Source organism: Pseudomonas sp. MIL9 (genome assembly GCF_016887925.1).
GTDB lineage: Bacteria > Pseudomonadota > Gammaproteobacteria > Pseudomonadales > Pseudomonadaceae > Aquipseudomonas > Aquipseudomonas mohnii.
On record NZ_JAFEHE010000008.1, the window covers coordinates 1 to 57526 of the forward strand.

A 57526-nucleotide genomic window follows, 5' to 3' on the forward strand; every position below is an offset into this window, starting at 1 on the left:
AGCCATTTTTCGTGGTTCGCCTCCAGCCATTCCTGTTCGTGATTGATGTCACGCAGCACACCCAGGTCGTCGTCGAGACAGGCGAAGACGGCGAACAGCCCCTCGGTTTGTGCCGTGGCGCCGTCCAGCCAATCCTGAGTGCCCTGCCCCTCCCACGGCTCGGCGCTCCACTCGCCGGGCCGCTGGTCGCTGGCATCGGGATGCTCAGCGAGGATGCGTTTGCGCTCACGGGCGCGGTGCATGGCGTCGGTGTAAGCCTTGATGTTGCCTGGGGTCGGGTCCTTCAGCACGGCGTCGCCCAGCGCGTCGGTATCCTCGACGCCCCGCTTCAGGTCCGCTTTCAGGGCACGGGCGAAGGTGTCGGGGAGCAGTTCAGCCATGACCTCGGCGGCTTGTTCCAGCGGCGGGCAATGTTTGGCTTGCAGTTCGTTGGCCACGGTACGCAGGGCGATATGGCGCATGTGTTCATGGCGCTTGGCGCTGCTGTCACTCAGCGCCTTGCAGTGCTCGGGGTTCAAGGGGAATTCGCTGTAGAGCATCCAGGCATCATGGATTTTTTCCAATGCCAACCCCGACAGGGGAGCCTTGAGCAGCAGGGTTTCATCCTCGTCCAGTGCCTGTTCCTTGAACTGGCCAGAGCGCGAGACGCCATAGCGCTTGAGCGGACCCTGGTCCTGCCACAGATAAACAAACCCGGCACGCAGGCGTCGCACCGCCATGGGCCGGCCCTGGGTGGACACGCCGGGGGCGCAGCAGGGGTTTTCGGCCTTTTCCTCGGCCAGGGCATAACGCACGGGCACGACGAAAAGCTCCGCCTGGCTGGCGGGGCACGGCATCAGCGTACAGTTGATATCGATGTGAGGCTGCGCCTTGGCGGCGCGCTCGGCCTGGGCGGCTCGATCAATCCAGGCCAGTTTCTCTGCGTTGGACTTCTGCACGGGTGCACTGGTTTTGTCGCCTGGACCGATAGCCATGTCTTGATATCCCTCTCTGATCGCCTCCCAACCGTGGGAAGCCCGCCACTGTCAGGGATGAGTTACCCCGCCTCGGGCATGAGGCGGGCCAACGCAAAGTACGTGCACACAGAGAGAATTCAAGACGCTCGAGCAAAACAGGAAATATCCCACGAGCGGTAAAGAAAAAGGCGACAAAAAAGAAGTGCGGGACAATGCCCGAACAAAAAAAACGGCTCGCACCTTTAGGCTGCGAGCCGTTCTTTTATCAGAGATGGGAAGCGCGCTCCCCATCGCTTATCACTTGTTCAAACGGAAATCTGCCTCGGCAGCAGCGAAGCGCGAAAGCATGCCGCTAGTCGGGTTACCCAGCTTGCTGACAATGTAGATCGCCAGGCTGGCGAAGATGAAACCAGGGATGATTTCGTACAGGCCCAGCAGTTCGAAGTGTTTCCACACGATCACGGTGATCGCGCCGACCAGGATACCGGCCAGTGCGCCGTTGCGGGTCATGTCTTTCCAGATCACCGAGATCAGTACGACCGGGCCGAATGCAGCACCGAAACCGGCCCAGGCATAGCTCACCAGGCCCAGTACGCGGTTGCTCGGGTTGGCCGCCAGGCCGATCGCGATCAGGGCAACCAGCAGCACCATGGCACGGCCGACCCAGACCAGTTCAACCTGGGAAGCGCTTTTACGCAGGAAGGTCTTGTAGAAGTCTTCGGTCAGGGCGCTGGAGCACACCAGCAGTTGGCAGCTCAGGGTGCTCATCACGGCCGCCAGGATCGCCGACAGCAGGACACCGGCCACCCAAGGGTTGAACAGGATTTTCGCCAGTTCGATGAACACGCGCTCGTGGTTTTCGGTGACGGCACCGGCCACGTCAGGGTGAGCCGAGAAGTAAGCGATACCGAAGAAACCTACCGCAACGGTGCCGCCCAGGCACAGGATCATCCAGGTCATGGAGATGCGACGGGCGTTGGCAATCGATTTGACCGAATCCGCGGCCATGAAACGCGCCAGGATGTGCGGCTGACCGAAGTAACCCAGGCCCCAGCCCATCAGCGAGATGATGCCGATGAAGGTCGTGCCCTTGAGCATGTCGAAGTTGCTTGGATCTTGCGCTTCGATGGCCAGGAACGTGGTATCGACGCCGCCGGTAGCCAGCAGCACGATGATCGGCGTCAGCAGCAGGGCAAAAATCATCAGGGTGGCTTGTACGGTGTCCGTCCAGCTCACCGCCAGGAAACCGCCCACGAAGGTGTAGGCAATCGTCGCCGCAGCACCGGCCCACAGCGCAGTCTCGTAGGACATGCCGAAGGTGCTTTCGAACAGACGGGCGCCGGCCACGATGCCGGACGCGCAGTAGATGGTGAAGAACACCAGGATCACGACCGCCGAGATGATCCGCAGCAGCCCGCTTTTATCTTCGAAACGGCTGGCGAAGTAGTCCGGCAGCGTCAGGGCATCGCCGTTGTGCTCGGTCTGCACGCGCAGACGGCCGGCGACGAACAGCCAGTTCAGGTAGGCACCGATGATCAGGCCGATGGCGATCCAGCTTTCGGACAGGCCGGACATGTAGATGGCGCCCGGCAGGCCCATCAACAACCAGCCGCTCATGTCGGATGCGCCCGCGGACAATGCAGTGACGACGCTGCCGAGGCTACGACCGCCGAGAATGTAGTCAGAAAGGTTGTTGGTGGAGCGATAGGCCATGAAGCCGATCAGCACCATGGCTGCGATGTAGATCACGAACGTGATCAGGGTTGGATTGCTTACGCTCATTAAGTTACGCCCTGGCTTTGTTTTTATGTAGCGGCGGCTGGTGAACCGCTCGCAAACGACGACGTTTGACAGACGATCCGGGATCCCGCGCATTTATGACTGATGTTTCCCCAGGAAAGCCATCAGCCGGTGCACCTGTCTTTTATGACTGGTTGCACCTTGTGGCGCGAATGCTATTCAACAAAGCAAATAAGGTGCAACCCATTTCTGGAGAATTAGTTGCACCTAATCGGATTTTCAGCAAAAGCAGGCCTTTTTGCTCCCTTTTAGCGCAGTAGATACGACGCGATAGAAGCAAAAGCACCAAGCAGGCGCAGCACGCTCGTACCAGAATTGATTTCCTGACGAGGTGTTTAAAATTCCGACAAAAAAGGGTTGCACCCGGTTGCACCTCTCTCGGCGCACGGCTAATCTTGCCGCCAGCTGATGCCACGCAGTCGTGGCAAACATGAGGATAAAAACATGGCTACCACCACCCTTGGGGTCAAACTTGATGACCCGACCCGCGAACGCCTCAAGGCTGCCGCGACCTCGATTGATCGCACGCCACACTGGCTGATCAAGCAGGCAATTTTCAATTACCTGGAGAAACTCGAGGGTGGTGCAACCCTGACCGAGCTGAACGGTTTGACCAGCAAGGACGCTGACGACACGGGCGAAGTCCATGTCGACCACGCGCACCAGTGCTTCCTCGAGTTCGCCGAAAGCATCCTGCCGCAATCGGTGCTGCGCGCCTCGATCACTGCTGCTTACCGTCGTCCGGAACCGGAAGTGGTGCCGATGCTGATCGAGCAGGCCCGCCTGCCGGCACCGATGGCCGAAGCCACCAACAAACTCGCCGCCTCGATTGCCGAAAAACTGCGCAATCAGAAGAGCGCTGGCGGTCGTGCCGGCATTGTTCAAGGCCTGCTGCAGGAATTTTCCCTGTCGTCCCAGGAAGGCGTGGCGCTGATGTGCCTGGCCGAAGCGCTGCTGCGCATCCCGGACAAAGGCACCCGTGACGCACTGATCCGCGACAAGATCAGCACCGGCAACTGGCAGCCACACCTGGGCAACAGCCCTTCGCTGTTCGTCAACGCCGCGACCTGGGGTCTGTTGCTGACCGGCAAACTGGTCTCTACCCATAACGAAACAGGCCTGACCTCGTCCCTGAGCCGCATCATCGGCAAGAGCGGCGAGCCGATGATCCGCAAGGGCGTCGACATGGCGATGCGCCTGATGGGCGAGCAGTTCGTCACCGGTGAAACCATCGCCGAAGCCCTGGCCAACGCCAGCAAGTTCGAAGCCAAGGGTTTCCGTTACTCCTACGACATGCTCGGTGAAGCCGCGCTGACCGAACACGACGCCCAGAAGTACCTGGCCTCGTACGAACAAGCCATCCACTCGATCGGCAAAGCGTCCCACGGTCGCGGGATTTATGAAGGCCCGGGCATCTCGATCAAGCTGTCGGCCTTGCACCCACGCTACAGCCGCGCGCAATACGAGCGCGTGATGGACGAGCTGTACCCGCGCCTGCTGTCGCTGACCCTGTTGGCCAAGCAATATGACATCGGCCTGAACATCGACGCCGAAGAAGCCGACCGCCTCGAGCTGTCGCTGGATCTGCTCGAGCGCCTGTGCTTCGAGCCGCAACTGACCGGCTGGAACGGCATCGGCTTCGTGATCCAGGCTTATCAGAAGCGTTGCCCGTACGTGATCGACTACGTGATCGACCTGGCTCGCCGCAGCCGTCATCGCCTGATGATCCGCCTGGTAAAAGGCGCGTACTGGGACAGCGAAATCAAGCGCGCCCAGGTCGAAGGCCTGGAAGGCTATCCGGTCTACACCCGCAAGGTGTACACCGACGTGTCCTACATCGCTTGCGCACGCAAACTGCTGTCGGTGCCGGAAGTCATCTACCCGCAGTTCGCCACGCACAACGCCCACACCCTGTCGGCCATTTATCACATCGCCGGTCAGAACTATTACCCGGGCCAGTACGAGTTCCAGTGCCTGCACGGCATGGGTGAACCGCTGTACGAACAGGTCGTGGGCAAGGTTTCCGAAGGCAAGCTGAACCGTCCGTGCCGCGTGTACGCTCCGGTTGGTACTCACGAAACCCTGCTGGCGTACCTGGTACGTCGTCTGCTGGAAAACGGCGCGAACACTTCGTTCGTCAACCGCATCGCCGACCAGTCGATTTCGATTCAGGAGCTGGTGGCCGATCCAGTGGCCAGCATCGAGCAGATGGCGACGCTGGAAGGCGGCTTCGGTCTGCCGCACCCGCGCATTCCGCTGCCACGCGACCTGTACGGCTCCGAGCGCGCCAACTCCAGCGGCATCGACATGGCCAACGAACATCGCCTGGCCTCCCTGTCCTGCGCCCTGCTGGCGACCGCGCATAACAACTGGAAAGCCGCGCCAATGCTCGGTTGCGCCTCCAGCACTGAAACCCCTGCGCCGGTGCTGAACCCGTCCGATCTGCGTGACGTGGTCGGCCACGTACAGGAAGCCACCGTCGAAGACGTCGACAACGCCATCCAGTGCGCGCTGAACGCCGCGCCGATCTGGCAGGCCACCCCGCCCGCCGAGCGCGCCGCGATCCTGGAACGTGCCGCCGACTTGATGGAAGGCGAGATTCAGCCGCTGATGGGCCTGCTGGCTCGCGAAGCCGGCAAGACCTTCGCCAACGCCATCGCCGAAGTGCGTGAAGCCGTGGATTTCCTGCGTTACTACGCGGTGCAGGCGCGTAACGATTTCACCAACGACGCGCACCGTCCTCTGGGCCCGGTTGTGTGCATCAGCCCGTGGAACTTCCCGCTGGCGATCTTCAGCGGCCAGGTCGCCGCTGCACTGGCGGCCGGCAACCCGGTATTGGCCAAGCCTGCGGAACAAACCCCGCTGGTCGCCGCTCAAGCCGTGCGTTTGCTGCTCGAAGCCGGGATTCCGGAAGGCGTTCTGCAACTGCTGCCGGGCCGCGGCGAAACCGTCGGTGCCGGCCTGGTGGGCGATGATCGCGTCAAGGGCGTGATGTTCACCGGTTCCACCGAAGTCGCTCGCCTGCTGCAACGCAACATCGCCGGCCGCCTCGACAACCAGGGGCGTCCGATTCCGCTGATCGCCGAAACCGGTGGCCAGAACGCGATGATCGTCGACTCTTCGGCACTGACCGAACAAGTGGTGATCGACGTGGTTTCGTCGGCCTTCGACAGCGCCGGCCAGCGTTGCTCGGCCCTGCGGGTTCTGTGCCTGCAGGAAGACTCCGCCGACCGCGTCATCGAAATGCTCAAGGGCGCCATGGCTGAAAGCCGCCTCGGCAACCCCGAGCGCCTGTCCGTGGACATCGGCCCGGTAATCGACGCCGAAGCCAAGGCCGGCATCGAGAAGCACATCCAGGCCATGCGCGACAAAGGTCGCAGCGTGTACCAGGTGGCCATCGCCGACGCCGAAGAAATCAAACGCGGCACCTTCGTGATGCCAACGCTGATCGAACTGGAAAGCTTCGACGAACTGCAACGGGAGATCTTCGGCCCGGTACTGCACGTGGTTCGCTACAAGCGCAAAGACATCGATCAGCTGATCGCTCAGATCAACGCCTCCGGCTACGGCCTGACCCTGGGCGTGCACACCCGCATCGACGAGACCATCGCCAAGGTGATCGATAACGTCAACGCCGGTAACGTCTACGTCAACCGCAACATCGTCGGTGCCGTGGTGGGCGTCCAGCCGTTCGGCGGCGAAGGCTTGTCGGGTACCGGTCCGAAAGCCGGTGGCCCGCTGTACCTGTACCGCTTGTTGTCGACGCGTCCTACCGATGCGATTGAACAATCCTTCGCCCGTGGCGACGCCATCGCAGCACCGGACGCTCGCTTGCGTGAAGCCATGAGCAAACCGCTGACCGCCCTGAAAGCCTGGGCCGACAGCAACAAGTTTGCCGACCTGAGCGCCCTGTGCGCGCAGTTCGCCGCCCAATCGCAAAGCGGCATCACCCGCCTACTGGCCGGCCCGACCGGCGAGCGCAACAGCTATGCGATCCTGCCGCGTGAACACGTGCTGTGCCTGGCGGAAGTCGAAGGCGATCTGCTGACGCAACTGGCGGCGGTATTGGCGGTAGGCGGTTCGGCGGTATGGCCGGAAGCTGAACTGACCAAGGCCTTGTTCGCACGCTTGCCGAAGGACATTCAGGCGCGCATCAAGCTGGTTTCCGACTGGAACAAGGATGAAGTGGTGTTTGATGCAGTCCTGCATCATGGCCATTCCGATCAGTTGCGTGCGGTCTGCCAACAAGTGGCCAAGCGTGCCGGCGCCATCGTTGGCGTGCAGGGTCTGTCGCAAGGTGAAACCAACATTGCGCTGGAGCGTTTGGTGATTGAGCGGGCATTGAGCGTCAACACCGCTGCGGCGGGCGGTAACGCCAGCCTGATGACCATCGGCTAATACCGATGAACCGGGCAGCCGCAATGGCTACCCGGTACGCAATACCCCTGTGGGAGCGAGCCTGCTCGCGAAGACGGAGTGTCAGTCGACATCAATGTTGCCTGACCCACCGCTTTCGCGAGCAGGCTCGCTCCCACAGTTATTTTTTGGGGCCTGCTAAGTCAGTGCTCGGCTCAACCATCACGCTCATCAATCATCCTGTTCAGTCTTTATTCCCACGCCTAGACTCGGCCCATCCCAATAAAAGGTAGGTCGCCATGTCCGAGACGTTGCTCAGTTCCCGCAATCTGGCTTTCGAGCTGTATGAAGTCCTCGATGCCGAGGGCCTGACCCAGCGTGAGCGTTTCGCCGAGCACAACCGCGAAACCTTCGATGCCGCACTTGGCACCGCCCGCAACATCGCCGAGAAGTTCTTCGCCCCGCATAACCGCAAGGGTGACGAGAACGAGCCGCGCTACGAGGACGGGAAGGCGATTCTGATTCCGGAAGTGAAACCGGCGGTGGATGCCTTTCTTGAAGCCGGCTTCCTCAATGCGGCGCGCAGTTTTGAAGCCGGCGGCATGCAGCTTCCGACACTGCTGTCCCAGGCCTGCTTCGCGCATTTCCAGTCGGCCAACGCGGCGTCGACCTCGTACCCCTTCCTGACCATGGGCGCGGCGAACCTGATCGAAAGCTTCGGTACCGAGGAGCAGAAGCGCCGCTTCCTGCAACCGATGATCGACGGCCGCTTCTTCGGCACCATGGCCCTGACCGAACCCCATGCCGGCTCATCGCTGTCGGATATTCGTACCCGCGCCGAACCGGCGTCTGACGGCACGTATCGGCTCAAGGGCAACAAGATCTTCATCTCTGGCGGCGATCACCCGCTGTCGGAAAACATCGTGCACATGGTGCTGGCCAAGTTGCCGGACGCACCGGCCGGGGTGAAAGGCATTTCGCTGTTTATCGTGCCCAAGTTCCTGGTCAACGATGACGGCAGCCTCGGTCAGCGTAACGACGTATTGCTCGCCGGGCTGTTCCACAAGATGGGCTGGCGCGGTACCACCTCTACCGCGCTGAACTTCGGTGATAACGGCGAGTGTGTCGGCTATCTGGTGGGCAAGCCGCACCATGGCTTGAGCTACATGTTCCAGATGATGAACGAGGCACGGATCGGTGTCGGCATGGGCGCGGTGATGCTTGGTTACGCCGGCTACCTGTACTCGCTGGAGTACGCCCGCGAACGACCACAAGGTCGGGTGCCGGACAGCAAGGACCCGAATACCGCGCCGGTGGCGATCATTCAGCACGCCGATGTCAAACGCATGCTGCTGACCCAGAAGGCTTACGTCGAAAGCTCGTTCGACCTCGGGCTGTACGCCGCTCGACTGTTCGACGACACCACCACACTGGAGACCGAAGCCGAGCGCAAGCAAGCCCATGAACTGCTGGATTTGCTGACGCCCATCGTCAAATCCTGGCCGTCGGAGTTTTGCCTGAAGGCCAACGAACTGGCGATCCAGATCCTCGGCGGCCACGGCTACACCCGCGAATACCCGGTGGAGCAGTACTACCGCGACAACCGCCTGAACCCGATCCACGAAGGCACCCACGGCATCCAGTCACTGGACTTGCTGGGGCGCAAACTGGCGCAGAACGGCGGTGCAGGGCTCAAGCAACTGATCCGCCTGATCGCCGACACCGGCAAACGTGCACACGCGTTTGAATCCCTGACCGCTCTGCGCGAGCCACTGGAGAAACTGGTGGCGCGCCTGCAGGCCGTGACCATCGGCCTGCTGACCGATCTGGCCCAGGGCAAGGTCAACAGCAGCCTGGCGAACTCGGCGCTGTATCTGAAAGTGTTCGGGCATACGGTGATTGGCTGGCGCTGGCTGGAACAGGCGATCCGCGCCGAGGAAGGACTGGCCAAGGGCAATGCGGCGGATGTGAGCTTCTATAAAGGCAAGCTGCAAGCGGCGCGCTACTTCCTGACCTGGGAAGTGCCGGCTTGCCATCATGAACTGACGATTCTTGAGGCTCGGGATGATGTATGCCTGGGCATGCAGGATGAGTGGTTCTGATCCCGGCCTTGTGCTGTAGCTGACATCCATTCGCTGGCAAGCCAGCTCCCACAGGAATCCCTGTTGTTCACAAAACCTGTGTTCAACACACAAACCCTGTGGGAGCGGGCTTGCCCGCGAAGGCGTCACCACAGTCAACACATCAACTGAGTTTGAACCCACCCATCTGCCGCGCCAGATCATCCGCCAGCCGCTGCAGCGTCTGACAGTCCTCCCGACAAGCCCTGACCTCCCCCGCTGTCGCCCGCGCCAGATCGGAGATGCCCTGCACGTTGCGGTTGATTTCTTCAGTCACCGCCGACTGCTCTTCCGTCGCCGTCGCCACTTGGTGGTTCATGTCACTGATGCGCTCGACCTGCCCGGTAATCGCCGTCAACGACGCCCCGGTGCGCTGGCTCGACTCAACCCCGGTGCCGGTCGCGGCCTGCCCGGAATGCATTGACGACACCGCGTTCTCCGCGCCTTGCTTGAGGCTGCCGATCATTTGCTGAATCTCGTCGGTGGACGTTTGCGTGCGTCGCGCCAGGGTCCGCACTTCATCGGCCACCACGGCGAATCCACGCCCCATGTCACCGGCCCGCGCCGCCTCGATGGCGGCGTTCAGCGCCAGCAAATTGGTCTGCTCGGAGATGCCGCGAATCACCGCCAATACCTGATCGATGGAAGCCACCTGATTGGCCAGTTCGCCCACGGCGCTGGCGGCAACGCCGATTTCATCGGACATGCTTTCGATGTGCCGGATAGACCCACCCACCACTTCCCGTGCCTGCAACGCCTCATCGCGAGCGTTTTGCGAAGCGACGGCCGCATTGCCGGCGTTCTGCGCGATTTCCTGCACGGTCAGGCCCATTTCATGGACCGCCGTGGCGACCATGTCTGTCATTTCCTGCTGACGCCCGGAGCGCTCGGCCGTGTTATCCACCACCCGTGCCACCTGACCGACCGCTGTGCGCAATTTGTCGCTGGTGGTCAGCACTTCGCCAATCATGTCGCGCTGACTGTCGAGGAAGCGATTGAAGCCGCGAGCCAGATCACCCAGCTCGTCGGCGCGGCTGGAATCTAACCGATGGGTCAAATCTCCACCACCGCTACCAATGGCCACCAATGCCGCTGTTACCTGACGAATCGGCCTGACCAACCCACGGGCCAGCAACACCACCAGCAACAGGCACACCAGCGCCACCGCCAGGCCAATGCCGCTGCTCATCCACAGGGCGCGACGGGCTTCGGCGTAGATCTGCGACTGCGGCACTTCGGCCACCAGGGTCCAGCCCAGGTCCCGCAGCGGCAGGCTCAATGCGAGGAAATCTTCGCCGTCACGCACAAAGCCACTGTGGGTGGCAGACGTTTTGGAGGTAGATCCCATCACCGTTTGGGCGGCTGACGCGCCGATCTGCTCGGCCAAGGTGCGTTTGCCGCTGAACTGCGCCTCGGGATGAACCTGGATCAAACCGTCGGAACGCACGAGGTAGACCTTGCCGCGCTCACCGAAGTTGAAGTTGTGGATCAGCTCCGACAGCTCTTTCATGCTCAGGCCAAGGCCGGCAACGCCCACGACTTTGCCGGCCTTCTCGACTTTAAGGTCGATGAAAAGCGCCAATTCTCCAGTGGCCGTGTCGTTGTCGATATTGAGGGTGCGCGGCTGGTTGCTGTCGAGGAACGAATAGAACCAGGCGTCCTTGGGGTTGGTACGGCTGAGGGTGCGGTCCAGGCCCTTTTCGGTGAAGTAATGGTTGGAGGCAGTGCCGACAATCAGCGCGGTAAAGGCTTTTTGCTCGGCCCGGATGCCTTCGAGGTACGCGGTGAAAGTACCGGCCTGGGTGCTGCTTTCGCCCTCGGCCAGCCAGTCGCGCACCATGCTGTTGCTGGCGATGTCCTTGGCGGCGGTGAGGGGCTGAACGAGGATGCGCTCGATGTCGTTGCGCATCGCTTCGATACTCGACGGCAGCGCTTGCTCGACCAGATAGCGCTCGGCGAGGCGGTTGACCACGAGGGTATAAATGCCAACCACAATCAGAATGCTGACCAGCAGGGCGGTGCCCATGCTCAGGATCAACTGCCATTGAATACTGCGTCGCCAGAACTGCATGGAGCACCCCCAAAGAATAAGAGGCTGAAACACTGCAACAGCCGTGCCGATTGTATACAACAAAATCGACAATTTATTCTTTGGTTGTGCGCAAAGCCGATCAGGCCTGATTGATCGTCTTGGAGATCACTTCAACCGTGGCGCTGACTTGCTCTTGGTAACGGTCGAGTTCGAGCTTGTGTTGCTTCTGCATTTCGATCTGCTGCGAGCACAGATTCATCGCGGCCAGCACCAGCAGTCGGTCACCGATCAGCGTCGGGTACTTCCTTTTGGTGTCGGCCAGGGCAGCCTTCAGCATCATTGCAGCGTCCAACAGGGTTTGCTCTTCCCCGGCCGGCGCCTTGATCGAATAGTCCTCCCCCAGAATCGAGACGACTCTTACCCCTGCGGCGTTGTAACTCATGCGCTGACTGGGCCTGCGCTGACGCGCTCAACCAGAGCCTGGATGCGGGCGGCGGTGGCGCCCTGCTTCTCTTCCTGTTCCATCAGGCTCAGTTGCAGGCTTTCGTTTTCATCTTTGGCCTGGGCCAGTTCTGCGCTCAGGGCCTGATTGGTGCTGAGCAAGCCCTGGTTCTGTTGCACCAGGTCGCTGACCAGTTGTTCCAATTGGCTAAGGGATGCTTCCAACATTTTGATTTTTCCGGGGTTTTCAAAGGGCGCGTACGATAAAGAAAAGTCACGGTGGATGCCAGGGTTATACGGGCGCAAAGCCTTGATCTTCCTGACGGCGACTGTCCTCGCGAGTTTTAAAGACTGTGATTGGCTCATCTGGTTCCTGCACTTCGTCGCCAGCCCTTATGTAGGAGCGAGCTCGCTCCTACAGATAACGACCGGTTAACGGCAAAAACCACGCAGGGGCTCAAGACTTGAGGTGCATGACCGATAAGTCCTCCATACGTCAGCCTCGGCACCGCTCAGGTGCGCCTTTTTCGGTAACCGCCATGTCCCTTCGTAATATGAATATCGCTCCACGGGCGTTTCTCAGCTTCGCCCTGATCGGCGGCTTGATGATGATTCTGGGGGTGTTTGCCTTGAATCAGATGAGCAAGATCCGTGGTGCCGCCGAAGAAATCACCTTGAACAGCGTGCCGAGCATCCAGAGCCTCGATGAGTTCACCCAACTCACCTTGCGCCTGCGCGTGCTGTCGTATCGCTTGCTGGTCAATCGCGAACCGGACGTCCAGCAAAAAACCATGGAATTGCTGGAGACGCGCAACCAGCAGATCCGCGCCGCACAAGCGACCTATGAAAAACTGATCGCCAGCCCGCAGGAACGCGCGGCCTACGATCAATACGTGCAACTGCTGGGGCAATACCGCCAGATCGAAGATCGGATGAAGACCCTGTCGCGCAACAATCAGGTCGATGAACTGCGCAACCTGCTCAACACCGATTTGCTCAACAACTCCGAGGCTGTAAACGCCGTGTTGAGCCGTCTGCTGGAGATCAATACCCAACAGACCCGCGATACCAACCAGCAGGCCGCCGATCAATATGATTCGGCGTTCGATCTGGTCATCGCCTTGCTGGTGGCCGCCACCGCACTGACCCTGGCCCTCGCCTGGTTGCTGATCAACAGCATCACCAAACCCATTGCCAATGCCCTGGGTGCCGCCGAGAGCATCGCCGAAGGCAACCTGACACGCCCGATTACGGTCGATGGCGAGGACGAGGCTGGACGCCTGCTGGCGGCGATGGCGAAGATGCAGGACAAACTGCGCGACACCCTGCTGCGCATCTCCGGCTCGGCCACGCAACTGGCCTCTGCCGCAGAGGAACTCAACAGCGTCACCGACGAAAGCGCTCGCGGCCTGACCCGGCAGAACAACGAGATCGAGCAGGCTGCCACCGCAGTCAACGAAATGACCAGCGCCGTGGAAGAAGTTGCGCGCAATGCCGTCAGCACCTCCGAAGCCTCGCAGAGCGCCACCGCGTCTGCCGGGGATGGCCGTGACCTGGTGCAGGAAACCGTCAGCGCCATTGAACGCATGAGCGCCGACGTGCAAAGCACCGCGACCCTGATCGGCGACCTGGCCAATGAGTCCCGCGACATCGGCAAGGTGCTGGACGTGATTCGCGGGCTGGCCGACCAGACCAACCTGCTGGCGTTGAACGCCGCGATCGAGGCTGCCCGTGCCGGTGAAGCCGGTCGCGGCTTTGCCGTGGTGGCGGACGAAGTACGGGCCCTGGCCCATCGCACCCAACAGTCCACCAGCGAAATCGAACGCATGATCGGCAGCATCCAGAGTGGCACCGAGCACGCGGTGGATTCGATGCGCAACAGCACCGAGCGCGCCGAGTCGACCCTGAACATCGCCCGTGGTGCCGGAATGTCGCTGGACACCATCAACAGCGCCATCGTCGAAATCAACCAGCGCAACCTGGTCATCGCCAGCGCCGCTGAAGAGCAGGCGCAGGTGGCCCGCGAAGTGGACCGCAACCTGGTGAACATCCGTGACCTGTCGGTGCAATCGGCCACCGGTGCCAACCAGACCAGTGCGGCGAGCAATGAGTTGTCGCGCCTGGCGGTGGATCTGAACAGCATGGTCGGACGCTTTAGCCTGTAACCGCTCTCTGTAGGAGCAAGCACGCGCCTGCAGGGTTCTGCGTTTCAAAAGCTTTTTGACAGCATCACATTTCAACAGGTTAGAATCGCTGGCACGCAGACTGCATGGTCAGTTTGTGCCCGCCTTTCAGCTTTCCGGAGTACTGCCTTTGAATGCGACGACCATCAACAGCCTGTTCTTGATCGGCGCGTTGCTGGTAGGTGCAAGCATTCTGGTGAGCTCACTTTCCTCGCGCCTCGGCATCCCGATTCTGGTGATCATCCTGGCCGTCGGCATGTCCGCCGGCGTCGATGGCGGTGGCATTATTTTCGACAACTACCCGACGGCCTATCTGGTCGGCAACCTTGCATTGGCCGTGATCCTGCTCGATGGCGGGTTACGCACCCGGGTCTCGAGTTTCCGCGTGGCGTTGTGGCCGGCGCTGTCGCTGGCGACCATTGGCGTGTTGATCACCACCGGGCTGACCGGCATGGCCGCCGCCTGGCTGTTTGACCTCAATCTGATTCAAGGCTTGCTGATCGGCGCCATCGTCGGCTCCACCGACGCCGCGGCGGTGTTTTCGCTACTGGGCGGCAAAGGCCTGAACGAACGGGTGACCGCGAGCCTGGAAATCGAATCCGGCAGCAACGACCCGATGGCGGTGTTTCTCACCGTGACCCTGATCGACATGCTCGCCAGCGGCCAGACCGGCCTGCACTGGAGCCTGCTGACCCACCTGGTGCGCGAGTTCGGTATCGGTGGCTTGATTGGCCTGGGCGGCGGCTGGCTCATGCTGCAATTGGTCAACCGCATCAATCTGGCCACCGGCCTCTATCCGATCCTGGTCATCGCCGGCGGCCTGGTGGTGTTTGCCCTGACCAACGCCTTGCACGGCAGCGGCTTCCTGGCGGTGTACCTGTGCGGCCTGGTGATCGGCAACCGTCCGGTGCGCAGTCGCCACGGCATCCTGCACATGCTCGATGGCATGGCCTGGCTGGCACAGATCGGCATGTTCCTGGTGCTGGGGCTGCTGGTCACGCCCCATGACCTGCTGCCGATTGCACTGCCGGCACTGGGCCTGGCGCTGTGGATGATTCTGTTTGCCCGACCGCTGTCGGTGGTGATCGGCCTGCTGCCATTCAAGGCGTTCCATGGCCGTGAAAAGGCGTTCATTTCGTGGGTCGGCTTGCGCGGCGCGGTGCCGATCATTCTGGCGGTGTTCCCGCTGATGGCCGGACTGCCCAACGCCCAGCTCTACTTCAACCTGGCGTTCTTCATCGTGCTGGTCTCGCTGCTGGTGCAGGGCACCAGCCTGCCGTGGGTGGCGAAGCTGTTGAAAGTGACCGTTCCGCCGGAGCCCGCACCGATCTCCCGCTCCGCCCTGGAAGTGCACGTCACCAGCGAGTGGGAATTGTTCGTTTATCGCCTCGGTGCCGAGAAATGGTGCATCGGTTCGCCCCTTCGCGAACTGAAAATGCCCGAAGGCACCCGCATTGCCGCCCTGTTTCGTGGCCAGCAACTGCTCCATCCGTCGGGTAGTACGGTGCTCGAAGTCGATGATTTGCTCTGTGTCATCGGCCATGAACACAACCTTGCGGCCCTCGGAAAACTGTTCAGCCAGGCACCGCAACGAGGCCTCGATTTGCGCTTCTTCGGCGACTTCGTACTCGAAGGAGATGCCCAGTTGGCCGCGGTTGCGGCCCTGTACGGGTTGAAAGTCGAAGGCATTGACCCGGACATGTCCCTGGGCCACTTCATTGCCCAGAAAGTGGGCGGTGCTCCAGTCGTCGGTGACCAGGTGGAGTGGAACAACACGATCTGGACCGTCGCGGTGATGGACGGGAACAAGATCGGCAAAGTGGGCGTCAGATTCCCCGAAGGAAGTCGCCCGGGGCCCGGACTCTTCCTCTAAACTCCATTCTTCGTTTCGCTTTTTGATCGGTCTCTATGTCAAGCCTGCGCACCTTTTTCGTCATGGTCCTCCTGGGCCTGAGTCTCTCCGTCGGTACGTTACAAGCCGCCGAACCGCCCACCCGCGAAGCCGTGCAGGCGAGCCTGGACAAGATCGCCGACCGCAAACTGCCGGAAGCCGATCAAAAGGCCCTGCAATCGGTCCTGCAAAACACGCTGACACAGCTCAACAACCGGCGTGATTACGAGCAGAAACTGAGCGATCTCAAGCAGCAGTTGGCCAACGCCCCCAAACAGACCATCGAGAACCAGCGCGAATTGACGCGTCTGAAGGCCACCAGTGTCGTGCCGGTAGCGCAACGCTTCACCAAAGAGTCGATTCAGCAACTCGAGCAAATGCTGACCGAGCGCTCGACCCAGCAAAGCGATCTGCAGAAAGCCCTGGGCGATGCCAACAGCCTGATCATTACCGCGCAAACGCGCCCCGAGCGCGCCCAGGCGGAAATTTCCGCCAGCCAGACGCGCATCCAGCAGATCAACAACATCCTCAAGACCGGCAAGGACAGCGGCAAGACCTTGAGCGCCGAGCAGCGCGACCAGCTCAACGCCGAGCTGGCGGCACTCAATGCGCTGATTCCGCTCCGTCGCCAGGAACTGGCCGGCAATACCCAGTTGCAGGATTTGGGCAACAGCCAGCATGACTTGCTCTCGGAAAAATCCGACCGTCTCGATCAGGAAATCCAGGAGCTGCAAAACCTGATCAACCAGAAGCGTCTGGCCCAATCCCAGGAAACCGTGACGCAGCAGTCCATCGAAGCGCAGAAAGCCGGGGGCAGCAGCCTGCTGGCCACCGAAAGCACGGCCAACCTGAAGCTCTCCGACTACCTGCTCAAGAGCACTGACCGCCTCAACGAGGTTACTCAGCAGAACCTGCAAACCAAGCAACAACTGGACAGCGTGACCCAGAGCGATTCCGCCCTGGATGAGCAAATCAGCGTGCTCAAGGGCAGCCTGCTGCTGTCCAAGATTCTCTATAAACAAAAACAGGCCCTGCCGCGCCTGAGGGTCGATCGCAATCTGGCCGACCAGATCGCCGACATTCGCCTGTATCAGTTCGAAGTCAGCCAGCAACGGGAATTGCTCAGCAACCCGGCCACTTATGTCGACAACCTGCTGTCGACCCAGCCACCGGAGCAAGTGACCCCGCAACTGCGCAAAAGCCTGATGGAACTGGCCACCACCCGCGTCGACCTGCTGGAGCGCCTGAACCGTGAACTGAGCGCGATGCTCAATGAATCGATCACGCTGCAACTGAATCAGAAGCAACTGCTCAGCACCGCGCAAAGCCTGCGGGCGACGCTGGATGAGCAGATGTTCTGGATTCCCAGCAACAAACCGCTGGACCTCGAATGGATGCGCAGCGTGCCGGAACGCCTGCAACGCCAGGTCGATAGCCTGCCGTGGGCCTCAAGCCTGAGCGAACTGACCGATGGCCTGACCCAGCGACCGCTGTTGTTCCTGCCCCTGGCGCTGTTGATCGGTGCCCTGCTGTGGCGACGCAAGAGTCTGTATGCGCGCCTGAACAAGGTTCACCAGGACATCGGCCACTTCAAGCGCGACAGCCAGTGGCACACGCCCCAGGCGATCCTGATCAACATCCTGCTGGCGATGCCGGTCTCGCTGGGCCTGGCCTTGTGCGGCCTGGCCCTGCAAATCGACGCCCGAGGGCAGAACGCCAGTATGGGCGCGGCGTTACTGCAAATGGCCGGGGCCTGGCTGGTGTTCTACACCGCCTATCGGATCCTCGCGCCGGGCGGTGTGGCAGAACTGCATTTCCGCTGGGAAAAGCCCCAGGTCGAATTCCTGCGCGGCTGGATCCGCCGCCTGGGCATGGTCGTCATGGCTCTGGTCACCGTGGTGGCGGTGGCCGAACTGCAACCGGCGGCGCTGGCCGATGACGTGCTCGGCATGCCGGTGGTGCTGATCTGCTACGCCCTGATGACCTTGTTGCTCAGCCGCCTGCTGATCAGCAGCCCGAACCACGAAACCGCTTCACTGTTCCGCAAAGTGGTGGGGATTCTGTTCACGGCCCTGCCCGTCGCCTTGTTCGTCGCCGTGTGCTTCGGCTACTACTACACCGCGCTCAAACTCAGCGACCGCTTGATCAACACCCTCTACCTGCTGATGTTCTGGCTGGTGATCGAGGCCACCTTCGTGCGCGGCCTCAGCGTGGCCGCCCGGCGACTGGCCTACCAGCGCGCCCTGGCCAAGCGTCAGGCGGCCAAAGAGGCCGGCGACGGCGAAGCGGTCATCGAAGAACCGACCATGGACATCGAAAAGGTCAACGAACAGTCCCTGCGCCTGATCCGCCTGGCACTGCTCGGCGGCTTCATGGCAGCGCTGTATTGGGTCTGGGCTGACTTGATCACCGTGTTTTCGTACCTGGACAACATCACCCTCTACGAATACACCAGCGGCACCGGCGCCAACATGAGCATGGTGCCGATCAGCATCGGCGACATGCTCGGCGCGCTGATCATCATCGGCATCACCTTCGCCCTGGCGCGCAACTTGCCGGGCCTGCTGGAAGTGTTCGTGCTGTCGAAGCTCAACCTGGCCCAGGGCAGCGCCTACGCCACCACCACACTGCTGTCCTACGTGATCGCCGGCGTCGGTTTCGTCTCGACACTGTCGACCCTTGGCGTGAGCTGGGACAAGTTGCAATGGCTGGTGGCGGCCCTCTCGGTCGGCCTCGGTTTCGGCATGCAGGAGATCTTCGCCAACTTCATCTCCGGCATCATGATCCTGTTCGAACGCCCGGTGCGGATCGGCGATACCATCACCATCGGCAACCTGTCGGGCACGGTGAGCAAGATCCGCATCCGTGCCACCACCATCACCGACTTCGACCGCAAGGACATCATTGTCCCGAACAAGACGTTCATTACCGGGCAATTGATCAACTGGTCGCTGACCGACACCATCACCCGGGTGACCCTCAAGCTCGGTGTGGACTACGGTTCCGACCTGGACCTGGTGAAGGAGCTGCTGCTCAAGGCCGCACGGGAAAACCCGCGCGTGCTGAAGGAACCGGAACCGACCGTGTACTTCCTGAACTTCGGCGAAAGCACCCTCGACCACGAATTGCGCATGCACGTGCGCGATCTCGGCGACCGCAACCCGGTGATCGACGAGGTCAACCGCTTCATCAACCGCGAGTTCAAGAGGCAGCACATCAACATCTCGTTCCGGCAGATGGAGGTCTACCTCAAGAACCTCCACGGTGATGAGTACAAGTTGGTGCCGGTCGAACCGGAAACCAAAACCATCGTGCCGCCGATTGATGGCAAACCGCAGCAAGAACCGCCCGCCGCCAAACTCGACTAACCGGCCATTCCCCAGCAGAATGCTCGGACATTCTGCTGGAGACGGCCTTTGAAAGCCCTCGACGAACTGACCTTCGATAACCGCTTCGACCGCCTGGGCGATGCGTTTTCCGCCCATGTGTTGCCCGAGCCCATCGACAACCCGCGCCTGGTCGTGGCCAGCCCTGCCGCCATGGCGCTACTGGACCTCGACCCGGCCGTCGCTGAAACCCAAGAGTTCGCCGAGTTGTTCAGCGGCCACAAGCTGTGGGCCGATGCCATTCCCAGGGCAATGGTCTACTCCGGTCATCAGTTCGGCTCCTACAACCCGCAGCTGGGCGACGGGCGCGGATTATTGCTGGGCGAGGTGTACAACGAGGCCGGCGAACACTGGGACCTGCACCTCAAGGGTGCCGGCCAGACGCCCTTTTCGCGCATGGGCGACGGACGGGCGGTGCTGCGCTCGTCGATCCGTGAATTCCTCGCCTCCGAAGCCCTGCACGCCCTGAACATCCCGACCACCCGGGCGCTGTGCGTGATCGGTTCGGATACGCCGGTCTGGCGCGAAAAGCAGGAACGGGCAGCCATGGTCCTGCGCCTGGCACCGAGCCATGTGCGCTTCGGGCATTTCGAGTATTTCTACTACACCAAACGTCCCGAGCAGCAGAAAGAACTCGGCGGCCACATCCTCGCCATGCACTTTCCAGAATGCCTGGAACAGCCGGAACCCTACCTGGCGATGTTCCGCGAGATCGTCGAGCGCAATGCCGAACTGATCGCAAAATGGCAGGCGTACGGCTTTTGCCACGGGGTGATGAACACCGACAACATGTCGATCCTGGGCATCACCTTCGACTTCGGCCCGTTCGCCTTCCTCGACGACTTCGACGCCAACTTCATCTGCAACCACTCCGATGATCAGGGCCGCTATTCCTTCAGCAATCAGGTGCCCATCGGCCAATGGAACCTCAGCGCCCTGGCTCAGGCCCTGACGCCGTTCATCAGCGTCGAGGCCCTGCGCGAAACCCTGGGGCTGTACCTGCCGCTGTTCCAGGCCCATTACCTCGACCTGATGCGTCGCCGCCTCGGCCTGACCACGGCCGAAGACGATGACCAGAAACTGCTGGAGCACTTGCTGCAATTGATGCAGAACAGCGGCGTCGATTACAGCCTGTTCTTCCGCCGCCTGGGCGAAGAATCCCCCGAAGCAGCCGTCGCTCGTTTGCGCGATGACTTCGTCGACCTCAAGGGTTTCGATACCTGGGGCGAACGGTACACCGCCCGGGTCGCCCGGGAAGGCGAGCTGGACCAGGAACAACGCCGTGCCCGGATGCAGGCGGTCAACCCGCTGTACATCCTGCGCAATTACCTGGCACAAAAGGCCATCGATGCGGCGGAACGTGGCGATTACTCGGAAGTCCGACGGCTGCACGCGGTGCTGAGCAAGCCGTTCGAGGAGCAACCGGGGATGGAAAGCTACGCCGAACGGCCACCGGAATGGGGCAAGCATCTGGAGATCAGTTGTTCGTCGTGAGTTGATATTCCGATAAACACCTAGTCAAAACACTGAAGCAATCTTCCAGGCTCGGATTTCGAGCCGAAAAATCGTTGCATCAATCAGCCTGAGCCGGCTCAGGCCGTTCACCGTGCTTGAACAGCACAAAATCGCGATCAATGTTAACCGTGGCGACACTCTTGATAATGAACGCCAGTACAATGCCAACCCCCACCAACAAACCTGAAAATCCAGGGAATGGCGAGTTGAGACTCACGACCAGACCGATCAAGAAATACGGCAGCATAATCAGTGTGGCCAGCTTTCCCACGCGGGCGGCTGTTTTCAGCTTCTTGTCCAACACCTGACGGTCGCCTTCCTCAAGCAACAGATCCGAACCGCAATGATCGCAAGAGATCGGCTGTAGCTGAATCAGCTCAAACGCCTGCTGATACGAAGGTGTCAGCCACGAACTGCAATGACCGCAACTCATGTTCACATCATTGTAAGTAGTGGACTCGGCGCCCGAAGCGGGCTCATTTGTGTCGCTCATGACTGTTAAATCCCTTCAGTTGAAAACGCCGGCCACAGAGCCGCACGAAAAGCGTCAGACTAACGGCCTGATATTGAGTGCGAAGTCAGCTCATACGCCAATGCATGTAAGGATTTTCTTTATCTAAAGAGGGTAATGACCTACATACTTCCTTCTTGATAAACGAGATTCCGCCACCAGATCTGCTTCACAGATTGCCTGCCGAGAAATAATCATGACGTCCCCACTCCTCATCCCCTGCCCCCACTGCAACGGCCTCAACCGCATCCCGGCCGAACGCCTGAACGACCACCCCAAATGCGGACGCTGCAAGGCCGAGGTACTGCTGAACAAACCGTTTGAGCTCAAACAAGGCGATTACGCCAGCCAGATCAAGGGCGATTTGCCGCTTCTGGTGGACGTCTGGGCGGACTGGTGCGGGCCGTGCAAGTCGTTTGCACCGGTGTTCGAGCAGGCGGCCGGGCAATTGGCGGGCAAGTGTCGACTGGCCAAGCTGGACAGCGAGGCGAACCAACAGTTGTCGGCGCAGTTGGGCATTCGCTCGATTCCGAGCCTGATTCTGTTCAAGAACGGCCGGGAAGTTGCCCGCCAGAGCGGGGCCTTCCCGTTGCCGCAGCTGATGAGCTGGTTGCGTAGCCAAGGAATCTGAAGGACACCTGTGGGAGCGAGCCTGCTCGCGATGGCGCTGGATCAGTCAACAAAGACGTTGAATGTGAAGCCCTCATCGCGAGCAAGCCCGCTCCCACAGGTTTTTTTGCAATCAGAAAGGATCAGGCGTTTTCCAGCAGGTTATGCAACTCAACGAACTGTTGGGTCAGCTTGTGCCGCGGGTCGAGATGGATCAGCGGCGTATTGGCCTGGTGGGATTCGCGCATGCGCACCGAACTGGCCAGGTACACCGGCAGCACCGGAAGCCCTTCGGCGATCAGTTCGTCAAGGATTTGCTGCGGCAGGCTGGCACGGGCCTGGAACTGGTTGACCACGATGCCCTCGACTTCCAGCCCTTCGTTGTGGTCCTCCTTCAATTCTTCGATTTCCGCCAGCAGACCATAGAGGGCCTGGCGCGAAAAACTGTCGCAATCAAAGGGGATCAGCACACGATCGGCGGCAATCAGTGCCGATACCGCGTAAAAATTCAGCGCGGGCGGCGTGTCGAGGTAGATACGGTCGTAATCTTCACCGAGTTCTTCGAGCAACTTACGCAGCTTGTTGATCTTGTGCTTGGCTTCAAGCTTTGGCTGCAAATCCGCCAGCTCGGCCGTGGCCGTGATGACGTGGAGGTTATCGAACGGGGTTTCGTAGATATCGACCTTGTTCTTTTTGGAGAACGGCCCGGAAGACAGGGTTTGCTTGAAAAAGTCGGCAATACCCATCGGGATATCATCGCCGGTAAGTCCTGTCAGATACTGAGTGGAGTTGGCCTGGGCATCGAGGTCCACTAACAGGGTGCGATAACCCTCGCTGGCACTGACCGCCGCCAGATTGCAGGCAATACTGGACTTGCCTACGCCACCTTTCTGATTGAACACCACGCGCCGCATTGTCAAAACCTCCGTGTATCAAAGAATGACCGAGTGTAGTGGTCCTCGGCGCTGCTTCGCTACCTCGTTGGAGAGGGACTGCACGCTCAGTAGCGACCCCGCCTCAAAAAAACGGCATGAATCACCAACAGAACCGACAAACGGGTCGTGCAATAATCGGAATAATTGTCAAATGTTCAATTTTTTCGAACCTGTTCTGTACATAACGCTGAGCAAAATGTAACCAATATTTGCTACGCGTTCGCCGCACCGCGATAATGCGCGCCACTCGGCGCCAAGCGCCGCGCGGGTGAGTCGTGGCTTTCAGTCATCACCGCGTCAAGCAAGCCCGCAAGGGCGGGATGAATGTCTGTGATCAACTTCAACATCGCCCAATGGCGCGCGTGGGCCCCGGGACTCGAGAGCGTGGACGATTGGCAGGCCTGGTGCCGACAGCCCGTCGCGCTGCCAGGCAGCGATGCAGCCCCTGACGTGTCGTTTCTGCCGGCCATGCAGCGCCGGCGTCTCAGCCGTCTGGCGCGGATGGCCTTCAGTGTCGGCTGGCCATTGGCCGAGGGTCGCCAGGACTTGCCGCTGGTCTTCATTTCCCGTCACGGCGAAACCCCTCGGACCTTCGACATCCTCAGCGATCTGGCCGCTGAGCAGCCGCTGTCGCCGACCCAGTTCAGCCTTTCCGTGCACAACGCGATCATTGGCCTGTGGTCGATCATGCGCGGCGAAACCAGCGAAATGACCGCCCTGGCCGCGGCTGGCGATGGACTGGAAAATGGCATGCTGGAGGCTGCGGCACTGCTGAACGAAGGCGCGCCCGCAGTATTAGTGATCATCACCGAAGAACAACCGCCCCAGGCCTACTCGACCTGGATCGACGACGTGCCCTTCCCGTATGCCGTCGGCCTGCTGATCACCCCGGGAAATGACTGGCAGCTGTCCCTGAACAGCCCCGCGGATGCGTTGTCCAACGTTCGCTGGCCCCATGCGCTGAATCTGTTGTGCATGCTGCTGGGCCAGCAAACCAACTGCCAACATGCCTGGAAAAATCGTGTATGGACCTGGCAACGCAACCCGTGACCGAGAAAAACCGCGACGCCTATTACTGGCGCCTGCTGGCGACCGCCGCAAGCTTCACCCTGTTCGGGGTGGGCGGGATGTGCCTGCGCCTGGTGATTTTTCCGCTGCTCGGTTGCCTGCCGGGCGATGCCCGGACCCACCGCTTGCGCGCGCGGCAAACCGTCAGTCGCTGCTTCTGGTTTTTCGTCCGTTTCATGGCCCGTGTCGGTGTGCTGACCTACGACATTCAAGGCGCGGAAAAACTCGGCCGTCCGGGGCAGATGATCATTGCCAATCACCCGTCGCTGATCGACGTGGTGTTCCTGATTGGCCTGGTGCGCCACAGCAACTGCGTGGTCAAGCAGAGCCTGTGGGAAAACCCGTTCACCCGCGGCCCGTTGCGCCGCACCGACTACATCAGCAACGACGGCAGCATGGAGATGCTCGATGCCGCCGCCGATGCACTGAAAAGCGGCCAGACCCTGATCATCTTTCCCGAAGGCACCCGCACCCAACCGGGCCAGGCGCCGGCCTTTCATCGGGGGGCGGCGGCAATAGCGCTGCGGGGTGCGAAAATCCTCACCCCGGTCGTTATCAAGGTCAGCCCGACCACATTGACCAAGGCCGAGCCCTGGTATCGGATCCCGAAACGACGCGTGCACTTCAGTTTTCGTGTCGGAGCCGATATAGACCCACAGGCCTTCGCCGCGCTGGGCCCGGCTCCGCAAGCCTCGCGCAAGCTCAACGACTATCTGCATTCTTACTTCATTAAGGAGCTCGCCGAAGATGAGCGATCTGCACACTAAGCACCTGGTGCTGGAAATAAAAGACCTGATCATCGAAGCCCTCGGCCTCGAAGACATCAGCGCCCAAGACATCGGCGACGAGCAGACGCTGTTCGGCGAAGGCCTGGGCCTGGACTCGGTAGACGCGCTGGAACTCGGCCTGGCGATCCAGAAAAAATACGGCATCAAAATCGATGCCGACGCCAAGGACACGCGTAATCACTTCAGTAACGTGGCGAGCCTTGCGGCGTTCGTCACCGCAAAACAGGCAGCTTGAGACCGGACCATGCAAACTCGTGACGACATTTTCAACACCCTGCGCGATGCCTTGGTGGAGCTGTTCGAGCTGGAGCCCGAGCGTGTGAGCCTCGAATCCAACCTGTATCAGGACCTGGAAATCGACAGCATCGACGCAGTCGACCTGATCGATCACATCAAACGTCAGACCGGCAAGAAAATCGCCGCCGAAGAATTCAAATCGGTGCGCACCGTCAGCGACGTGGTCGAGGCGGTCTACCGTCTGGTTCAACCGGCCGCATGAGCCGATTGATTGGCCTCGGCCTGCTGCTGGCGGGCCTGCTGTACCCCTTTGCGGTGTATTTCGGCATGGAGCACTTCGCCCCGTGGCAGTTCGGACTGCTGCTGGGCAGCCTGTGGCTGGCCCGCGCACTGACCGGTCGGCGACGCCCCGGCAGCCTGTGGATGGCCACCGTGGCGATCGTGTTCTGCCTGTTGCTGGCGCTGTTCGACAGCCCGGTGCTGTTGCGCTGGTATCCGGTGCTGATCAGCGGTTTCATGCTGGCGCTGTTCGGGCTCAGCCTGATATACGGCCCGCCCATGGTCGAACGCCTGGCCCGTCTGCGTGAACCGCACCTGCCGGCCAAAGGCGTTCGTTACACCCGCCAGGTGACCATCGCCTGGAGCGTTTTTTTTCTCTGCAACGGTTTGTGTGCTGCCGCCCTGACACTGTGGGCGCCGCTGAGCTGGTGGATGTTATACACCGGCCTGATTTCCTACGGATTGATAGGCCTGATGTTTGCCATTGAATGGCTAATACGACAACGGGTACGAGGCCGCCCATGAATTGGATAAAACTTGAGCAGCTGTTGCTCAAGGCTGAAGCGGATCGTGCCGTAACGGCCGAACCACCGCTCAATCACGCACAACTGTGCGCCCAGGCTCTGAGCCTGGCCGCCGGCCTGCAAGCCCAGGGTGTGCAGCGCATTGCCGTGCACCTTGAAGACGCCGCCGACCTGGCGATCGCCCTGCTCGGTGCCTGGCGTGCCGGCGTCAGTGTCTTGCTGCCGACCGATCTGCAAGCCCAGACCCGCCAGCGCTGGTCGAGCGAGGTCGACCTGTGGCTGACCGATCAGCCCGATGACGCGCACCTGTCCGATTTCAACGCCGCCCCCCTCGACGCGGCGGCGCTGGACCTGGACCGTTGCGCCCTGAGCCTGTGCACGTCCGGCTCCAGCGGCGAACCCAAGCGCATCGACAAAACCCTGCGCCAACTGGTCAACGAAGTCCAAGCCCTGGAGCAACTGTGGGGCGCCGACCTGGGCCCGGCCTGCATCATCGGCAGCGTGGCGACTCAACACATTTACGGCCTGCTGTTTCGGGTGCTGTGGCCGCTGTGCGCCGGGCGTTCGTTCGTGCGCAGGCAACTGGCCTTTCCGGAAGACCTGCAACGCGCCAGTCGCGAGCACCCGGCCTTTGCCTGGGTCGCCAGCCCGGCGCTGCTCAAGCGCATGGGTGACAACCTCGACTGGCCGGCCTTGAGCGCGGTGCGCCGGGTATTTTCGTCTGGCGGCGCACTGCCGGCAGACGCCGCACAAAGCCTGCACCAACGCCTGCATCAATGGCCGACGGAAATTTTCGGCAGTTCGGAAACCGGCGGGATTGCCTGGCGTCAGGGCCACGATCTGTGGCAGCCCTTCGCCGACGTAGCATTGAGCCAGGACAACGACGGCGCGCTGCTGATCACCTCTTCTTACTTGCCGGCCGGTCACGTCGAACACACCGCCGACGCGGCGCGCATCGCGGCGGATGGCCGTTTCGAACTGCTCGGACGGCTGGACCGGATCGTCAAACTGGAAGAAAAGCGCATCTCCCTGCCGATGCTGGAAAAGGCCTTGATGGAGCATGAGTGGGTCGTCGAAGCGCGGCTTGGCGTGGTTCAGGAAAACCGCGCCTCCCTGGGCGCGTTGCTGGTCCTGAGCGAATCGGGGTTGCACGCCCTGCGCAATCAAGGCCGACGCACCCTCACCCAGGAATTGCGCCAGCACCTCAGCCAGCATTGCGAAGCCCTGGCCCTGCCACGGCGCTGGCGCCTGCTGCGACAACTGCCGCTGAACAGTCAGGGCAAACTGCCCCAGGCCGATGTCGAAGCCCTGCTGCTGGCGCCGCGTCCCAAGGCACCAGAGGTGCTGGAGCAAGTCGAAACCGAAGGCGAGTGGAGCCTGCAACTGGCCGTGCCGCCCGACCTCGCCTACTTCAGCGGGCATTTCCCCCGGGCGCCGGTGTTGCCCGGTGTGGTGCAAGTGGAGTGGGCGCTCAAGCTCGGCCAGCAATTGATGAACCTGCCGGAAAAATTCGCCGGCATGGAAGTGCTGAAGTTCCAGCAACTGGTGCGCCCCGGCGATGAAGTCCAGTTGCACCTGCGTTTCGACCCGGTGCGCAGCAAGTTGTACTTCGCCTACCGCAATGAAACCGCCACCTGCTCCAGCGGGCGGATTTTGCTGGAGCCTGCGCATGTGTAGCTTTGGTGAGTGCTGCGCACTCAATCGCGAGCAGGCTCGCTCCCACATTGGGTTTGTGAACAACGCAGCGCCTCTGTGGGAGCGAGCCTGCTCGCGATGGGCTCACCTCGGACTTTCGGGTGAAAGCCAACATGCATAACCCCTGCGCCGTCATCCCGGTCTACAACCATGAAACCGCCATTACCACCGTGGTCGACGCCCTGCTCGCCAGTCATCTGCCGTGCATTCTGGTGGACGACGCCAGCAGCCCCGCCTGCGCCAGGGTGCTCGATCAACTGGCCCTGCGCGACGACGTTCACCTGATCCGCCTCGCCACCAATCAGGGCAAGGGCGGTGCAGTGATGACTGGCTTGCGTGAAGCGTCGCGTCTGGGTTACAGCCACGCCTTGCAGGTGGATGCCGATGGCCAGCATGACCTGCAGGACGTCACACGCTTTATCGAACTCTCCCGTGCCCATCCCGACGCCGTGATCTGCGGTTATCCGCAGTACGACGAGAGCGTGCCCAAGGGTCGCTTGTATGCCCGCTACCTGACGCACGTCATGGTCTGGATCAACACCCTGTCGTTGCAGATTCGCGACTCCATGTGCGGTTTCCGCGTCTATCCGTTGCCGCCGACGCTGGCGCTGATCGATTCGACGAAAATCGGCAAGCGCATGGATTTCGACTCGGACATCCTCGTGCGCCTGGCCTGGCGCAATCTGCCCATGGAGTGGCTGCAAACCAGAGTCCATTACCCGCTGGACGGCGTTTCGCACTTCCGGATGTTCCACGACAACGTACTGATTTCGAGCATGCACACCCGGCTGTTCTTCGGCATGTTGCTGCGCTCGCCCCTGATCCTCTGGCGACGGTGGCGCGCATGAACACAGACAAGCAACACTGGGCCGACCGCGAGGAACGCGGCAGCTTCTGGTTGATGAAATTCACCGCGTTCGCCGCCAAGGTGCTCGGTCGGCGCCTGTTGAGCCCGTTGCTGTACGGCATCGTGTTGTACTTTTTCCTGTTCGGCCGCAGCGCCCGCCACAGCGCCTGGCAGTACCAGCAACGACTGGCTGACTGGAGCGCTCGCCCCGAGTTGCGGCCGAACCAGTGGCGGGTGTTTGGCCAGTTCATGGCGTTCGCCGACTCCATGCTCGACAAGCTCGACGTGTGGAACGGCAAGCTGAGCATCGAGCAAATCGAAATCATCGACCCGGCATTGCTGCGCAACCAGTTGCGCGGCACTCGCGGGCAGATGCTGGTGGGCGCGCACCTGGGCAACCTCGAAGTGTGCCGCGCATTGGCGGAAATCGGCGAGAAGGTCACGATGAACGTGCTGGTGCACACCAAGCACGCCGAGCATTTCAACCGGCTGCTGGGCGAAGCGGGGGCGACCAACCTGCGCCTGATTCAGGTCAGCGAGCTGGACCCGGTGATCATGCTGCAACTGCATGAGCGCCTGGAGCGCGGCGAGTGGCTGGCCATCGCCGGCGACCGTGTGCCGTTGCATGGCGGGCGCAGCGTGACCGTGGACTTCCTCGGCCACCCGGCGAAATTCCCGCAGGGGCCGTGGCTGCTGGCCGGCCTGTTGAAATGCCCGGTCAACCTGCTGCTGTGCCTGAAGAAGCCCGATGGCGACTATCGGCTGACCCTCGAACCGTTCGCTGACGCCATCACCTGGAAGCGCAGCGACCGCGAGCAGGTCATTCATCAGTGGGCCTCCCGCTATGCCGAGCGCCTGAGTCACTATTGCCTCGAAGCCCCTCAACAATGGTTCAACTTTTACCCTTTCTGGAAGACCGATGACGACGCCAACGCTTGAGCCGGTAACTTTCGGCGAACTCCCTTTGCGCATCGAAGACGTGCTGGCCCTGGCCAACCGTCAGGTGCCGACGCAGTTGCAAGGCGACCCCGAGTTCCGCCGGCGCATCGCCAAGGGCGCGCAATTCCTCGACTCCCTGCTGGACAAGGAAGGCGTGATCTATGGCGTGACCACCGGTTACGGCGACTCCTGCGTGGTGGCGGTGCCGCTGCATCACGTCGAAGCGCTGCCGCGTCATCTGTACACCTTCCATGGCTGCGGGCTGGGCAAACTGCTCGACGCCCAGGCCACTCGCGCCGTGCTGGCGGCGCGCTTGCAGTCGCTGTGCCACGGCGTGTCCGGCGTTCGGGTGGAATTGCTGGAGCGCCTGCAAGCGTTCCTCGAACACGACATCCTGCCGCTGATTCCGGAAGAAGGCTCGGTGGGCGCCAGCGGCGATCTGACGCCGTTGTCCTATGTCGCCGCGACCCTGTCCGGCGAGCGCGAAGTGATGTTCCGCGGCGAACGCCGCCAGGCCGCCGATGTGCATCGCGAACTCGGTTGGCAGCCGCTGGTGCTGCGACCCAAGGAAGCCCTGGCCCTGATGAACGGCACCGCCGTCATGACCGGCCTCGCTTGCCTGGCCTACGCCCGTGCCGATTACCTGCTGCAACTGGCCACGCGCATCACCGCGCTGAACGTGGTCGCCCTGCAAGGCAACCCGGAGCATTTCGACGAACGCCTGTTCGCCGCCAAGCCACACCCGGGGCAGATGCAAGTCGCCGCGTGGCTGCGCAAGGACCTGGCGATCGACGCGCCGACCGCACCGCTGCATCGCTTGCAGGACCGCTATTCCCTGCGCTGCGCGCCCCACGTCCTTGGCGTGCTGGCCGATAGCCTGAACTGGTTGCGGTCGTTCATCGAGGTTGAACTCAACAGCGCCAACGACAACCCGATCATCGATGCCGAGGCCGAACGCGTGCTGCACGGCGGGCATTTCTACGGCGGCCACATCGCGTTCGCCATGGACAGCCTGAAAAACCTCGTGGCCAACGTCGCCGACCTGCTGGATCGACAACTCGCGCTGCTGGTGGACGAGCGTTACAACCACGGTCTGCCGAGCAACCTGTCCGGCGCCAGCGCCGACCGCGCGATGCTCAACCACGGTTTCAAGGCGGTGCAGATCGGCACCAGCGCCTGGACTGCCGAAGCCTTGAAAAACACCATGCCGGCCAGCGTGTTCTCGCGCTCCACCGAGTGCCACAACCAGGACAAGGTGAGCATGGGCACCATTGCCGCCCGCGATGCGATTCGCGTACTGGAACTGACCGAACAGGTCGCCGCCGCCACGCTGCTGGCCGCCAACCAGGGCGTCTGGCTACGCGCCCAGGCCGAAGACGCCCGGCCGCTGCCACCGGCCCTGGCGGCCATGCACGAAGCACTGGCCCAGGACTTCCCGCCGGTCATCGAAGACCGCGCGCTGGAAGGCGAATTGCGCCTGTGCCTGCAACGTATCGCCGAACAACACTGGAGGCTGCATGCGTAGCAAGGGAGTGCTTCACACCGATACGGAAATCCTCGTGCCGTTCTTTGACGTCGACAGCATGAACGTCGTCTGGCACGGCCACTACGTGAAATACCTGGAAGTCGCCCGCTGCGCCTTGCTCGACAAGATCGGCCACAACTACAGCGCCATGTCCGACTCGGGCTATGCCTGGCCGGTGATCGACCTGCAGTTGCGCTACGTACGCGGCGCGGTGTTCGGCCAGAAGCTGAACGTGCGGGCCAATCTGGTGGAGTGGGAAAACCGTCTGAAGATCAACTACCTGATCAGTGACGTGGAAACCGGCGAACGCTTGACCCGCGCCGTTTCCGTGCAGGTGGCCGTCAACATGCACAACCGCGAAATGCAGCTGGCCTCGCCAAAGGTGTTCACCGACGCTGTCGAGAGGATGCTGGCATGATTGTCTGCCTACCCCGTTCCCCTGTGGGAGCGAGCCTGTCGAATCGTCGCACCGGCGCGATGGTCGTCAACGATGACGCTGGGCACCTGACACTCCGCGGCGCTCTCAGGTTTTTCGCGAGCAGGCTCGCGCCTACCGTGTTCTGCGTGTTGCTGGGCATTCCGGGACTGGCCAACGCCTTCGACCTGCAACAACTCAGCGATCAACTGGCCAAACCGGAGGTGATCCATGGCCAGTTCATCCAGGAAAAACACCTGCGTGCCTTGCCCCAACCACTGACCAGCAAGGGCACCTTTGTCCTGGCGAAAAACCACGGTCTGTTGTGGCTGCTCAAAACGCCGCTGCAACAGGATTACCGCATCACCGACCAAGGCATTGCCCGGCGCGATGCCAGCGGTTGGCAGATGTTGCCGGGCAAGAGCGCCGGGGCCGAGCAGAACCGTCTGTTCCTCGCCGTCCTGCAAGGCGATAGCAGCGGGCTGCAACGGGATTTCGAACTGTCGCTGAGCGGCGAAGCGCAGGACTGGCGACTGACGCTGGTGCCGCGCTCGATGCTGCTCAAGCAGGTGTTCACCCAGATCAACATCACCGGCGGCGAACGGGTGCACAGCATCGAGCTGCTGGAAACCCAGGGCGACAGCACCTTGTTGCGCATGCAGGACAGCACCAGCGCCCAACCGCTGAGCGACGGGGAGCAACATGACTTTGCCGAGTGAGCGCATGCTTCCACGGCTGTTCCTGGTCCTGCTGCTGGCGGTACTGGCGCTCGCCGGCTGGCAATGGCGAGACGGCGCGCCGCTGTCGGCCAACCTGATGGAACTGGTGCCCGGCACGACGCCGGACGCGCTGGAACTGCGCGCCGAACAACGCATGCAAGAACCGCTGAACCGCGAGATGCTGGTGCTGGTCGGCCATACCGACCGCCAGCAAGCCATCGCCATGGCGCAGAAACTGGGCGATCAATGGCAGGCCAGCGGGCTGTTCGAGAAGGTCCAGTGGAACCTGCAAGCCGACTTGCCGGCCTTGCGCACGCAACTGCTGCAAGGCCGACTGGCGATGCTGTCGGCAACAGATCGCCAGCAATTGATTGAGCACCCCGACGCCTTTATCCAGCAACGGGTGCAGGCGCTGTTCGACCCCTTCACCGGTTTCAGCCTGGTGTCGAGCCAGGACGACTGGCTCGGCCTGACCGGGCGCATCCAGAACAGCCAGCCGCAGCACGGTTCGGTGCAACTGGACATCGGCAGCGGTGCCTTGATCGCCGACGCCGATGGCAAGAGCTGGGTGCTGCTGCGCGCTCGAACCACCGGCAACGCCTTCGACATGAACCTGCCGCTGCAAGTGGCCGACCTGCTCCAGCACAGCCGTGAACAAGCGGCCGAGTCTGACGTGCAACTGCTCGCGGCCAGCGGCTTGCTGTACGCCGCCAACGGGCAACGACAAGCCGCCCGTGAGATGACCTGGGTCGGCGGCGGCGCCACGCTGGGGATTCTGTTGCTGCTGTTGCTGGCCTTCCGCCGCTGGCGCGTATTGCTGGCGTTTGTCCCGGTGCTGGTGGGCATGCTGTTCGGCGCGGTGGCTTGCGTGACGGTGTTCGGCCACATGCATGTGATGACGCTGGTGCTCGGTTCGAGCCTGATCGGCGTGGCGGTCGACTACCCGCTGCATTACCTGTCCAAGAGCTGGAGCCTGAAACCCTGGCACAGTTGGCCGGCCCTGCGCCTGACCCTGCCCGGTTTGACCCTGAGCCTGATCACCAGCGCCATCGGCTACCTGGCCCTGGCCTGGACGCCATTCCCGGCGCTGACGCAGATCGCGGTGTTCTCTGCGGCGGGTCTGCTGGGTGCCTATTTGTCCGCCGTGTGCCTGCTGCCGGCGTTGCTCAAGGGTGTAGAGCTGCGTCCGGCGCAATGGCCGTTGCGGGTTTGCGAGTTTTTGCTGGGAGTTCGTGAAGCGTTGCTCCAGCGCCTGCGCACGCCCGTGCTGTTTGCGCTGCTGATTGCCTTTTGCGTCGGCGGCCTGTTGCACCTCGGGACCCGCAATGACATTCGCCAATGGGTCGGCACACCGCAGCAATTGACTGACGAAGCCCAGACCATTGCCCGCATCACCGGCTATCAGCCCACCAGTCAGTTCTTCCTGGTGCGCGCGGCCAATCAACAGCAACTGCTCGAACGCCAGACCGCCCTGAGCGAACGCCTGGATCAACTGATCAACCTGAATAAGCTTCAGGGTTACCTGTCACTCAACCAACTGGTGAGCCCACCGAACGAACAACTTCACCTGCGCGAAGCGTTGAACGCTTTGCCGGGCGTCTGGCAGCCGCTGCTCGACGTCGGCGTGCCAGCCGAGGCGCTGCAAGCGGAGCTGAAAACCTTGCAGGCACTGCCCACCGAAGACATCGACGCCGTCCTGGCCGGGCCCCTGGCCGAACCTTATCGGGCGCTGTGGCTGGGGCCGACCGATGATGGCGTGGCGGCAATGGTCAGCCTGCAAGGCCTGAACAACCCGTCACTGCTGCGCATCCAGGCACTGGATCTGCCAGGGGTGCAGCTGGTCGACCGGCTCGGTGAACTGAACAACGTTTTCGCCGCCACCCAGATCAGTGCCGCCGAACTGAAGCTCGCCTCCTGCGCGCTGATCGTGCTGGTGCTGATGCTGCCGTTCGGCCTCGGCGGCGCGCTGCGCATCGTTTCCCTGCCGCTGCTGGCCGCGCTGTGCAGCCTCGCCAGCCTCGGCTGGCTGGGGCAGCCGTTGACCCTGTTCAGCCTGTTCGGCCTGCTGCTGGTGACGGCCATCAGCGTCGATTACGCGATCCTCATGCGTGAGCAGGTTGGCGGCGCCGCCGTGAGCCTGTTGGGCACGTTGCTGGCGGCGCTGACCACCTGGCTGTCGTTCGGCTTGCTGGCGGTGTCGAGCACGCCGGCGGTGAGCAACTTTGGTCTGTCGGTCAGCCTGGGCCTGATCTTCAGCTTCATGCTCGCCCCCTGGGCCGGAAAACACAGGCCATCACCCACCCTCGAGGAGCCGGCACAATGATGGTCGCGTTGTTTTGGGCGATGGCCATGGCGTTGTTCGCTGTGGCGACCCGACTGGGCCGGCATCTGGGCTTGATCCCGATCGTCAGCCAGTTGCTGCTGGCAACCCTCGGCCTACCGCTGCTGATGTACTTCTGGATCGAACCCCACTGGCAGTTGAGCGGTGCGGCGCTGGTGTCGCCGATCTGGCTGAAAAACCTTTACAGCCTGAGTTTCGCGCTGCTGCTGGGTTACATCCTCAGCGACGTGATCGACCTGCACCTGGATCGCCAGAGCCTGAAAATCGCCCTGCCGAGTTTCTGCATTCCGTTTGCCTGCGGCCTGGCCACGGCGTTCTGGCTGTTGCCGCCACAGCCGTGGATCAGCTCGCTGGCGGTCGGCCTGTTGTTCGCCATTACCGCGATTCCGGTGTTGTACCTGTACCTGCGGCATATCAACTACCCGCCCGCCGCCACCCGGCGCCTGGTGCAGACGGCGATCCTCATCGACCTCAGCTGCTGGACCCTGTTCGCCATCGCCCAGGGCACCCTGCACTTGAGCAGCCTGTTGCTGCCCTTGGCCGGCGCCTGTCTGCCGGTGCTGCTGCGCCTGCTCGGCCTGCGCCAGGCATGGCTGTACAGCGGATGCTTTTTCGCGCTGCTGGTGGTGGCCGAACACTACAAGCTCAACGCGCTGATTTTCGGTATCGGTTACCTGCTGCTGATGGCCGTGTTGAAGGCACCGCTGATACTGCCGTTTCCGGTTCGCTGGATGATTCTCCTGCAAACCTACATCGCCATCCCGCTGATCCTCACGTTCGGCATCGTGCAGATCAATGTGCACAGCGCCATGGACAGTCTTGGCTGGGTGCAACTGGCGGCCCTGCTGCTGTTGCCGATCGCCAGCAAAATGCTCGGTAACTGGCTCGGCCTCGGCTGGGCCGGCGCTTCGTTCCAGGGCGCCAGCCGCTGGCGGGAAAGCGTGTTACTGAACATTCGCGGCTTGAGCGAGATCGTATTTCTCAACCTGCTGTTGCAACAACAGCTCATCAGCCCGGCGCTGTACTTTGCGCTGATGCTGATGGGCCTGATCGCGACCCTGCTGCCGGCACTGGCCGGCATGCACCGGATTCCCCTGAAACCCGCCGCCCCGGCAAGGAGCCCCCATGCCAACCGTTGAAATGGAACGTCGCCAGATCGTGGTCATCGGTGCAGGCCCTTCGGGTGCCATCGCCGCCGCGCTGCTCAAACGCCAGGGTCATGATGTGCTGGTGATCGAGCGCCAGCATTTCCCACGGTTTTCCATTGGTGAAAGCCTGTTGGCGCACTGCCTGGATTTCGTCGAAGAGGCGGGCATGCTGGACGCCGTCAATGCGGCGGGATTCCAGGTGAAAACCGGTGCCGCGTTTGCCTGGGGCGAGCGTTACAGCGCTTTTGATTTCGGTGACACCTTTACCCAGGGCAAGCCGACGACCTTCCAGGTCCAGCGCGCCGATTTCGACAAGCTGCTGGCCGATCAGGCCGCGCTGCAAGGCGTGGAAATCCGCTACGGCGAAGCCATCGTCAGTGTCGAGGTCGATTTGCCGCATCCGCAACTCGGCGTGCGTCGCGAGGACGGCAGCGAGTACCGCATCGAGGCTGACTTCATGCTCGACGCCAGCGGTTACGGTCGTGTGCTGCCACGCCTGCTCGACCTCGAAGCGCCGTCGAATTTCCCGGTGCGCCAGGCGGTGTTCACCCATATCGAAGACGGCATCGACAGCCCGACCTTCGACCGCACCAAGATCCTCGTCACCACCCATCCGGACAAACGCGATGTCTGGTTCTGGACCATCCCGTTCAGCAACGGCCGCTGCTCGGTCGGCGTGGTCGCTGCCACGGAGCATTTCGAGGGCCGTACCGATAACCTGGACGATTGCCTGCGCGGTTTCATTGCCGAGACGCCCAGCCTGTCCGGCGTGCTGAACAACGCGGTGTGGGACACGCCCGCGCGGTCCATCGGCGGCTATTCGGCCAACGTCAAAAGCCTGCACGGGCCGGGCTTCGCGCTGCTGGGCAATGCCGCAGAGTTCCTCGACCCGGTGTTTTCGTCCGGCGTGACCATTGCCATGCGTTCGGCGAGCATGGCCGCCGGCGTCCTGCACCGGCAGTTGCAAGGCGAAACCGTCGACTGGGAAAAGGAATTCGCCAAGCCGCTCAAGCGCGGGGTCGATACCTTTCGTTGCTACGTCGAGGGCTGGTACGCCGGGACCTTCCAGGACGTGATTTACCACGAGGGCAGCGCCGGGGAGATCCGCCGTATGATCAGCTCGATTCTGGCCGGCTACGCCTGGGACGAGCGCAACCCGTTCGTCAGCGAAGCCAAACGCCGCCTGAAAGTGATTTCCCAACTCTGCGCACGGGATGCGACATGAGCTACTTGAGCGACAACTACGTCGAAGAAACCCGTTTCGGCCTGTGGTTCCTGCGCAGCTACACCTGGCAGTACCGCGTGCTGCGGGTGGCGATCGACGATTTGCGGAGCCTGTTCAGCGAGGCGCTGCCGAGCCATCCGGTGCTGCTGGACGCTGGCTGCGGTCAAGGCAAGTCATTCAAGCACCTGCAGCAGACATTCATGCCCGGACGTCTGATTGGCGTGGATGCCGACCCCCACAGCCTGAACCAGAGCCGTGAAGAAGCGGTCTATCAGGGTATTGCCGTGGAGTTGATCGGCAGCGACTGCGCCACCCTTGCCGTACCGGACGCCAGCGTCGACCTGCTGTTCTGTCACCAGACGTTCCATCATCTGGTGGAACAGGAAAAGGCGCTGGCCGAGTTCTACCGTGTGCTCAAGCCGGGCGGCTACCTGATGTTCGCCGAATCCACCGAGGCTTACATCGATACCTGGGTGATTCGCTGGTTGTTCCGGCATCCGATGCACGTGCAAAAAAGTGCCGCACAGTACCTGGAGATGATCCGAGGCCAGGGTTTTGAATTCGGTCCGCACAATGTGTCTTATCCGTACCTGTGGTGGAGCCGCGCCAAGGATTTCGGTCTGTTGGAACGCTTGGGTCTATGCCAGCCAAAACCCTTTGGCCAACGGGAAGAAACCCTGGTCAACGTGGTGGCGCGCAAACCGTTGAAAGGTGGAATTTGATGCTCACCATCCGTCACTCAGCATGCATGACCTGTGGGAGCGAGCCTGCTCGCGATAGCGGTGGATCAGTCACCCTGAATGCCGACTGGAATGCCGTCATCGCGAGCAGGCTCGCTCCCACAGGGATAGCGGGTGTTCTGCGATTTTTGCTGGTTGCCGCAGCCCTGCTGCTCAGCGCCTGCGCCAGCCAGCCGCCGCTGCCCGCGCAAACCCCGGACCTGTCGTTGCCGCTGCAACTGCATATCCAGCGCCTGCAGGCCGAACAACGCCAGGACTGGGTGCTGGTGATCCAGCGTGAAGGCCCGGGCATTCGCTGGTCGATGATGGACCTGCTGGGCATCCCGCAGGCACGCCAGAAGCTGGTCGACGGAACCTGGCACGCCGACGGCCTGCTGCCGCCCAACCCCGAAGCCCGGGAGCTGTTCGCGGCGCTGCTGTTTGCCCTGACGCCCAAGGACGAGTTACAGGGCAACTATCCCGCTGCCTGGCAACATGGCGCGCAACGCTCCCTGCCCGAACGCTGGGACGTTCGTTATTCACAACCGATGAGCTTTGAATTGAACCTGCCCAAAGGCCCGAAATACCAAGTCACGCCCCTGAGCGGGGAGGCACCATGACCGCCTACCTGAACGCCCTCGGCGTGATCTGCGCCCTGGGCCGCGACAAGCAGGAAGTCGCGCGCAACCTGTTTGCCGGCGATTGCTCCGGCATGCGCAGCGAAGCCGGCTGGGTACCGGAGCGGTCGTTGCCGGTGGGCGCGGTCGCAGGCGAGCTGGCGGCGATTCCACCCGAGTTGATCCGGCAGCGCAGCCGCAACAACCAATTGCTGCTGGAAGCCGCCCTGCAAATTCGCCCGGACATCGATCGCGCGATCCAGACCTACGGCCGCGATCGCATCGGCATCGTGCTGGGCACCAGCACCTCGGGCATCGACGAAGCCAGCCAGGGCCTGGCCCACTACATTCGCGACCAACAGTTCCCGGCCGACTACGACTACCAACAACAGGAACTCGGTGCACCGGCCAATTTCCTCGCCGACTGGCTGCAGGTGAGCGGGCCGGCCTACGTGATCTCCACGGCCTGCACCTCCAGCGCCCGTGCCCTGATGAGCGCCCAGCGTCTGCTGGACCTGGGCGTGTGCGATGTGGTGCTGTGCGGGGGTGTCGACACCCTCTGCAAGCTGACCCTCAACGGTTTCTCGGCGCTGGAAGCGGTGTCCGGGCAGCGCTGCAACCCGTTTTCGCGCCACCGCAACGGCATCAACATCGGCGAAGCCGCCGTGCTGTTCCTGATGAGCAAGCAGCCCGGCGACGGTCAACCGATTGCCCTGCTGGGCAGCGGCGCCAGCTCGGATGCGCATCACATTTCCGCACCGGAACCGAGCGGCCGTGGAGCTCAGGAAGCGATGCGCAAAGCCTTGAATCGCGCCGGACTGCAACCGCAACAGATCGGCTACCTGAACCTGCACGGCACCGCCACCCCACACAACGACGCCATGGAAAGCCATGCCGTCGCGGCCGTGTTCCCTGAAGGGGTGCCCTGCTCTTCGACCAAACCCATGACCGGCCACACCCTCGGTGCCGCCGGGGCGCTGGAAGCGGCGTTCTGCTGGTTGAGCCTGAGCACCGGCAATCGCGAGCACGCTTTGCCGCCGCACATCTGGGACGGCCAGGCGGACCCTGAACTGCCCGCCCTGAATTGGGTGACCCCGGCCACGCGCCTGTCGTCCATTGGTCCCCGCTACCTGATGAGCAACTCCTTCGCTTTCGGTGGCAACAACGTCAGCCTGATTATCGGAGACGCCCCATGATTGACTGGCCGCTCGCCGAACTGCTGCCCCACGCTGGCGACATGATCCTCATCGAACAGATCCTGGCGTTCGATGAAGAGCAGATCCACACGCGCCTCACCGTCAGGCCCGATGGCCTGTTCAGCCAGCCGGACGGCAGCCTGCCGGCCTGGGTCGGCATCGAACTGATGGCCCAGAGCGTCGCCGCCTTCGCCGGTTGCCATGCGCGCCAGCGCGGTGATGCCGTAGCGCTCGGCTTCCTGCTCGGCAGTCGTAAATTCGAATGCAATGTCGAAAGCTTCCCGGCCGGCACCGAGCTGACCATCCACGGCCTCCGCTCGCTCGAAGACGATAACGGCATGGGCGTGTTCGAATGCCACATCAATGCGCCGGGCATTCACGCCACCGCCCGTCTGAATGTGTATCGCCCGCCCCAGCCGACTCAATATCTTTCAGAGCCCGAAGGCTCTTCACAAGGAACACAACCATGACTGAATCCGTACTGGTCACCGGTTCCAGCCGTGGTATCGGCCGCGCCATCGCCCTGCGCCTGGCCCAGGCCGGGCATGACATCGTGTTGCATTGCCGCAGCGGCCTGGCAGACGCCGAAGCCGTGAAGGCCGAGATCGAAGCCTTGGGGCGCCAGGCCCGCATCCTGCAATTCGACGTGGCCGACCGCGCCCGCTGCAAAGCCATCCTTGAAGCCGACGTCGAGACCCACGGCGCCTATTACGGCGTGGTGCTCAACGCCGGCCTGACGCGCGACGGTGCTTTTCCGGCCCTGAGCGAGGATGATTGGGATGTGGTGATGCGCACCAACCTCGACGGTTTCTACAACGTGCTGCACCCGGTGATGATGCCGATGATCCGTCGTCGCGCCGCCGGGCGAATTGTCTGCATTACCTCGGTGTCCGGGCTGATCGGCAACCGTGGCCAGGTCAACTACAGCGCCTCGAAGGCCGGGTTGATCGGCGCGGCGAAGGCGTTGGCTATCGAGTTGGGCAAGCGCAAAATTACCGTCAACTGTGTCGCACCCGGCCTGATCGACACGGCCATGCTCGATGAAAACGTGCCGGTGGAAGAACTGATGAAAATGATCCCTGCTCAACGCATGGGCACCCCTGAAGAGGTGGCCAGCGCGGTGAATTTCCTGATGTCGGCGGAAGCCTCGTACATCACCCGGCAGGTTCTGGCCGTCAACGGAGGCCTGTGCTGATGAAGCGCGTCGTCGTCACCGGCATGGCCGGCATCACGTCCCTGGGCAGCGATTGGGAAACCATCGTCGGCCACTTCGCGGCCAACCGCAGCGGCATCCGGCGCATGGACGAATGGGATCGCTTTACCGAACTCAACACCCGTCTGGCCGGCCCCATCGACGACTTCAAGGTGCCAAGCCACTGGACGCGCAAACAACTGCGCAGCATGGGCCGGGTGTCGCGGCTTGCCGTGGGTGCGGCGGAGATGGCGCTGGCCGACGCCGGGCTGTTGGGCGACGAATCGATCAAGGACGGACGCATGGGCGTCGCCTGCGGCTCATCGACCGGCAGCACCGACGAGATCAAGGCGTTCGGCAACATGCTGCTCAACTCGGTCGCCGAGGGCCTGAACGCCAACTCCTACGTGCGCATGATGCCGCACACCACGGCCGCCAATATCAGCATTTTCTTCGGCCTCACCGGCCGCCTGATCCCGACGTCCAGCGCCTGCACCAGCGGCAGCCAGGGCATCGGCTATGCCTATGAAGCGATCAAGTTCGGACGCCTGCCATTGATGCTGGCCGGCGGCGCCGAAGAACTGTGCCCGACCGAAGCCATGGTCTTCGATGCGCTCTACGCCACCAGCCTGAAAAACGACGCCCCGCAAACCAGCCCGCGCCCCTACGACAAGGGCCGCGATGGCCTGGTAATCGGTGAGGGCGGCGGCATGCTGGTGCTGGAGGAGCTGGAGCACGCCCTGGCCCGTGGCGCGCACATCCATGCCGAGATCGTCGGTTTCGGCAGCAACGCCGACGGCCAGCACACCACCCGTCCGGAGCTAGTCACCATGCGCCGGGCCATGGAACTGGCGCTGGAAGACGCCGGACTCAAGCCGTCGGACATCGGCTACGTCAACGGCCACGGCACCGCCACCGAACAGGGCGACATCGCCGAAACCCTGGCCACCAGCAGCCTGTTCGGCGAGCACATGCCGATCAGCTCGCAAAAAAGCTTCCTCGGCCACACCCTCGGCGCCTGCGGTGCACTGGAATCCTGGTTCAGCATCGAAATGATGAACCGCGACCTGTACGTCCACACCCTCAACCTCGACGAAGTCGACCCGCACTGCGGCAAGCTGGATTACCTGCGCGGCGAGTTTCGGCAGATGAGCAACCAGTACGTGATGAACAACAACTTTGCGTTTGGCGGGGTGAATACTTCGTTGATTTTCAAGCGCTGGGCGTAAGCAATATCCTTCTTTGTAGGAGCGAGCCCTGCTCGCGAAAGACGTCCGAACGCCGCGGTCATTCAGGCACCACGCGTTATCATTGACGTCCATCGTCGGAACGCCGCCCGGAGCAAGCTCGCTCCTACAATGGTTATGGTGGGTCGAGTGTATCCAGCACCCGGTTCACCGCCAGCTCTCCCAGCATGATCAATTGCTGGATCCCCACCAGGGTGTCGCTCTGCGACCCCTTCAGGTACCTGGCGAAATCCATGGCCATCACGTTGGCGGAGGCCAGGGACACACAGGCGTGTTCCAGCAGGGTGTGGTTGTCGATATCGGGGTCGATGAGGAAGATGCTGTTCGGCCGGTGTGGCGCGTGCGGGCCGGTGTCCGGTGAATTGTCTGAATCGGTCATGATTAAGCGTCCTGTAGCAGATCGGGCCGACACCTCATCGCGACTCATCAAAAGGGTGGCAGCTGTACGCAGGTTAGTAGACCGGCCGATGTACCCCGGCGCGCCCGAAGACGCCCTGCGCACGGCTGCCATCAAGGGCAGGTACGGGAATACCTGCCTATCAGGAGCGCTAATGCGCTTACTTCGGAACGGGCTACTAAACCCGATCACTGACCATCAGTGACGCCGATCAAGTTAGCGATGGCCCCCGAAGCGCACAAGCCGGCGGATTCTGGAGTAGTTGTAAGTCCTGACGCAAGGCGCCGTAGCCTCCCTGCATATACGTTCGGAAACGTCCTACAAACACCATTGAAACAACAATGAGCCTGAGCCGGCTTGCCGGCGAAAGCGGCGCGTCAGGCGAAGTAGATGCCGGCGGACATACCGCCTTCGCCGACAAGCCGGCTCCTACAGGTCCGACGGAAAAACGTCCGGGTACTTACTGCGCTTGAATCAACTTACTTTCAGTCACGCCCGCACGGCCGGTTTTGTCATCGACAACTTGCAGGCTATTGCGGGCCTTGATGAAGCCCATTTTCACTTCCTGCCAGACAAAGTAGTTTTTGCCCGGTTCTGCGTTGAGCTTCAGTTCCGAATCGTTTTCCGCCGAAGAGACCAGCGTTTGCTGGCCAGCCGGGACCGCTAACATCAGGTAGGACTTGGCAACTGTCTCACCCACGGGTTTGCCATTGAGCGTGACTGGCATTTTCACGCCGGCGCCCATGCTCTCGTTGCGATAAACGTAGATATTGGCTTTGCCCGAAGTCACCTGGAACGTCTTGGCCTGAGCGTCCTGAGAGTCATCGGCCATTTTTACCGAAGCACATCCAGCGGTCAGCGCAGCCAACGCCAGCAAAGCGGTGAAGGTTAGTTGCTTGAACATCCTGTATCTCCATGGTTTTTGAGCAGTCCGAAGACGGTTATCGGCCATACTCAAAAAAAATGAAGCGCCATGGCGTCAGGCACTCAGTCAACCTATGCGTCCCGCTGTTCCTGCCTGGGTCATTGATCGAGTCTATTCAACGACCAAGCCGGATCCGGTACTTGAAATGTCCCCGATACAACGGTTTGCTCACGCCCCTAACCCCTCAACCTTCCTCGTCAACAACTCCACAAACGCCCTCGCCATCGGCGATTTCTGATCCTTGCGCTGCACCAGCCACACCGCCGACACCGCCGCCGGGTCGAGCAAGGGTCGATAGACCACGCCATCGATGCGCATCCGCTGGTAGGACGCCGGCAACACCGAGACACCGAGTCCCGCCGCCACCAAGCCGATGATGGTCATCGCCTCACCGGCCTCCTGGGCGAAGTGCGGGCTGAAGCCGGCATCGCGGGCCAGGCTGAGGAGTTGTGCATACAGGCCGCTGCCGTAGCTGCGCGGGAAAAACACGAAAGGCTCGAGGGCCAGGGCCGACAGGAACAAGCCCTCTTCACTGTCCTTGACCAACGGGTGCTTGGCGCTGAGCACCGCCACCAGCGGTTCGCGCATCAGCTCCACCACGCTGAGGGAGTCCGGCAGGCCCAATGGCCGCATGATCCCGACCTCGATCGATTCGTCCACCAGCGCATCGGCCACTTGGGTGCTGCTCATTTCCCGCAGGTTCAGGTGCACCGCCGGGAAACGCTGGCGAAACGAGAAAATCGCCTGGGGAATGGTCGAGTTGAACGGTGCCGACGAGGTGAAACCGATCTTCAATTCACCCAACTCACCGAGCTGGGCCCGGCGGGCGACATCCGCCGCTTTGTCGACCTGGGCCAACACCAGCCGCGCCTCTTCGAGAAAGAGTCGACCGGCCTCGCTCAGCTCGACCCGACGATTGGTACGTTCGAACAATCGCGCCCCGACCTCTTGCTCCAGCGCCTGAATCTGCTGGCTCAGCGGTGGTTGCGAGATGCCCAGCACCTGTGCGGCGCGGCCGAAATGCAGTTCTTCGGCGACGGCGATGAAGTAGCGCAGATGACGCAATTCCATGGGATTTCCATTAGGTCGTAAAAGCTATCAAACAGGTCGAACAATATATTTGATTGAATCATTAGCCAGCTATATGCTTTTTTCATTGCCTGACCGGCTGCGCCCCTCCGAGGTCCAACGTGAAAACTGCTGTCGCCCCACTTGCCCATGAAGTTCCGCCTGCCGTACAGGACGATGTCGTCGCTGAACTCAAGGAGATCTACATCGAAAAAGGCACGCCGGCGTTCATGCGCACGGTGCTGGCGCTGTTCTGCGGCGGTTTCGCAACCTTTGCCCTGCTGTACTGCGTGCAGCCGATGATGCCGCTGTTGTCCCACGAATATTCGATCAACGCGGCACAGAGCAGCCTGATCCTGTCGGTGGCCACCGGCATGCTTGCCATCGGCCTGCTGATCACCGGCCCCCTCTCCGACCGCGTCGGGCGCAAACCGGTGATGGTCGCGGCGTTGTTCGCCGCCGCACTGTGCACCATCGCCAGTTCGATGATGCCCAGCTGGCACGGGGTGCTGCTGATGCGCGCATTGATCGGTTTGTCGCTGAGTGGCCTGGCGGCGGTGGCCATGACCTATCTGAGCGAAGAAATTCACCCGCATCACATCGGCCTGGCGATGGGCCTGTACATCGGCGGCAACGCCATCGGCGGGATGAGCGGGCGACTGATTACCGGGGTGTTGATCGACTTCGTCAGCTGGCACACGGCGATGCTGGTGATCGGTGGCCTGGCGTTCATTGCGGCGGCGGTGTTCTGGAAAATCCTCCCGGAATCGCGCAACTTCCGCGCCCGCTCATTGCACCCGCGCAGCCTGCTCGATGGCTTCACCATGCACTTTCGCGACGCCGGGCTGCCGCTGCTGTTTCTCGAAGCCTTCGTGTTGATGGGCGCGTTCGTCACGCTGTTCAACTACATCGGTTATCGCCTGCTGGCCGAGCCGTACCACATGGAGCAGGCCTTCGTCGGGCTGCTGTCGGTGGTATACCTGTCGGGTATCTACAGTTCGGCGAAAATCGGCTCGCTGGCCGACAAACTCGGCCGGCGCAAGGTGCTCTGGAGCACCATCGTGCTGATGCTCGCCGGTCTTGCCCTGACGATGTTCACCGCGCTGCCGCTGGTGATCTTCGGCATGCTGGTGTTCACCTTCGGCTTCTTCGCCGCCCACTCCGTGGCCAGCAGCTGGATCGGCCGCCGCGCCACCAAGGCCAAGGGCCAGGCATCGTCGCTGTACCTGTTCAGCTACTACGCCGGGTCGAGCATTGCCGGCACGGCGGGCGGCGTGTTCTGGCACCTGGGCGGCTGGAACGGTATCGGTTTGTTCATCGGCGGGTTGCTGTTGGTGGCGCTGCTGGTCGCGCTGAAACTGGCGAAGTTGCCGCCGTTGCCGGGAACCGGCGCGACTATCTGAGCACCATCCTCGCCTCCAGCACGGCGTCGCGCTTTTCCAGGGTCAACGATTGCAGCGCAATACCGTCACGTTCGATGCGGTCCAGCCATGGCAGCAATGTCATGGCGTCGCCACTGACGGTCAGGCGCAGCAGGTCGTTGTCGCTGTTCATCTGCTGCAACTCAAGCCCCGCCGTGGCTGCGCTTTCGCTGATGCGCAACGACAGGGGCTGATCGGCCGGTTTTGGCACATGACTGCGCGGTCGCGCCTGTTGCAGTCGGGCCGCCAGCGCCAGCTGCTGTTGATACTGACGCTCAGCCGTCATCAGTCGTTGTTGCGTCGGCTGCCAGACCAGACCGAACGCCGCGACACTCAGGACAAACACACTCAGCCCCCCTAGCAGCCGCTGCTCTCGAATGGACAGACGCTGCCAGCGCTGTAACGTCGCCGCTTTAATCTCGCTTGGCTTCATGCCTCTTGCTCCACGGTCAGGGTCGCCTGCACCCGGTTTTGGTCCTTGCTCGCGTTGTCGATGCGCACAGACGTGCCTTGTTGCCGCCCACGCTCGCGCAGCAACTCCAGCTCGGCAAAGCTGTTGGCGGTCAGCTGGATTTTCCAGCCGTCACCCTGGCGAAACTCGATGCGCTGGACTTCGACCGGACTGGCGCCAATGACTTGCTCGACCAGATTGACCAGGCCGGCGATACGGCTGTGCTGCGGCTCCGTGCCTTGGGCTTGCAGGGCGCCGAGTTGGGCCGCCAGATCGACAATGCGTGTCTGTTCCGGGTACAGCGCCTTGAACTGCTGTTCGTTGCGGCTGTGGAGCTCACGGCCCTGGCTTTCGAGAAAGTGGATTCGTACTTCACTGGCGCCCCAGTCCAGCGCCAACAGTAGCGCCACAGCCAACCCGCCGAGACGCCAGGGCAGGCGATTGCGCTGCCGGGCAAAATCACCGTGCAGCAGATTGATGGCCTGTGGCGACGCCAGGGTCAGCCATTGATCCGCATCGGCCATCTCCTGTCGTTCGTCACACCACCCAATATCGATGGGCAGCGCCGGCTTGAGCAGGGCCAGCCCGTCCTCGGTCAATGTCAGACGAGCGGGCAAACCGCCGCCGAGCATCCAGCGACCGAACCACCAGACGCCGAGCGCCTGGCCCTGCGGCAACCGGTCCGCATCGACGAAGACCGAACGCACTTCGATGCCCACCTCTTTCAGCAACTGGAGCACGGCAGCGAAGCGTTCGCGATCGATCACCATCACCGGATAACGCCCTTTTGGGTCACGAGCGCCGACGCTCAGGTGCAGTTTTTCCAGCGTTTCTCCCAGCTGCTCTTCAACGGCGAAGGCGATGGCTTGTGCAGCGGGTCGACGCCTGGAGGGCCAGGGCTCGCTGCGCACCCAGCTGCAGAGTTCCATGGGCAACAACAGGTCGACGGCTTGCCCCTTCAGTTCCGGCGCCGCCTGGTTCAGCGGCATGATCTGTCGTTGGCCGGTCGACGACCAGACACAACAGGGCCAGTCGAGCGACGGCGCGGCCAGGCCTTCGGCCGTCAGGTAGAGCCAGGTTTTCATGGAATTATCTCGTGGGGATTCGACGGCAGCACACGCCGTTGCAGGATCTTCAGCTGGCGTGTTTTGGGATCGCGTTCGACATCGGTGGCCAGGCGCAAACGGCTTTGCCCCTGGGTCACCTGGACCGTGATCCGGTACCAGCGGCTATCGATGCCCAGGCCATGGCTGCTCAAACCCAAACCTTCAAGCGTCGGGTCTTGGGTGAAGGCCTGAACGCTCGGCCAGGGTGTTGTCGAGCGCTGACGCAGCAACGCGGCTACGGTGGCCGCGTCGAGGCCGTCGATTGATCGCAAGACTATTTCCGGGGCCGTATTGATGTTCAGCGCGGCCTCTTTGGGCAAGGTAGCGATCCAAGGCTCCAGCCGACGCAGTCGTTCACCGTCGATACCCGGCAGCAGGCGCAGTTGACTCGTTTCTCGCAACGCGCCCACCTGCGCCAATGGCAGTGCAGGTATTTCGAGCAATGCCAGCAGGCGATGCCAGCGATTGAGCGTGACCTGATCGATCTGCCCCTGAATCAACAGGGCATTGACGTTGAAACGCCCGGCCAGGTCCTCGACCGCCACCCGTACTTGCGTGTCTTCAACCTCGTAACCACGGACAGTCGCCCAATCCTGAGTCAGATCGACCGTGTTCCCTGCCGCTTGCCCGGCGTCCTGCAACCGCAGCAACGTCCAGGTTTCGTTGGCCAGGGCGACTTGCTTCAAGTGCATCTGCTGCAGCTGCTGAGCGGTGCTTTGCAGCAACAGCCGATGGCTGCGCAGCACCCCGCCGATGATCAACAGGGCCAGGCTCATGACCAGCAAGACACTGATCAAGGCCATGCCACGCTGACTGGTCTTCATGGCCAGGCCCCCGGCAACAACAGCACCCGGCGGATCGACTCGAAACGGCCTGTCGACAGCTGCACTTCCAGCGCCAAGGGGGCATCGACCGCCTGACCGGTCGGCCAATCGCTGCGCCAACCGGCCTGGCGATCGAACAGGCGCCAGCTCAAGTGCCGGACATCCTCGAGCAGTTTTTGCCGCTGCTCGATCGGCGTGCCTTCGGCTCGACTGTCACGCCACAACGCGCCGTTGTCGAGGCGATAGGTCAGCGCTTGGCGTTCGCTGCGCGCTTGATCCAGTGGGTTGCGCCAGTTGCCGCGCTGCAATTGCAGCTGCGTTTGCCCAAGCATGATCGGCTGTTCGGTGACGTGCAGCAGATCGCGCTCGATCACCGCCACGGCGCGTTGCAGACGTCTGAACTCAGCTTCGTGGACCGTGGTGCCGCGCTGAACGCGCACCACCCCGTCGAACAGCGTCCAGCTGGCCAGCCCCAACAGGGCGAAGATCGCCAAGGCGATCACCAACTCCAGCAAGGTGAACCCGGCCTGCTTATTCATGGCGATTGGGTATCCAGCCACTGGCGCGGTGCAGCACCTGCTCGCGACCGGCAAGGCTGACCTCGACATCGACTTCGAGCAGACGCGGGTCGCTGCCGATGCGGGTGCGCTGTCGTACGACCCAGTCACGCCGATCCATGTGCACAAGCCGCTGTTGCGGCCCAAAGGCCGGCGTGGATTGCAGGCGTAATTCGGCCAAAGCATTGTCCGCCACCCAGGCCGCTATCAGGCGCTCCTCGACCACTGCAGCCTGCTTCACGACGTATTGGCTCGCCGACAGAACGGCCGTCGCCAGGGTGGCGAATATCGCCAGGGCCACCATGATTTCCAGCAGGGTGAATCCGTCCATGCGAGGCCTGCTCGACGGCCTAGCCATCGATCACCGCCTCACTGATACCGTCGCTGGACAGGATCAACCAGTCCCTGCCCCGGGTCTCGAATGTCAGGGTGAAGGCGCTGGTTTCATCGCTGCTGAGCATCAGCAATTGCGGAGGGCCTTCGTCGGCGCCGAGGCTCACGGAATAACCGTCGTGTTTCAGGCGCAGGCGCAGATGGTCGGGCCATCGATACAATGCCGACACCGGTTCCCAGCCGCGCACACCGAGCCGCATCGCCCGGTAGCCGTCGGTACTCAGGCGCACCCCATGCTCCTGGCTTTCGAGCACCGCCTGCTGGCGTAGCTGCCGAATCATGCCCGCGAGCGCATCCGCTTCCTGCCTGGCCTGACGCGCCGGGTTCATGCCGGTGGCGAAACTCACCATGCCCACCAGCACGCCGATCAACACGATCACGATCATCAATTCGAGCAAGGTAAACCCCCGGCAGCGACGTGGCATGGCTCACCCACCCCAGTTGCCGATGTCAGCCGCATGCCCTTCGCCACCGACCACGCCGTCGGAACCCAGGGAGTACAGGTCATAGCCGCCATCGGCCGATTTCACGCCGGGGTTGAGGTACTGATAGGGCGTGTTCCACGGATCGACGGGCAGACTTTTCAAGTAGCCCTGAGGGTTCCAGTTGCGCGCCGCCGGCAGCCCGGACGGACGCTTGACCAAGGCTTCCAGCCCCTGTTGGGTCGAGGGGTACTGGAAGTTGTCGAGGCGATACATTTCAAGGGCGGTGCCGATGGCCTGGATATCGACTTTGGCGGCGGTGACTTTGGCTTGATCGGGACGGCTCATGAACTGCGGCACCACGATGGCCCCGAGAATGCCGATGATGACCACCACCACCATGATTTCGATCAGGGTAAAACCGCGCTGGGATGTTCTGCGATGTAGGGCGTTCAAGGTCAATTCACCAATTGGTTGAGGCTGAGAATCGGGAGCAGGATGGCCAGCACAATGAGCAACACGACGCCCCCCATCAGCACGAGCATGGCCGGTTCGAACAGGCTGACCACCAGGGCGATGCGCGCTGCCAGGCTGCTTTCCTGTTGTTCGGCGGCGCGGGCCAGCATGCGGTCGAGTTCGCCGGCCCGTTCGCCACTGGCGATCATGTGCAGCATCATCGGCGGGATGTCGCCGCTCAGTTCCAGGCCACGGGTCAGGGTCCCGCCTTCGCGGACCGAGCGGGCCACGTCGGCCATGCGTGCGCGAATGGTCAGGTTGCCGATGACGGCGGCGGCGATTTCCAGGGCGTCGACCAGCGGCACTGCGCTTTTACCGAGGATGGCCAGGGTGCTGGCGAACCGCGCGGCCTCCATCGCCCGCAGCACTTCGCCGATCACCGGCAGGTTCAACATCAGGCGATGCCAACGCAGCTGCCAGGTCGGCTGACGCAGGCTCCAGCGCCAGACACCCACCACCATCGCGATCACGCCGAGCAACATCAGGCCATGGCTGCGCAGCCCGTCGCTGGCGCTGATCAGCGCTCGGGTCAGCCACGGCAGTGCCTGACCACTGTCGACAAAAATTTTCACCACGTCCGGCACCACGTAACCGAGCAGAAAACCGACGATCACCACGCTGGCCAGCATCAGAATCGCCGGGTAGACCAAGGCCATCTGGATCTTTTGCCGCGAGGCCTGACGCGCCTGGGTGTACGCAGCCAGTTGCTCCAGCACATGGCCCAGATGACCGGAGCGCTCACCCGCAGCGACCGTGGCGCGGAACAGTTCGGGGAAGGCCCTGGGGAACTGAGCCAAGGCTGTGGCCAGCGCATGGCCCTCCATCACTCGACTTCTGACGGCCGACAACAGGCCGGCCACCCGACGTTTGGCACTCTGTTTGGCCACCGCATCGAGGGCTTCCTCCAGCGGCAGACCGGCCTGGACCAAGGTGGACAGTTGCAGTGTCAGCAACGCCAGGTCGGCGGCACTCAAGCGGCCAGTGCCATGGGACGACTTCGTGCCCCCAGCGACGCGGATTTCACTCACATCACGCGGCCACAAGCCGCGCTCGCGTAACAACTGCCGGGCATGTCGAGGACTGTCAGCCTCAAGCCGCCCCTTGCAAGGGCGACCCTGGGCGTCGTCGGCGCGGTAGTCGAATGTCGGCATGCCTTAGTCCTCCCGAGTCACACGCAGCAACTCGTCGAGACTGGTCAGGCCGTCGATCACCCGCTGCCGACCGTCCTGAAACAGACTCTGCGATACCTTGCGCGCCTCGCCGAGCAACGCCTGTTCGCTGCCCCCCTGATGGATCAGCGCCGAAATGGCCGGCGTCACACTGATCAATTCGTAGATACCGATGCGCCCGCGATAACCGTGCTGGCACTGGTCACAGCCCACGGCCCGGAACAACTGCAAGGGCGCCGTCGCGTCATACCCCAGCCGCAGGCGGGTGGCTGCGTCAGCGCTATAAGGCGCCTTGCAATGTGGACACAAGGTGCGCAGCAGGCGTTGGGCCAGAATGCCCACCAGTGAAGAGGCCAGCAGGTAGGCATCGACGCCCATATCGACCAGCCGCGTGACTGCGCCGACCGCGCTGTTGGTGTGCAATGTCGAAAGCACGAGATGACCGGTGAGCGAGGCCTGCACGGCGATTTCCGCCGTCTCGCGATCACGGATTTCGCCGACCATCACCACGTCCGGGTCCTGGCGCAGAATCGCCCGCAAACCACGGGCAAAGGTCATGTCCACCTTCGGATTGACCGGCATCTGGCCGACGCCCGGCAGGTGATATTCGATGGGGTCTTCGACGGTAAGGATGTTGCGCGTCTGGTCGTTCAGGCTGCTCAACGCGGCGTACAGACTGGTGGTCTTGCCGGAGCCGGTGGGCCCGGTGACCAGCAGGATGCCGTGGGGTTTGCCGAGCAGTTCGCGCAGGGCTGCCAGGGTGCGGTCCGGCATGCCCAGGCGCTGCAATTCGAGGCGCCCGGCCTGTTTGTCGAGCAGGCGCAATACCACTCGTTCACCGTGCGCCGATGGCAGGGTCGAGACCCGCACGTCCACTTCATGCCCGGCCAGCCGCAGGGCCATGCGGCCATCCTGGGGCACGCGCTTTTCCGCGATATCCAGCCGCGCCATGACCTTGATTCGCGACACCAGCAGAGTCGCCAGTTCTCGCCGCGGCCGGAGCATTTCGCGCAATTGCCCATCGACGCGCATGCGCACCGACAGGTACTGCTCGAAGGTTTCCAGGTGCACATCCGAGGCCTGTTCGCGTACGGCTTCGCTGAGCAGCGCGTTGATCAGGCGAATGATCGGCGCATCGCCCTGCTGCTCCAGCAAGTCGGCGGTTTGCGGCACCTGATCCACCAGACTGAGCAAGTCCAAGTCGTCATCCAGTCCTTGAGCGACCTGTTCCGCCGCGCTCTGACCTTCGCGGTACGCCGCCGCCAGACGTTCGGCAAATACCGGCGGTGGCAGCAGCCGCAGCGGCAGTTCCCGACCGTATAACCGCCGCGCTTCGGCCAGCGCGGTGAGCGGTGTATCGGCACGCAGCGCCAGCCCCCACTCGTCACCGTCGCGCTCCAACAAGACACCGAAACGCCGGGCGAAACCGAACGGCAGCGGCTGGTAAACATCGCTCACACCGGTCATGGCGTACTCGGCGCTGGCTTGCGCAGATCGAACAGCGGCGCGTCAGAACCCGGTTCGAACAACTGACGCGCATCGGCCGGCAGCAGCAACGAGTTGTTGCCCTGGGCCCCTCGCTGACTCAAGTCATGCAGCGCGTTGTAACGCTGCCGGCTGACCTCGACCAGGTCTTCCTTGCTGCGCACGATGGTCGGTCGCAAGAACACCATCAGGTTGCTTTTGGTCTGGGTTTCCCGGTTCCAGCGGAACAGCGCGCCGAGGTAGGGAATGTCGCGCAGCAGCGGCACACCGCTTTTCTGGGTGCGCACGCTGTCGCGGATCAGGCCGCCTATCACGATGATTTCGCCGTCGTCGGCCAGGATGGTGCTCTTGAGCGCTCGTTTGTTGGTGATCAGGTCCGAAGAGTCGATACCCGATACCGAGGGCGCGATGTCCGAGACTTCCTGCTCGACTTCCAGGCGCAAGGTCGAGCCTTCATTGATGTACGGCTTGATCTTCAGGCTGATGCCCACGTCCTTGCGTTCGACCGTGGTGAACGGGTTATCCGCGCCGCTGCTGTTGGTGGCGTAGGAACCGGTTTTGAATGGCACGTTCTGGCCGACAATGATTTCCGCTTCCTGGTTGTCCAGCGTCAACAGGCTCGGCGTGGACAGCAGGTTGCTGCGGGTGTTGCTGGCCAGCGCCGAAATCAATGCGCCGAAACGGTCGCTTCCCAGACGCAACAGCGCACCTTCGGGCGCCGACTTTTTCTCGTCGAACGTCAGGCCGCCGACAATGGGAATGTCGGTGCCGGGAAAATTGATGAAGCCTTTGGCGTCACCGGTGTTCAGGCCCCACTGCACCCCCACGGCTTCGGCGATGTCGCCGGAGATTTCGACGATGGCCGCATGGATCAACACCTGCGCCCGCGGCTGATCCAACTGACGCACGATGCTTTCGATGGTCCTGACCTGCGCCGGCTCGGCGATCAACACCAGCGCGTTCTGGCTTTCATCGGCCTTGATCATGAACGTCGCACCGGAGGCCGTTTCCTTGCTGCCGCTCAGGGTCGGCGCGGCTTTGCGGCCCTGGCCCATGGTTTCCAGAATCTCTGCCAGTTGCCTGGCGTCGCTGTGGCGCAGGCGGATCACCCGGGCGTTGTCAGGCAACTCGGTGGCCGGGATATCGAGACGGCGTGCCAGATCGGCCAGGCGTTGGCGAACCGCTGCCGGCCCAATCAGAATCAGGCGATTCGTTCTCGCATCGGCCAGCACCTGGATCGGCGAATCGGCAGTCCGCTTGCCCAGAGAGGCCTCCATCACCGGAGCCACGTCGCTGGCCTGTGCATGACGCAGTTGAACCACTGCGTGCAGGCTGTTCTTACCCGCATCCAGTTGCCGCACCACTTCGACAATTCGGTGCACATTGGCGGTGGTGTCCGTGATCACCAGTGCATTGGTTGACGCCGATGGGCCGACATAGCCGTTGACCGACACCAAAGGCCGGACGAGTCCGGCAATATCGTTGGCGCTGCTGGTGTTCAGCTCGATGACCCGGGTGACGAACTGCGAGGCCGTGGCATTTTTCGCCGAACCGCTGGCGCGGGTCTTGGCTTCGGTCACTGGCGTGATCAGGATCCGGTCGCCCTCGTCGATCACTGTGAAGTTGTGGGCGTCCAATACCGAGTAGAACAACCGGCGAACGCCCTCACGGTCGAGGGCCTGACGGGACATCACCGTGATACGCCCGGAAACCCTGGGATCCAGTACTACGGTGGTGCCGAGAATGGCGGAGATTTCTTCGACAATGTCGCGCAGTTCGGCGTTGTTCATCGCCAACTGCCACTTTTCTTCTGCGGCCTGAAGTGCGCCAGGAAGAGGCACGATCGCCAAAACGGCAAAGAGAAACATGGAGCGCAAGGCTTGCGCGCCAGTGAAGCTGTTCATGGGTTTGATCACTCTGACGGCCCGATAATCGGGCGTAGATAACGCGTAGAAATAACGGGAGGTCGTGCATCGACCGGGGATTCGATTGAACGCAGGAAACGCGCGACAGGTGGTTGCAGCGTCAATCGCTCCTCCCGCCCCTTGTTCCACAACACCACTTGATTGGCCTCGACGCGGCGCAGAACACTGCCACCGGGCAAGCGATCGCCCACTTGATACATGCGCGAGCCTTGGGCATCGGCCAGCAAGGCCCTGGACAGACCACTGCTGACGACGAAGCTGGCCTGCAGGGTCAGCGGTTCGGCACTGGCGAGCAGCGCGGATTGGGTCGTCAAGCCAAGCACCGTGGCCACAGCGGTAGCATCGAGAGCATCACCGAGGGTCGCGGGTGCAGGCGTTAGGGTGGTCACTGTCAGGGGTGGCCGAGGGAAGAGTTCACGAAAGCGCCACTCCTGCCACATCAGAAACGCGGCGTAGCCCATTGGCAACAGCAATAGGCCAACGTTACGCAGGCGCAAGCCGAAACGGGTAACCGTCATCAGTGGAAACGTCACGACTGGTTCACTTGATTTTCCATCAGAAGAATTAGCCTTCAGACGACCCTCAAGAGGTCGCCTGAAGTACTGCGGCGGGACTTAGAGCTTGTTCCACGCCATGTGCGAGTGCGCACCGACACCAGGCTCAAAGCCGGTGGCGGTCGGGCTGTATTGCTTGCAGTAGCCCGACTCCGGGAACGGCTTGCATTCAAAGACTTCGTTGGTCTTTGGCTGCAGCACTTTGGTGCCGGCGGTGTAGTCACTGATGCCTTCCGGGAACACGAAGTCATAGTCGGCACCGGCGCCTTCACCGGTCAGTTGTGTAGCCTGGGTGTCCTGGCGAGTGGTCCGGCCATCCAGGGTGGTGCCCACCAGCGTCAGGGTGTGTTTGCCCGGGTTGCTGCGCACATCCAGGGTCAGCGAAGTCGAGCCGCTGTCGACCTGTGCCGAAGTGGAGCCGACCAGCTTGTTGTGCTCGTCGTACAGGGTCGCTTCGACGTTCATCTTGCGATTGGCAATCATGCTGAACTCGACCTTCGCCAGGCCTTTGTCCAGAACATGTTCCGCCTGCAGGGGCGCCACCGACATGCTCGCGGCAGCGTCTTCCCTCATGTCCAGCTGCACTTCGTAGCGGATGACGCCGCTTTCTTTCTGCGCATACAGACTGTTGTTGCCCTTGACCGGCTCAATCGTGCCGTTTTCATCGCGAACGCCAGCCCGGATCAGTGCGTGAGCCTTGTTGATGGCTTCGGCCAGTTTGAACGACCAGTTGTTTGGCGAGCCTTCTTCGGCGTTATCAATGGAGATTTCCACGCTGTAGTTCGAGCTCTCGCCATTGGCGGTAAAGGCACGGGCCTTGACCTTGTCACCTGCCAGCAACGGGGTCGAAGGCGCGATGCGGCCCACGGAAGACCAGCCGCCCGGCAACTCGGGCTCGGCAATGATGTTCACGTCCGCCGCGTTGTAAAACGCCGCATCGGTATCACCCACGGTCCAGATCCCCAGAATCACGTGGTGGCCGGTTTTGTCGGTAGGGATGTTGCAGTTGTGCTTGTCGGTGTTTGACGGCTTCTGATTGCCGCCGTCGATGGTGCAGAACGGCGTGCTTTCGAAGGTGGCGCGTTTCAGCGATTCGTTCGGGTTCCAGCCGTTGCGGGTGATGAAGTACTCATGCTTGGTGGCCGGGTGCACAGCCGTGTAGCGCCATTGGAAATCGATGTTGCGATCCTTGATTTCCGTCAGCTGCCAACGCGTGGCGGACTGAGCGTCCAGGGCGGAGAACAGCGAGTGACCGCCACTGGCGATCTTGCCGTCGACGGGCCCCTGCAAAGGCGCACCACCGACACCGGCCGGGAAGCCCTTGAAGGTTTCGCCGACGCTTTGTGGTTCGTATTGAGCGCCGCCACAGTTGGTGTTCAAGCCTTTCTGGCAAGCCAGTGCACGGGAAGGCGGTACTTCCAGATAGCCGTGAGCGGAAGCACTTTGAGACGCCAACATTGCCGATAACAGGATCATTGAGGAGGTGCAGGCAGCCAACGCACTTCCCTTATAAGACGTATTTTTCATCAAATGAATTCCAGACTACTTATCGAAGAACAAGGCGCGCAGAACAGGCGCCGATTTTTGCGACATTGCTCAGCGAGGGGCTGAGCAAGGGTCTGAAACCTTACTTGGATAAATTCGTTCGCTATGTAGGGAAAATCTCTGCTTACCGCAGGATCAGTCTCTATGCGCCTCTGTCCGACAAGAAATGAAAAACTTCTTACAAGAAGCCCCTCCTCAACTAAACGCGAAGTTGAAAGGCATAAAAAAAAGCCTGTCCGGCACCAGGCCGAACAGGCTTCTGATCATTGCAGAATCAGTTACTCGTGATACTGCGCCGACAACTCATGCACCGCGCGCAGGAAAGCACCCGCGTGTTCCGGATCGACTTCCGGCGTGATGCCGTGACCGAGGTTGAACACGTGACCACTGCCTTTGCCGTAGCTGGCGAGAATGCGCCCGACTTCGGTACGGATCGCTTCTGGCTTGGCATAGAGCACGGTCGGGTCCATGTTGCCCTGCAGTGCGACTTTGCTGCCGACACGCTCACGGGCATTGCCGATGTCGCATGTCCAGTCCAGGCCCAATGCATCGGCGCCAGCGTCGGCAATGCTTTCCAGCCACAGGCCACCGTTCTTGGTGAACAGGATCACCGGCACCTTGCGACCTTCGTGCTCGCGGATCAGGCCGCTGACGATTTTGCGCATGTAGGCCAGGGAGAACTCCTGATAGGCCGCCGCCGAGAGGTTTCCGCCCCAGGTGTCGAAGATCTGCACCGCTTGCGCACCGGCCATGATCTGGCCGTTGAGGTAGCTGGTGACCGACTGCGCGAGCTTGTCCAGCAGCAGGTGCATGGCTTGCGGGTTGTCGTAGAGCATGGCTTTGGTCTTGCGGAAGTCTTTCGACGAGCCGCCTTCGACCATGTAGGTGGCCAGGGTCCATGGGCTGCCGGAGAAACCGATCAGCGGCACACGGCCGTTCAGTTCGCGGCGGATGGTGCTGACTGCGTCCATCACGTAGCCGAGGTCTTTCTGCGGATCGGGAATCGGCAAGGCTTCGATGTCGGCCAGGGTGCTGACGACTTTCTTGAAGCGCGGACCTTCGCCGGTTTCGAAGTACAGGCCTTGGCCCATGGCATCGGGGATGGTCAGGATGTCGGAAAAGAGGATCGCCGCATCCAGTTGGGGATAACGGTCAAGCGGCTGCATCGTGACTTCGCAAGCGAACGACGGGTTCATGCACAGGCTCATGAAATCGCCGGCCTTGGCTCGGCTGGCGCGGTATTCCGGCAGGTAGCGACCGGCCTGACGCATCATCCACACGGGAGTGACGTCTACGGGTTGCTTGAGCAGGG

At 62.0% G+C, this 57526-nt stretch carries 51 protein-coding genes (1 of these 51 cut by a window edge); 28 read left to right on the plus strand and 23 right to left on the minus strand.

Going from position 1 to position 57526, the window contains the following annotated elements:
- On the minus strand, window positions 1-974 hold a 974-nt coding region (locus JQF37_RS10300), incomplete at its 3' end, for a toxin VasX (RefSeq protein ID WP_343227675.1).
- Between the two features lie 279 nt (window positions 975-1253).
- A complete protein-coding gene (gene putP / locus JQF37_RS10305) occupies window positions 1254-2738 on the minus strand; it encodes a sodium/proline symporter PutP (protein WP_130205045.1) in 1485 nt (494 codons plus the stop codon).
- A 462-nt stretch (window positions 2739-3200) separates the two neighbouring features.
- Here putP and putA point away from each other — a divergent pair, with 462 nt between their 5' ends.
- Together putA and JQF37_RS10315 are read left to right on the plus strand one after the other, a co-directional pair.
- Window positions 3201-7154, plus strand: a complete 3954-nt coding sequence (putA, locus tag JQF37_RS10310) for a trifunctional transcriptional regulator/proline dehydrogenase/L-glutamate gamma-semialdehyde dehydrogenase (protein WP_130205047.1) — start codon at window positions 3201-3203, stop codon at window positions 7152-7154.
- Between the two features lie 257 nt (window positions 7155-7411).
- Window positions 7412-9214: an acyl-CoA dehydrogenase gene (locus JQF37_RS10315; protein ID WP_130205049.1), complete on the plus strand. Its 1803-nt coding sequence runs from the start codon at window positions 7412-7414 to the stop codon at window positions 9212-9214.
- Between the two features lie 142 nt (window positions 9215-9356).
- Here JQF37_RS10315 and JQF37_RS10320 read toward each other — a convergent pair whose 3' ends face one another.
- From JQF37_RS10320 to JQF37_RS10330, 3 genes are all read right to left on the minus strand, one after another.
- Window positions 9357-11303: a methyl-accepting chemotaxis protein gene (locus JQF37_RS10320; RefSeq protein WP_130205051.1), complete on the minus strand. Its 1947-nt coding sequence runs from the start codon at window positions 11301-11303 to the stop codon at window positions 9357-9359.
- A 100-nt stretch (window positions 11304-11403) separates the two neighbouring features.
- Window positions 11404-11706: a cell division protein ZapA gene (locus tag JQF37_RS10325; RefSeq protein ID WP_047536567.1), complete on the minus strand. Its 303-nt coding sequence runs from the start codon at window positions 11704-11706 to the stop codon at window positions 11404-11406.
- Window positions 11703-11933: a hypothetical protein gene (locus JQF37_RS10330; protein ID WP_047536565.1), complete on the minus strand. Its 231-nt coding sequence runs from the start codon at window positions 11931-11933 to the stop codon at window positions 11703-11705. The genes JQF37_RS10325 and JQF37_RS10330 overlap by 4 nt, the downstream gene beginning before the upstream one ends.
- A gap of 311 nt (window positions 11934-12244) precedes the next feature.
- Between JQF37_RS10330 and JQF37_RS10335 the strand changes: the two genes are divergently transcribed.
- The 4 genes from JQF37_RS10335 (at window position 12245) to JQF37_RS10350 (ending at window position 20659) form a co-directional block, all read left to right on the plus strand.
- Entirely contained in the window at window positions 12245-13870 is a 1626-nt protein-coding gene (locus JQF37_RS10335) for a methyl-accepting chemotaxis protein (RefSeq protein WP_130205053.1), read from the plus strand.
- 148 nt (window positions 13871-14018) lie between these two features.
- On the plus strand, window positions 14019-15761 hold the full coding sequence (locus tag JQF37_RS10340) for a potassium/proton antiporter (RefSeq protein WP_130205055.1): 1743 nt from the start codon (window positions 14019-14021) through the stop codon (window positions 15759-15761).
- Between the two features lie 35 nt (window positions 15762-15796).
- Window positions 15797-19147, plus strand: coding sequence for a mechanosensitive channel MscK (mscK, locus tag JQF37_RS10345; RefSeq protein ID WP_204149627.1), 3351 nt, complete (start codon window positions 15797-15799; stop codon window positions 19145-19147).
- Window positions 19148-19195: 48 nt separating this feature from the next.
- Entirely contained in the window at window positions 19196-20659 is a 1464-nt protein-coding gene (locus tag JQF37_RS10350; protein WP_130205059.1) for a YdiU family protein, read from the plus strand.
- 79 nt (window positions 20660-20738) lie between these two features.
- Here the strand turns inward: JQF37_RS10350 and JQF37_RS10355 are convergent, their stop codons facing one another.
- On the minus strand, window positions 20739-21173 hold the full coding sequence (locus JQF37_RS10355; RefSeq protein ID WP_130205061.1) for a hypothetical protein: 435 nt from the start codon (window positions 21171-21173) through the stop codon (window positions 20739-20741).
- A gap of 214 nt (window positions 21174-21387) precedes the next feature.
- On the opposite strand from JQF37_RS10355, the gene trxC reads away from it, so the two are divergent.
- Window positions 21388-21822 (plus strand): thioredoxin TrxC, encoded by a 435-nt coding sequence (gene trxC, locus JQF37_RS10360; RefSeq protein WP_130205063.1) that lies wholly within the window; start codon window positions 21388-21390, stop codon window positions 21820-21822.
- Between the two features lie 121 nt (window positions 21823-21943).
- Here the strand turns inward: trxC and JQF37_RS10365 are convergent, their stop codons facing one another.
- On the minus strand, window positions 21944-22714 hold the full coding sequence (locus JQF37_RS10365; RefSeq protein ID WP_130205065.1) for a ParA family protein: 771 nt from the start codon (window positions 22712-22714) through the stop codon (window positions 21944-21946).
- 345 nt (window positions 22715-23059) lie between these two features.
- Here JQF37_RS10365 and JQF37_RS10370 point away from each other — a divergent pair, with 345 nt between their 5' ends.
- The 20 genes from JQF37_RS10370 to JQF37_RS10465 all read left to right on the plus strand — a co-directional run bounded on the left by JQF37_RS10370 (window position 23060) and on the right by JQF37_RS10465 (window position 41438).
- Window positions 23060-23785, plus strand: coding sequence for a beta-ketoacyl synthase chain length factor (locus JQF37_RS10370; protein ID WP_130205067.1), 726 nt, complete (start codon window positions 23060-23062; stop codon window positions 23783-23785).
- On the plus strand, window positions 23761-24570 hold the full coding sequence (locus JQF37_RS10375) for a lysophospholipid acyltransferase family protein (RefSeq protein WP_130205069.1): 810 nt from the start codon (window positions 23761-23763) through the stop codon (window positions 24568-24570). The genes JQF37_RS10370 and JQF37_RS10375 overlap by 25 nt, the downstream gene beginning before the upstream one ends.
- Window positions 24551-24826 (plus strand): phosphopantetheine-binding protein, encoded by a 276-nt coding sequence (locus JQF37_RS10380; RefSeq protein ID WP_130205071.1) that lies wholly within the window; start codon window positions 24551-24553, stop codon window positions 24824-24826. The genes JQF37_RS10375 and JQF37_RS10380 overlap by 20 nt, the downstream gene beginning before the upstream one ends.
- A 9-nt stretch (window positions 24827-24835) precedes the next feature.
- Window positions 24836-25090, plus strand: a complete 255-nt coding sequence (locus JQF37_RS10385) for an acyl carrier protein (protein ID WP_028622164.1) — start codon at window positions 24836-24838, stop codon at window positions 25088-25090.
- Window positions 25087-25632, plus strand: a complete 546-nt coding sequence (locus tag JQF37_RS10390; protein ID WP_130205072.1) for a hypothetical protein — start codon at window positions 25087-25089, stop codon at window positions 25630-25632. Before JQF37_RS10385 ends, JQF37_RS10390 begins: the two co-directional genes overlap by 4 nt.
- Window positions 25629-27308 carry an acyl-CoA synthetase family protein gene (locus JQF37_RS10395; protein ID WP_130205073.1) on the plus strand — a complete coding sequence of 560 codons (1680 nt, stop codon included), beginning with the start codon at window positions 25629-25631 and terminating at the stop codon, window positions 27306-27308. Before JQF37_RS10390 ends, JQF37_RS10395 begins: the two co-directional genes overlap by 4 nt.
- Before the next feature lie 131 nt (window positions 27309-27439).
- Window positions 27440-28174, plus strand: coding sequence for a glycosyltransferase family 2 protein (locus JQF37_RS10400; protein ID WP_130205075.1), 735 nt, complete (start codon window positions 27440-27442; stop codon window positions 28172-28174).
- On the plus strand, window positions 28171-29112 hold the full coding sequence (locus JQF37_RS10405; RefSeq protein WP_130205077.1) for a glycosyl transferase: 942 nt from the start codon (window positions 28171-28173) through the stop codon (window positions 29110-29112). Before JQF37_RS10400 ends, JQF37_RS10405 begins: the two co-directional genes overlap by 4 nt.
- Window positions 29093-30637, plus strand: coding sequence for an aromatic amino acid ammonia-lyase (locus JQF37_RS10410; RefSeq protein WP_130205079.1), 1545 nt, complete (start codon window positions 29093-29095; stop codon window positions 30635-30637). The genes JQF37_RS10405 and JQF37_RS10410 overlap by 20 nt, the downstream gene beginning before the upstream one ends.
- Window positions 30630-31055 (plus strand): acyl-CoA thioesterase, encoded by a 426-nt coding sequence (locus tag JQF37_RS10415; protein ID WP_130205081.1) that lies wholly within the window; start codon window positions 30630-30632, stop codon window positions 31053-31055. Before JQF37_RS10410 ends, JQF37_RS10415 begins: the two co-directional genes overlap by 8 nt.
- Complete coding sequence (locus JQF37_RS10420) at window positions 31052-31771, plus strand: outer membrane lipoprotein carrier protein LolA (protein WP_130205083.1); 720 nt, start codon at window positions 31052-31054, stop codon at window positions 31769-31771. The genes JQF37_RS10415 and JQF37_RS10420 overlap by 4 nt, the downstream gene beginning before the upstream one ends.
- Window positions 31755-34094 (plus strand): MMPL family transporter, encoded by a 2340-nt coding sequence (locus JQF37_RS10425; protein ID WP_130205085.1) that lies wholly within the window; start codon window positions 31755-31757, stop codon window positions 34092-34094. The genes JQF37_RS10420 and JQF37_RS10425 overlap by 17 nt, the downstream gene beginning before the upstream one ends.
- The gene (locus JQF37_RS10430; protein WP_130205086.1) at window positions 34091-35251 is read left to right on the plus strand and encodes a sodium:proton antiporter; all 1161 of its coding nucleotides are present in this window, start codon (window positions 34091-34093) and stop codon (window positions 35249-35251) included. Before JQF37_RS10425 ends, JQF37_RS10430 begins: the two co-directional genes overlap by 4 nt.
- Window positions 35238-36485: an NAD(P)/FAD-dependent oxidoreductase gene (locus JQF37_RS10435; protein ID WP_130205088.1), complete on the plus strand. Its 1248-nt coding sequence runs from the start codon at window positions 35238-35240 to the stop codon at window positions 36483-36485. Before JQF37_RS10430 ends, JQF37_RS10435 begins: the two co-directional genes overlap by 14 nt.
- Entirely contained in the window at window positions 36482-37207 is a 726-nt protein-coding gene (locus tag JQF37_RS10440) for a class I SAM-dependent methyltransferase (RefSeq protein WP_130205090.1), read from the plus strand. Before JQF37_RS10435 ends, JQF37_RS10440 begins: the two co-directional genes overlap by 4 nt.
- Window positions 37207-37824 carry a hypothetical protein gene (locus tag JQF37_RS10445; RefSeq protein WP_130205092.1) on the plus strand — a complete coding sequence of 206 codons (618 nt, stop codon included), beginning with the start codon at window positions 37207-37209 and terminating at the stop codon, window positions 37822-37824. The genes JQF37_RS10440 and JQF37_RS10445 overlap by 1 nt, the downstream gene beginning before the upstream one ends.
- Window positions 37821-39017: a beta-ketoacyl-[acyl-carrier-protein] synthase family protein gene (locus JQF37_RS10450; RefSeq protein ID WP_204149628.1), complete on the plus strand. Its 1197-nt coding sequence runs from the start codon at window positions 37821-37823 to the stop codon at window positions 39015-39017. The genes JQF37_RS10445 and JQF37_RS10450 overlap by 4 nt, the downstream gene beginning before the upstream one ends.
- The gene (locus JQF37_RS10455) at window positions 39014-39487 is read left to right on the plus strand and encodes a hotdog family protein (RefSeq protein ID WP_047536520.1); all 474 of its coding nucleotides are present in this window, start codon (window positions 39014-39016) and stop codon (window positions 39485-39487) included. Before JQF37_RS10450 ends, JQF37_RS10455 begins: the two co-directional genes overlap by 4 nt.
- On the plus strand, window positions 39484-40212 hold the full coding sequence (gene fabG, locus JQF37_RS10460) for a 3-oxoacyl-ACP reductase FabG (RefSeq protein WP_130205096.1): 729 nt from the start codon (window positions 39484-39486) through the stop codon (window positions 40210-40212). Before JQF37_RS10455 ends, fabG begins: the two co-directional genes overlap by 4 nt.
- Complete coding sequence (locus JQF37_RS10465) at window positions 40212-41438, plus strand: beta-ketoacyl-ACP synthase (RefSeq protein ID WP_103404496.1); 1227 nt, start codon at window positions 40212-40214, stop codon at window positions 41436-41438. The genes fabG and JQF37_RS10465 overlap by 1 nt, the downstream gene beginning before the upstream one ends.
- A 133-nt stretch (window positions 41439-41571) precedes the next feature.
- Here JQF37_RS10465 and JQF37_RS10470 read toward each other — a convergent pair whose 3' ends face one another.
- The 3 genes from JQF37_RS10470 to JQF37_RS10480 form a co-directional block, all read right to left on the minus strand.
- Window positions 41572-41835 (minus strand): DUF6124 family protein, encoded by a 264-nt coding sequence (locus JQF37_RS10470; protein ID WP_130205098.1) that lies wholly within the window; start codon window positions 41833-41835, stop codon window positions 41572-41574.
- A 478-nt stretch (window positions 41836-42313) separates the two neighbouring features.
- Window positions 42314-42757, minus strand: coding sequence for a DUF2846 domain-containing protein (locus JQF37_RS10475; RefSeq protein WP_130205100.1), 444 nt, complete (start codon window positions 42755-42757; stop codon window positions 42314-42316).
- Between the two features lie 189 nt (window positions 42758-42946).
- Window positions 42947-43849 (minus strand): LysR family transcriptional regulator, encoded by a 903-nt coding sequence (locus JQF37_RS10480; RefSeq protein WP_130205102.1) that lies wholly within the window; start codon window positions 43847-43849, stop codon window positions 42947-42949.
- A 119-nt stretch (window positions 43850-43968) separates the two neighbouring features.
- Between JQF37_RS10480 and JQF37_RS10485 the strand changes: the two genes are divergently transcribed.
- Window positions 43969-45249, plus strand: coding sequence for an MFS transporter (locus JQF37_RS10485; RefSeq protein WP_130205104.1), 1281 nt, complete (start codon window positions 43969-43971; stop codon window positions 45247-45249).
- Here JQF37_RS10485 and gspM read toward each other — a convergent pair.
- The 13 genes from gspM to hemE all read right to left on the minus strand — a co-directional run.
- The gene (gspM, locus tag JQF37_RS10490; protein ID WP_130205106.1) at window positions 45242-45700 is read right to left on the minus strand and encodes a type II secretion system protein GspM; all 459 of its coding nucleotides are present in this window, start codon (window positions 45698-45700) and stop codon (window positions 45242-45244) included. The genes JQF37_RS10485 and gspM overlap by 8 nt on opposite strands.
- Complete coding sequence (gene gspL, locus JQF37_RS10495) at window positions 45697-46803, minus strand: type II secretion system protein GspL (protein ID WP_130205108.1); 1107 nt, start codon at window positions 46801-46803, stop codon at window positions 45697-45699. The genes gspM and gspL overlap by 4 nt, the downstream gene beginning before the upstream one ends.
- A complete protein-coding gene (locus JQF37_RS10500; protein WP_130205110.1) occupies window positions 46800-47648 on the minus strand; it encodes a type II secretion system protein GspK in 849 nt (282 codons plus the stop codon). Before JQF37_RS10500 ends, gspL begins: the two co-directional genes overlap by 4 nt.
- Window positions 47645-48187 carry a type II secretion system protein GspJ gene (locus JQF37_RS10505; RefSeq protein WP_130205112.1) on the minus strand — a complete coding sequence of 181 codons (543 nt, stop codon included), beginning with the start codon at window positions 48185-48187 and terminating at the stop codon, window positions 47645-47647. Before JQF37_RS10505 ends, JQF37_RS10500 begins: the two co-directional genes overlap by 4 nt.
- Window positions 48180-48536 (minus strand): type II secretion system minor pseudopilin GspI, encoded by a 357-nt coding sequence (gene gspI / locus JQF37_RS10510; protein ID WP_223272645.1) that lies wholly within the window; start codon window positions 48534-48536, stop codon window positions 48180-48182. The genes JQF37_RS10505 and gspI overlap by 8 nt, the downstream gene beginning before the upstream one ends.
- Before the next feature lie 19 nt (window positions 48537-48555).
- Window positions 48556-49023, minus strand: a complete 468-nt coding sequence (gene gspH, locus JQF37_RS10515; protein WP_130205116.1) for a type II secretion system minor pseudopilin GspH — start codon at window positions 49021-49023, stop codon at window positions 48556-48558.
- A gap of 3 nt (window positions 49024-49026) precedes the next feature.
- Entirely contained in the window at window positions 49027-49476 is a 450-nt protein-coding gene (gene gspG, locus JQF37_RS10520) for a type II secretion system major pseudopilin GspG (RefSeq protein WP_130205118.1), read from the minus strand.
- A gap of 2 nt (window positions 49477-49478) precedes the next feature.
- Window positions 49479-50687 (minus strand): type II secretion system inner membrane protein GspF, encoded by a 1209-nt coding sequence (gspF, locus tag JQF37_RS10525; protein WP_130205120.1) that lies wholly within the window; start codon window positions 50685-50687, stop codon window positions 49479-49481.
- 3 nt (window positions 50688-50690) lie between these two features.
- Window positions 50691-52172, minus strand: a complete 1482-nt coding sequence (gene gspE, locus JQF37_RS10530; RefSeq protein ID WP_130205122.1) for a type II secretion system ATPase GspE — start codon at window positions 52170-52172, stop codon at window positions 50691-50693.
- Entirely contained in the window at window positions 52169-54094 is a 1926-nt protein-coding gene (gene gspD / locus JQF37_RS10535) for a type II secretion system secretin GspD (RefSeq protein ID WP_130205124.1), read from the minus strand. The genes gspE and gspD overlap by 4 nt, the downstream gene beginning before the upstream one ends.
- A gap of 8 nt (window positions 54095-54102) precedes the next feature.
- The gene (locus JQF37_RS10540) at window positions 54103-54633 is read right to left on the minus strand and encodes a type II secretion system protein N (RefSeq protein ID WP_130205137.1); all 531 of its coding nucleotides are present in this window, start codon (window positions 54631-54633) and stop codon (window positions 54103-54105) included.
- A gap of 96 nt (window positions 54634-54729) precedes the next feature.
- Window positions 54730-56196: an N-acetylglucosamine-binding protein GbpA gene (gene gbpA / locus JQF37_RS10545; RefSeq protein ID WP_130205126.1), complete on the minus strand. Its 1467-nt coding sequence runs from the start codon at window positions 56194-56196 to the stop codon at window positions 54730-54732.
- A gap of 296 nt (window positions 56197-56492) precedes the next feature.
- Window positions 56493-57526 carry the 3' portion of a uroporphyrinogen decarboxylase gene (hemE, locus tag JQF37_RS10550; RefSeq protein ID WP_047536484.1) on the minus strand. The gene runs 34 nt beyond the window's last position, so only the last 1034 of its 1068 coding nucleotides appear in the window; its start codon lies beyond the right edge, outside the window; it ends in the stop codon at window positions 56493-56495.

What these genes read in the sequence shown, in the direction of transcription:
- putP (WP_130205045.1), bottom strand. Translation starts at nt 2,738, where the DNA reads ATGAGCGTAAGCAATCCAACCCTGATCACGTTCGTGATCTACATCGCA.
- JQF37_RS10400 (WP_130205075.1), top strand. Translation starts at nt 27,440, where the DNA reads ATGCATAACCCCTGCGCCGTCATCCCGGTCTACAACCATGAAACCGCC.
- gspH (WP_130205116.1), bottom strand. Translation starts at nt 49,023, where the DNA reads ATGCCACGTCGCTGCCGGGGGTTTACCTTGCTCGAATTGATGATCGTG.
- JQF37_RS10445 (WP_130205092.1), top strand. Translation starts at nt 37,207, where the DNA reads ATGCTCACCATCCGTCACTCAGCATGCATGACCTGTGGGAGCGAGCCT.
- JQF37_RS10440 (WP_130205090.1), top strand. Translation starts at nt 36,482, where the DNA reads ATGAGCTACTTGAGCGACAACTACGTCGAAGAAACCCGTTTCGGCCTG.
- JQF37_RS10410 (WP_130205079.1), top strand. Translation starts at nt 29,093, where the DNA reads ATGACGACGCCAACGCTTGAGCCGGTAACTTTCGGCGAACTCCCTTTG.
- JQF37_RS10325 (WP_047536567.1), bottom strand. Translation starts at nt 11,706, where the DNA reads ATGAGTTACAACGCCGCAGGGGTAAGAGTCGTCTCGATTCTGGGGGAG.
- JQF37_RS10540 (WP_130205137.1), bottom strand. Translation starts at nt 54,633, where the DNA reads ATGACGGTTACCCGTTTCGGCTTGCGCCTGCGTAACGTTGGCCTATTG.
- JQF37_RS10415 (WP_130205081.1), top strand. Translation starts at nt 30,630, where the DNA reads ATGCGTAGCAAGGGAGTGCTTCACACCGATACGGAAATCCTCGTGCCG.
- JQF37_RS10405 (WP_130205077.1), top strand. Translation starts at nt 28,171, where the DNA reads ATGAACACAGACAAGCAACACTGGGCCGACCGCGAGGAACGCGGCAGC.
- mscK (WP_204149627.1), top strand. Translation starts at nt 15,797, where the DNA reads ATGTCAAGCCTGCGCACCTTTTTCGTCATGGTCCTCCTGGGCCTGAGT.
- gbpA (WP_130205126.1), bottom strand. Translation starts at nt 56,196, where the DNA reads ATGAAAAATACGTCTTATAAGGGAAGTGCGTTGGCTGCCTGCACCTCC.
- gspI (WP_223272645.1), bottom strand. Translation starts at nt 48,536, where the DNA reads ATGGACGGATTCACCCTGCTGGAAATCATGGTGGCCCTGGCGATATTC.
- JQF37_RS10470 (WP_130205098.1), bottom strand. Translation starts at nt 41,835, where the DNA reads ATGACCGATTCAGACAATTCACCGGACACCGGCCCGCACGCGCCACAC.
- JQF37_RS10315 (WP_130205049.1), top strand. Translation starts at nt 7,412, where the DNA reads ATGTCCGAGACGTTGCTCAGTTCCCGCAATCTGGCTTTCGAGCTGTAT.
- gspE (WP_130205122.1), bottom strand. Translation starts at nt 52,172, where the DNA reads ATGACCGGTGTGAGCGATGTTTACCAGCCGCTGCCGTTCGGTTTCGCC.
- JQF37_RS10475 (WP_130205100.1), bottom strand. Translation starts at nt 42,757, where the DNA reads ATGTTCAAGCAACTAACCTTCACCGCTTTGCTGGCGTTGGCTGCGCTG.
- gspF (WP_130205120.1), bottom strand. Translation starts at nt 50,687, where the DNA reads ATGCCGACATTCGACTACCGCGCCGACGACGCCCAGGGTCGCCCTTGC.
- JQF37_RS10425 (WP_130205085.1), top strand. Translation starts at nt 31,755, where the DNA reads ATGACTTTGCCGAGTGAGCGCATGCTTCCACGGCTGTTCCTGGTCCTG.
- JQF37_RS10365 (WP_130205065.1), bottom strand. Translation starts at nt 22,714, where the DNA reads ATGCGGCGCGTGGTGTTCAATCAGAAAGGTGGCGTAGGCAAGTCCAGT.
- JQF37_RS10375 (WP_130205069.1), top strand. Translation starts at nt 23,761, where the DNA reads ATGGACCTGGCAACGCAACCCGTGACCGAGAAAAACCGCGACGCCTAT.
- JQF37_RS10430 (WP_130205086.1), top strand. Translation starts at nt 34,091, where the DNA reads ATGATGGTCGCGTTGTTTTGGGCGATGGCCATGGCGTTGTTCGCTGTG.
- JQF37_RS10380 (WP_130205071.1), top strand. Translation starts at nt 24,551, where the DNA reads ATGAGCGATCTGCACACTAAGCACCTGGTGCTGGAAATAAAAGACCTG.
- JQF37_RS10355 (WP_130205061.1), bottom strand. Translation starts at nt 21,173, where the DNA reads ATGAGCGACACAAATGAGCCCGCTTCGGGCGCCGAGTCCACTACTTAC.
- JQF37_RS10395 (WP_130205073.1), top strand. Translation starts at nt 25,629, where the DNA reads ATGAATTGGATAAAACTTGAGCAGCTGTTGCTCAAGGCTGAAGCGGAT.
- JQF37_RS10450 (WP_204149628.1), top strand. Translation starts at nt 37,821, where the DNA reads ATGACCGCCTACCTGAACGCCCTCGGCGTGATCTGCGCCCTGGGCCGC.
- JQF37_RS10505 (WP_130205112.1), bottom strand. Translation starts at nt 48,187, where the DNA reads ATGAATAAGCAGGCCGGGTTCACCTTGCTGGAGTTGGTGATCGCCTTG.
- JQF37_RS10390 (WP_130205072.1), top strand. Translation starts at nt 25,087, where the DNA reads ATGAGCCGATTGATTGGCCTCGGCCTGCTGCTGGCGGGCCTGCTGTAC.
- putA (WP_130205047.1), top strand. Translation starts at nt 3,201, where the DNA reads ATGGCTACCACCACCCTTGGGGTCAAACTTGATGACCCGACCCGCGAA.
- JQF37_RS10330 (WP_047536565.1), bottom strand. Translation starts at nt 11,933, where the DNA reads ATGTTGGAAGCATCCCTTAGCCAATTGGAACAACTGGTCAGCGACCTG.
- trxC (WP_130205063.1), top strand. Translation starts at nt 21,388, where the DNA reads ATGACGTCCCCACTCCTCATCCCCTGCCCCCACTGCAACGGCCTCAAC.
- JQF37_RS10500 (WP_130205110.1), bottom strand. Translation starts at nt 47,648, where the DNA reads ATGAAGACCAGTCAGCGTGGCATGGCCTTGATCAGTGTCTTGCTGGTC.
- JQF37_RS10480 (WP_130205102.1), bottom strand. Translation starts at nt 43,849, where the DNA reads ATGGAATTGCGTCATCTGCGCTACTTCATCGCCGTCGCCGAAGAACTG.
- JQF37_RS10370 (WP_130205067.1), top strand. Translation starts at nt 23,060, where the DNA reads ATGTCTGTGATCAACTTCAACATCGCCCAATGGCGCGCGTGGGCCCCG.
- JQF37_RS10320 (WP_130205051.1), bottom strand. Translation starts at nt 11,303, where the DNA reads ATGCAGTTCTGGCGACGCAGTATTCAATGGCAGTTGATCCTGAGCATG.
- JQF37_RS10435 (WP_130205088.1), top strand. Translation starts at nt 35,238, where the DNA reads ATGCCAACCGTTGAAATGGAACGTCGCCAGATCGTGGTCATCGGTGCA.
- gspM (WP_130205106.1), bottom strand. Translation starts at nt 45,700, where the DNA reads ATGAAGCCAAGCGAGATTAAAGCGGCGACGTTACAGCGCTGGCAGCGT.
- JQF37_RS10385 (WP_028622164.1), top strand. Translation starts at nt 24,836, where the DNA reads ATGCAAACTCGTGACGACATTTTCAACACCCTGCGCGATGCCTTGGTG.
- gspL (WP_130205108.1), bottom strand. Translation starts at nt 46,803, where the DNA reads ATGAAAACCTGGCTCTACCTGACGGCCGAAGGCCTGGCCGCGCCGTCG.
- JQF37_RS10465 (WP_103404496.1), top strand. Translation starts at nt 40,212, where the DNA reads ATGAAGCGCGTCGTCGTCACCGGCATGGCCGGCATCACGTCCCTGGGC.
- JQF37_RS10455 (WP_047536520.1), top strand. Translation starts at nt 39,014, where the DNA reads ATGATTGACTGGCCGCTCGCCGAACTGCTGCCCCACGCTGGCGACATG.
- fabG (WP_130205096.1), top strand. Translation starts at nt 39,484, where the DNA reads ATGACTGAATCCGTACTGGTCACCGGTTCCAGCCGTGGTATCGGCCGC.
- JQF37_RS10335 (WP_130205053.1), top strand. Translation starts at nt 12,245, where the DNA reads ATGTCCCTTCGTAATATGAATATCGCTCCACGGGCGTTTCTCAGCTTC.
- JQF37_RS10420 (WP_130205083.1), top strand. Translation starts at nt 31,052, where the DNA reads ATGATTGTCTGCCTACCCCGTTCCCCTGTGGGAGCGAGCCTGTCGAAT.
- gspD (WP_130205124.1), bottom strand. Translation starts at nt 54,094, where the DNA reads ATGAACAGCTTCACTGGCGCGCAAGCCTTGCGCTCCATGTTTCTCTTT.